This is a genomic window from Ruminiclostridium sufflavum DSM 19573 (genome assembly GCF_003208175.1).
Taxonomy (GTDB): domain Bacteria; phylum Bacillota; class Clostridia; order Acetivibrionales; family DSM-1351; genus Ruminiclostridium; species Ruminiclostridium sufflavum.
In genome coordinates this window covers 44,769-102,439 of sequence record NZ_QKMR01000009.1, presented here as the reverse complement: position 1 = coordinate 102,439, position 57,671 = coordinate 44,769, and the positions used below count along the sequence as shown (strand labels likewise).

43 protein-coding genes (1 of these 43 only partly in view) are annotated in these 57,671 nt (G+C 40.0%); 19 read left to right on the top strand and 24 right to left on the bottom strand.

Annotated features, from left to right (window positions below):
- A protein-coding gene (locus LY28_RS09125) for a bifunctional metallophosphatase/5'-nucleotidase (protein ID WP_110461873.1) crosses the window boundary here: on the bottom strand, nucleotides 1-1,140 show its 5' portion. 825 nt of this gene lie to the left of the window's left edge; only the first 1,140 of its 1,965 coding nucleotides appear in the window; it begins with the start codon at nucleotides 1,138-1,140; the stop codon falls past the left edge of the window.
- Between the two features lie 183 nt (nucleotides 1,141-1,323).
- On the opposite strand from LY28_RS09125, the gene LY28_RS09120 reads away from it, so the two are divergent.
- A complete protein-coding gene (locus LY28_RS09120; RefSeq protein ID WP_110461872.1) occupies nucleotides 1,324-1,773 on the top strand; it encodes a hypothetical protein in 450 nt (149 codons plus the stop codon).
- Nucleotides 1,774-1,858: 85 nt separating this feature from the next.
- Here LY28_RS09120 and LY28_RS09115 read toward each other — a convergent pair whose 3' ends face one another.
- Nucleotides 1,859-2,740 (bottom strand): helix-turn-helix transcriptional regulator, encoded by an 882-nt coding sequence (locus LY28_RS09115; protein ID WP_110461871.1) that lies wholly within the window; start codon nucleotides 2,738-2,740, stop codon nucleotides 1,859-1,861.
- A 183-nt stretch (nucleotides 2,741-2,923) separates the two neighbouring features.
- Between LY28_RS09115 and LY28_RS09110 the strand changes: the two genes are divergently transcribed.
- A complete protein-coding gene (locus LY28_RS09110; protein WP_110461870.1) occupies nucleotides 2,924-3,865 on the top strand; it encodes a DMT family transporter in 942 nt (313 codons plus the stop codon).
- Between the two features lie 84 nt (nucleotides 3,866-3,949).
- Here the strand turns inward: LY28_RS09110 and LY28_RS09105 are convergent, their stop codons facing one another.
- The 5 genes from LY28_RS09105 to LY28_RS09085 form a co-directional block, all read right to left on the bottom strand.
- Nucleotides 3,950-4,498: a DUF2680 domain-containing protein gene (locus LY28_RS09105; protein WP_110461869.1), complete on the bottom strand. Its 549-nt coding sequence runs from the start codon at nucleotides 4,496-4,498 to the stop codon at nucleotides 3,950-3,952.
- A gap of 204 nt (nucleotides 4,499-4,702) precedes the next feature.
- Nucleotides 4,703-6,184 carry a sensor histidine kinase gene (locus LY28_RS09100; protein WP_110461868.1) on the bottom strand — a complete coding sequence of 494 codons (1,482 nt, stop codon included), beginning with the start codon at nucleotides 6,182-6,184 and terminating at the stop codon, nucleotides 4,703-4,705.
- Nucleotides 6,181-6,861 (bottom strand): response regulator transcription factor, encoded by a 681-nt coding sequence (locus LY28_RS09095; protein ID WP_110461867.1) that lies wholly within the window; start codon nucleotides 6,859-6,861, stop codon nucleotides 6,181-6,183. The genes LY28_RS09100 and LY28_RS09095 overlap by 4 nt, the downstream gene beginning before the upstream one ends.
- A gap of 331 nt (nucleotides 6,862-7,192) precedes the next feature.
- Nucleotides 7,193-7,840 (bottom strand): DedA family protein, encoded by a 648-nt coding sequence (locus LY28_RS09090; RefSeq protein WP_110461922.1) that lies wholly within the window; start codon nucleotides 7,838-7,840, stop codon nucleotides 7,193-7,195.
- A gap of 347 nt (nucleotides 7,841-8,187) precedes the next feature.
- The gene (locus LY28_RS09085; protein ID WP_110461866.1) at nucleotides 8,188-13,038 is read right to left on the bottom strand and encodes an InlB B-repeat-containing protein; all 4,851 of its coding nucleotides are present in this window, start codon (nucleotides 13,036-13,038) and stop codon (nucleotides 8,188-8,190) included.
- A gap of 492 nt (nucleotides 13,039-13,530) precedes the next feature.
- Here LY28_RS09085 and LY28_RS09080 point away from each other — a divergent pair, with 492 nt between their 5' ends.
- A complete protein-coding gene (locus tag LY28_RS09080) occupies nucleotides 13,531-13,722 on the top strand; it encodes a CDIF630_02480 family spore surface protein (protein ID WP_110461865.1) in 192 nt (63 codons plus the stop codon).
- A 39-nt stretch (nucleotides 13,723-13,761) separates the two neighbouring features.
- Entirely contained in the window at nucleotides 13,762-17,292 is a 3,531-nt protein-coding gene (gene nifJ / locus LY28_RS09075) for a pyruvate:ferredoxin (flavodoxin) oxidoreductase (protein WP_110461864.1), read from the top strand.
- Nucleotides 17,293-17,467: 175 nt separating this feature from the next.
- Here nifJ (LY28_RS09075) and LY28_RS09070 read toward each other — a convergent pair whose 3' ends face one another.
- A complete protein-coding gene (locus LY28_RS09070; protein WP_207658075.1) occupies nucleotides 17,468-19,276 on the bottom strand; it encodes a cellulase family glycosylhydrolase in 1,809 nt (602 codons plus the stop codon).
- Between the two features lie 372 nt (nucleotides 19,277-19,648).
- Nucleotides 19,649-23,194, bottom strand: a complete 3,546-nt coding sequence (gene nifJ / locus LY28_RS09060) for a pyruvate:ferredoxin (flavodoxin) oxidoreductase (protein ID WP_110461862.1) — start codon at nucleotides 23,192-23,194, stop codon at nucleotides 19,649-19,651.
- Between the two features lie 346 nt (nucleotides 23,195-23,540).
- On the opposite strand from nifJ (LY28_RS09060), the gene LY28_RS09050 reads away from it, so the two are divergent.
- The 9 genes from LY28_RS09050 (at nucleotide 23,541) to LY28_RS09010 (ending at nucleotide 33,335) form a co-directional block, all read left to right on the top strand.
- Entirely contained in the window at nucleotides 23,541-24,704 is a 1,164-nt protein-coding gene (locus LY28_RS09050) for a polysaccharide pyruvyl transferase family protein (RefSeq protein WP_110461860.1), read from the top strand.
- Nucleotides 24,689-25,900 carry a Coenzyme F420 hydrogenase/dehydrogenase, beta subunit C-terminal domain gene (locus tag LY28_RS09045; RefSeq protein ID WP_110461859.1) on the top strand — a complete coding sequence of 404 codons (1,212 nt, stop codon included), beginning with the start codon at nucleotides 24,689-24,691 and terminating at the stop codon, nucleotides 25,898-25,900. Before LY28_RS09050 ends, LY28_RS09045 begins: the two co-directional genes overlap by 16 nt.
- A 106-nt stretch (nucleotides 25,901-26,006) precedes the next feature.
- Complete coding sequence (locus LY28_RS09040; RefSeq protein WP_110461858.1) at nucleotides 26,007-26,993, top strand: glycosyltransferase family 2 protein; 987 nt, start codon at nucleotides 26,007-26,009, stop codon at nucleotides 26,991-26,993.
- A 121-nt stretch (nucleotides 26,994-27,114) separates the two neighbouring features.
- Nucleotides 27,115-28,290 carry an O-antigen ligase family protein gene (locus LY28_RS09035; protein ID WP_165835539.1) on the top strand — a complete coding sequence of 392 codons (1,176 nt, stop codon included), beginning with the start codon at nucleotides 27,115-27,117 and terminating at the stop codon, nucleotides 28,288-28,290.
- A gap of 23 nt (nucleotides 28,291-28,313) precedes the next feature.
- Complete coding sequence (locus tag LY28_RS09030; RefSeq protein ID WP_110461856.1) at nucleotides 28,314-29,429, top strand: polysaccharide pyruvyl transferase family protein; 1,116 nt, start codon at nucleotides 28,314-28,316, stop codon at nucleotides 29,427-29,429.
- Complete coding sequence (locus tag LY28_RS09025) at nucleotides 29,422-30,963, top strand: oligosaccharide flippase family protein (RefSeq protein WP_165835538.1); 1,542 nt, start codon at nucleotides 29,422-29,424, stop codon at nucleotides 30,961-30,963. The genes LY28_RS09030 and LY28_RS09025 overlap by 8 nt, the downstream gene beginning before the upstream one ends.
- Nucleotides 30,956-32,182 (top strand): Coenzyme F420 hydrogenase/dehydrogenase, beta subunit C-terminal domain, encoded by a 1,227-nt coding sequence (locus tag LY28_RS09020; RefSeq protein ID WP_110461854.1) that lies wholly within the window; start codon nucleotides 30,956-30,958, stop codon nucleotides 32,180-32,182. The genes LY28_RS09025 and LY28_RS09020 overlap by 8 nt, the downstream gene beginning before the upstream one ends.
- Nucleotides 32,158-32,685 (top strand): VanZ family protein, encoded by a 528-nt coding sequence (locus LY28_RS09015; RefSeq protein WP_110461853.1) that lies wholly within the window; start codon nucleotides 32,158-32,160, stop codon nucleotides 32,683-32,685. Before LY28_RS09020 ends, LY28_RS09015 begins: the two co-directional genes overlap by 25 nt.
- 65 nt (nucleotides 32,686-32,750) lie before the next feature.
- Entirely contained in the window at nucleotides 32,751-33,335 is a 585-nt protein-coding gene (locus LY28_RS09010; protein WP_110461852.1) for a GNAT family N-acetyltransferase, read from the top strand.
- An 84-nt stretch (nucleotides 33,336-33,419) separates the two neighbouring features.
- Here the strand turns inward: LY28_RS09010 and rfbC are convergent, their stop codons facing one another.
- From rfbC to LY28_RS08965, 9 genes are all read right to left on the bottom strand, one after another.
- Nucleotides 33,420-33,995, bottom strand: coding sequence for a dTDP-4-dehydrorhamnose 3,5-epimerase (gene rfbC / locus LY28_RS09005; protein ID WP_110461851.1), 576 nt, complete (start codon nucleotides 33,993-33,995; stop codon nucleotides 33,420-33,422).
- Between the two features lie 148 nt (nucleotides 33,996-34,143).
- Nucleotides 34,144-35,076, bottom strand: a complete 933-nt coding sequence (locus LY28_RS09000) for an NAD-dependent epimerase/dehydratase family protein (protein ID WP_110461850.1) — start codon at nucleotides 35,074-35,076, stop codon at nucleotides 34,144-34,146.
- Nucleotides 35,077-35,233: 157 nt separating this feature from the next.
- A complete protein-coding gene (gene rfbG, locus LY28_RS08995) occupies nucleotides 35,234-36,298 on the bottom strand; it encodes a CDP-glucose 4,6-dehydratase (RefSeq protein ID WP_207658074.1) in 1,065 nt (354 codons plus the stop codon).
- Nucleotides 36,280-37,056, bottom strand: coding sequence for a glucose-1-phosphate cytidylyltransferase (gene rfbF / locus LY28_RS08990; protein ID WP_110461849.1), 777 nt, complete (start codon nucleotides 37,054-37,056; stop codon nucleotides 36,280-36,282). The genes rfbG and rfbF overlap by 19 nt, the downstream gene beginning before the upstream one ends.
- Before the next feature lie 89 nt (nucleotides 37,057-37,145).
- Nucleotides 37,146-38,465, bottom strand: a complete 1,320-nt coding sequence (locus tag LY28_RS08985) for a nucleotide sugar dehydrogenase (RefSeq protein WP_110461848.1) — start codon at nucleotides 38,463-38,465, stop codon at nucleotides 37,146-37,148.
- A gap of 57 nt (nucleotides 38,466-38,522) precedes the next feature.
- Nucleotides 38,523-39,557 (bottom strand): glycosyltransferase family 2 protein, encoded by a 1,035-nt coding sequence (locus LY28_RS08980; protein ID WP_110461847.1) that lies wholly within the window; start codon nucleotides 39,555-39,557, stop codon nucleotides 38,523-38,525.
- A 58-nt stretch (nucleotides 39,558-39,615) separates the two neighbouring features.
- Nucleotides 39,616-40,371 carry a sugar transferase gene (locus LY28_RS08975; protein ID WP_479692080.1) on the bottom strand — a complete coding sequence of 252 codons (756 nt, stop codon included), beginning with the start codon at nucleotides 40,369-40,371 and terminating at the stop codon, nucleotides 39,616-39,618.
- Nucleotides 40,364-41,665, bottom strand: coding sequence for a DegT/DnrJ/EryC1/StrS family aminotransferase (locus LY28_RS08970; protein ID WP_479692079.1), 1,302 nt, complete (start codon nucleotides 41,663-41,665; stop codon nucleotides 40,364-40,366). Before LY28_RS08970 ends, LY28_RS08975 begins: the two co-directional genes overlap by 8 nt.
- 132 nt (nucleotides 41,666-41,797) lie before the next feature.
- Entirely contained in the window at nucleotides 41,798-43,639 is a 1,842-nt protein-coding gene (locus LY28_RS08965) for a nucleoside-diphosphate sugar epimerase/dehydratase (RefSeq protein ID WP_242981196.1), read from the bottom strand.
- A gap of 205 nt (nucleotides 43,640-43,844) precedes the next feature.
- Between LY28_RS08965 and LY28_RS08960 the strand changes: the two genes are divergently transcribed.
- The 4 genes from LY28_RS08960 to LY28_RS08945 all read left to right on the top strand — a co-directional run bounded on the left by LY28_RS08960 (nucleotide 43,845) and on the right by LY28_RS08945 (nucleotide 46,534).
- Entirely contained in the window at nucleotides 43,845-44,177 is a 333-nt protein-coding gene (locus LY28_RS08960; RefSeq protein ID WP_110461846.1) for a hypothetical protein, read from the top strand.
- A gap of 251 nt (nucleotides 44,178-44,428) precedes the next feature.
- Nucleotides 44,429-45,094 (top strand): YveK family protein, encoded by a 666-nt coding sequence (locus LY28_RS08955; protein ID WP_110461845.1) that lies wholly within the window; start codon nucleotides 44,429-44,431, stop codon nucleotides 45,092-45,094.
- A gap of 14 nt (nucleotides 45,095-45,108) precedes the next feature.
- Nucleotides 45,109-45,843 carry a CpsD/CapB family tyrosine-protein kinase gene (locus LY28_RS08950; RefSeq protein ID WP_110461844.1) on the top strand — a complete coding sequence of 245 codons (735 nt, stop codon included), beginning with the start codon at nucleotides 45,109-45,111 and terminating at the stop codon, nucleotides 45,841-45,843.
- Nucleotides 45,836-46,534: a tyrosine-protein phosphatase gene (locus tag LY28_RS08945; RefSeq protein WP_110461843.1), complete on the top strand. Its 699-nt coding sequence runs from the start codon at nucleotides 45,836-45,838 to the stop codon at nucleotides 46,532-46,534. The genes LY28_RS08950 and LY28_RS08945 overlap by 8 nt, the downstream gene beginning before the upstream one ends.
- 125 nt (nucleotides 46,535-46,659) lie before the next feature.
- On the opposite strand, the gene LY28_RS08940 is transcribed toward LY28_RS08945, so the two are convergent.
- From LY28_RS08940 to LY28_RS08915, 6 genes are all read right to left on the bottom strand, one after another.
- Nucleotides 46,660-47,586, bottom strand: a complete 927-nt coding sequence (locus tag LY28_RS08940; protein ID WP_110461842.1) for a metal ABC transporter substrate-binding protein — start codon at nucleotides 47,584-47,586, stop codon at nucleotides 46,660-46,662.
- A gap of 407 nt (nucleotides 47,587-47,993) precedes the next feature.
- Complete coding sequence (locus tag LY28_RS08935; RefSeq protein WP_110461841.1) at nucleotides 47,994-48,896, bottom strand: carbohydrate kinase family protein; 903 nt, start codon at nucleotides 48,894-48,896, stop codon at nucleotides 47,994-47,996.
- Nucleotides 48,897-48,981: 85 nt separating this feature from the next.
- Nucleotides 48,982-50,253 carry a sensor histidine kinase gene (locus LY28_RS08930; protein ID WP_242981195.1) on the bottom strand — a complete coding sequence of 424 codons (1,272 nt, stop codon included), beginning with the start codon at nucleotides 50,251-50,253 and terminating at the stop codon, nucleotides 48,982-48,984.
- A complete protein-coding gene (locus LY28_RS08925; protein WP_110461839.1) occupies nucleotides 50,226-50,915 on the bottom strand; it encodes a response regulator transcription factor in 690 nt (229 codons plus the stop codon). Before LY28_RS08925 ends, LY28_RS08930 begins: the two co-directional genes overlap by 28 nt.
- 251 nt (nucleotides 50,916-51,166) lie before the next feature.
- Entirely contained in the window at nucleotides 51,167-53,683 is a 2,517-nt protein-coding gene (locus tag LY28_RS08920; protein ID WP_110461838.1) for an ABC transporter permease, read from the bottom strand.
- A complete protein-coding gene (locus LY28_RS08915) occupies nucleotides 53,683-54,363 on the bottom strand; it encodes an ABC transporter ATP-binding protein (RefSeq protein WP_110461837.1) in 681 nt (226 codons plus the stop codon). The genes LY28_RS08920 and LY28_RS08915 overlap by 1 nt, the downstream gene beginning before the upstream one ends.
- Before the next feature lie 517 nt (nucleotides 54,364-54,880).
- Here LY28_RS08915 and LY28_RS08910 point away from each other — a divergent pair.
- Together LY28_RS08910 and LY28_RS08905 are read left to right on the top strand one after the other, a co-directional pair.
- Nucleotides 54,881-56,419 carry a spore germination protein gene (locus tag LY28_RS08910; RefSeq protein WP_110461836.1) on the top strand — a complete coding sequence of 513 codons (1,539 nt, stop codon included), beginning with the start codon at nucleotides 54,881-54,883 and terminating at the stop codon, nucleotides 56,417-56,419.
- The gene (locus LY28_RS08905) at nucleotides 56,416-57,591 is read left to right on the top strand and encodes a Ger(x)C family spore germination protein (protein ID WP_110461835.1); all 1,176 of its coding nucleotides are present in this window, start codon (nucleotides 56,416-56,418) and stop codon (nucleotides 57,589-57,591) included. The genes LY28_RS08910 and LY28_RS08905 overlap by 4 nt, the downstream gene beginning before the upstream one ends.
- Nucleotides 57,592-57,671: the final 80 nt, after the last annotated feature.

Here is a 57,671-nt window from a genome sequence, read left to right as displayed (position 1 = left end):
GTCGGCAAGCAAATTCCCCAATGGCTCTTCCTTGTGCTCTCTTCCGATTTCACTTGCAGGAATAAAGCTAAAAGAAGCTTTTGCCAATACCTCATCAAATTTCATTCCGTACTTATTCAAATATTTTTGCTGGACTATACTTTTAAAAATCTCTGCCGTTTTGGCTATTTCACTGTTTTCTTCAATACTTCCGTCTATAGGCTTCAATTGATAAGCCTGCAATTTCCACCGTCCGTCCGGCTCCTGTATAATATCCATAATGCCCAAATAATTACCGTACTCACCGCATGAGCCAATAATAGTTCTCCCTGAAATTATCGGCTTATTGAGGGTGGTATGTGTATGTCCGCTGATAATCACATCAATTTCCGGGACCCTTCTGGCCAGCTGTTCATCCTCCGAATCGGAAAGCTCCTTTGAAGTCCCGGAATGGGACAGGCATACAATCAAATCCACCTTCTCTTTATTTTTCAGCTTCTCTGCGGTATCTTTAGCACTCTTGAAAATATCGTTGAAAACCACCTCGGTTACAGGTGCGCAATCGGCAGCATCCTTGCCTGTCAGTCCGAATACTCCTATCTTTATGCCTCCTCTTTCCAGAATAGCATATTCCTTAACACCGTAGTCTGACATAGCCTGCTTCAAGTCCTTGAGGGAATCTGTCATTTTATTGCTTTCAGGAAATCCAATGTTTGAGGTCACAATCCGAGGCAGTATATTACCGCTGTTTTTAGCGGCATTCAAATGCTTGGAAAGCCCGCTGTCCTTAAAATCAAATTCATGATTTCCAAATGTCGTTGCGTCATATCCCATTTGCCCCAAAACTCTCAGCTCAGGTGCATAATCGGTAAATATGGCTTGGAACAGGGTTCCCATGGAATAATCCCCTCCATCAACCAAAATACAATTTTCTTTTTCTTCTCTCTGCATGTCAATAACCGTTTTTATTCGTGCGTAACCGCCGGTTTGAGCCGTTTTTCCATTTATTTCCGTTTTGCCGGAAAGAAAGTGGTCATGCAAGTCATGAGTAAAAAGAATTGTCAGCTTCCTTTCTTCCGTACTTGCTGATGCCTGAAAAGCGTGTGCAATAAGAAAGCTGATTATTAATAAATAAACAGCTGTTTTTTTTAGCAGTTTCATAAAAAAACTCCTCGTCAAATCTAAAACAATTCTATGTTAAAATTATTCAATCAAAGCTTTTAATATTCACCTTTTAACCGGTATCAAGATCACCATAAACTTTTCCGTCATTTTTCTAATCAAAATTATGAATTAAGCCGATAAACAATTATATAAAATCAGAAAAAGAAAAGGGGCCCTGTCATGGAAGTATATGAATTAATGGATTATTTGCAGCAGACTCAAGATTATATTGAATTTTCCTTCTACAAGAATTCTTCAGAAATAATGGAAGCAATCATGAAAAACGGAATAGAAAAGGTGTTGAACATAGTTTCAATTGTCGAAAATCAAAAGGGCATTTTTGAATGCTCAAGCACTTGGGAGGTAGATGAAAGTACTTGTTTCAGCAAGGATATAACCATCAATATCTCCGGCGAAATGATTTTTATCACCGAAGTCTTGGGAACCGCAAATAATTCATCAAGCACTGCAAATACCAAAAGTCATATAGAAAATATTTTTAACTCCTCAAATACGGATGTTGATATACAAAAGGAGTACGGAGAAATATTAAGCCTGCTGAAAAGCAAGCCTTTGAACAGTATAGAAAAAGGCCTCCTTACAAAAGTTGTTGCGGCATTTTTCAGATAAGGATAAGCTTGGCAGCTCAAGCAAAAGCTGAGACTGCAGATCATAAAGGGTTCTGCACATAACTTCCTGCAGTCTCAGATAAGTATTAGCCTTCATCCCTATGTATATCCTTACCCTTTCGGGCAGCATTCTCCTTGCAGTACTTCCCCGGTGGAAATCCCAGCATTTTGGAAAAGGTTCTTGCAAAGTTTGAATAGTCATTGAAGCCGCATCGGCTTGCTGCTTCGGCAGGCGATAATCCCTCTTTTATATAAGCGGCACATTTCTGTATTCTCTTATTACTGATATAGCTGTGTAGGGAGCATCCTGTGCTGGCTTTGAATTTGTGCATCAGATAATATTTGTTTATGAAAAACCTTTTAGATAATGCATCAATGCTCAAATCACATCCCAAATTGGAATTTATATAGCTGATAACCCTTTGAATAAACTCATCAAACATCACCTCAATATTTTCAGCCTGCTCATCGGGCCTCGTATACAATCTGTTAACATATACTATAAATTCCACAAACAGTGCATTGCATAGAATACCTGCTCCAAACTGTATATTATCTGTTTCAAGCTCAACTTTTGCCAGTATTGTCCTGATGGCATTTATTGAGCTTTCTCCAAGCCTGAGCAGGTGCCTGTTTTCCCGGGCAAGCCTGAAGCAGGCTAAAAGGTCGTTATCTTCATTCCCGTGCCTTTTTAAAAAAGCATCATTAATCCAGATTACTATTCTTTCATACTCCTCCTCCGGCCCGATTACAGGCCTGTGCACCTGATCTCGCGGAACCAGCAGTATATCCCAGGGCATAAGCTTATATGACCTTCCTTCAATATTATAAATAACCTCTCCATAGATAAATACTATTATCTTGTTAAAATCATGATAATGATGCTCAAATTGTATATCATTTTTGTCTCTTAGGTGAAAAAGCTTAAAATCATTATTCAACAGGCCTCTCTTGACTCCTTGCTGCATATTTAGGCACCGCCTCCGGATAAGCTATAATTAATGTCCTTATACTCCTATTATATGTAACCCGGTAAAATATTGACTTAAAAACAGCTTTTGCATGCAATCAAGCATATTATGCGGAGAACTTGGCCAACCGGCATAATATACTGTATTGTAAGGCTAAATAATATACGGGCGGCGATGTCTATGAAAATAATCACCAAAGCAAATGCTCATTATTTCCTGTTGCTAAACGCCTTATTCTGGGGTTCCTCGTACATATGGTCAAAAATGCTTTTAAATCTGCTTCCACCGTTCTTCATAATGTTTATATGCTCAATTCTAGGATTAACGGCCACAGTCCTTATATTTAAAAAACAGCTTAAAGGCTTTACAGCGAAAGGCATTGTGTTATGTATACTTATAAGCCTTGTTTCCGTTGCCAGCAATACCTCCTGTATGCTCGCCCTTACAAGGACCTCAAGTGCAAATACTGCATTTATAGTGCAGCTTTCTATTGTTTTTACACCTGTAATAATGGCAATAATGGATAAAAAAGCACCCAAACCCAAGGCAATAATTTGCGCCTTATTGGCTATAGCCGGAGTTTATATGATTACGTTCTCAGGAAACGGCATCCGCATTAATACCGGAGATATCCTTGCCCTGTGCAATGCCGTGTGCTTTTCACTTTACATAGCCTTGCAGAACAAGTTTTCCCGGGAAGTAAATCCGGTACAGTTTACATTTTTTCAGCATGCTGTGAATCTTGCTGCCTTTTTGCTGCTGGCACTCATTTTTGAATCAGGTGCAATATCCGTCAGTAAGGCTTTAAAGCCCATATTTCCTGTACTTATTCTCCTTAATTCGTTTGTAATAGTATTTACGTCATTATCCCAGAGCTCAGCAATAAAATATGTACGTCCGGAGAGCGCAACAATTTTGTACTCTTTTGAGCCTGTGACAACGGCACTGCTTGGCACCCTCCTTTTAAAGGAGAGCCTTGCGGGCATCCCGGCAGCCGCCGGCTGTGTTATCATACTGTCGGCTGTTATCATCTCGGCATTGAAGGCACCCCGTAAATTTAAAAAAGGAATGCTCCGAAAATATATCTATGAACTGCTTTTACAAATTAACACAAAAATTTAGGCATCTTTAATTTAAAAACACGCATATTTTCAACATGCCGGTTTATATTGCACGTTGAAAAATGCGTGTCCCTGTTAATAAAGCTTACTTTTTGTTTCTTTCACATTTTCCTTTAAATTTAGGGAAATCACTTCCATCCCAGTTTTCCAACTGTTTATTGAACTCCTGGATTATTTTGTCTCCCTCTTCCTTTGTTATCTTGCCGTTTTGCACGTCATGTTCAACATGAGCCTTAATCTTTTCATTAAGACGGTCTTTTTTCTCCTGCAACGGAAGGCTGTTGAATTCTTTTATTTTCGCAATACGCTCATCAATTTTTTTAGTCAGTTCATCAGCCTTTTCCTTTGTTATCTTTCCTTCCTCGCACTCCTTCTTTATACTCTCTTTTCTTTCCTCAAGTCTCTTTATCGGATCCTTCTCATGCTTGTCAGCATCCTTAAATAATCCTGCAACATGACTCTTGTTGCCTTTTAATTGTCCGTCAGCCTGCTTCGGGCGGTTCATTGACACCCTTGCGCCTTGTTCGGTTGTACCTGCCTGCCCGCTATCAGCATTGGACTGTGCTGCAAATGTACCTGAAGACAGCATTGAGGTTATAAAAACTATAGCAAGAAGAATTTGAAGCTTTTTCATGATTTTCACCTCCTGACGTGAGCCTGAAATATATAAAATTATATTCCCAAGACCGCATAAGCAGGCTATTTCAAATACCCCGTTTTTGACTGCCCTAGCCAATATAACTTGTAACTCACGCTAGCTATAGCTTGCTCATCTATTGTGTAAATATTGTGTTCAAATTGTGAATTCTTTTGACAATTTCTTCCTTTGCCCGCATTTTTAAGATAAATCTGTATCAAACCAGAAGCACACACCATCGGGCATATTGGCAGTACCATATTTGTTGTTGTGGGCTTTTTGAATTGCCTTGACAATAGACAGCCCCAATCCTGTTCCTCCGTATGCTCTGGTTCTGGCTTTATCCACCTTGTAAAAGCTCATCCATATTTTCTCCAATGCATCCTCAGGTATATTTTCTCCCGAGTTATAAACCTCAACCCTTGCCTTATTATCAATAATTTTTACTTCTATACTGAGCTTTTTGTTATCATCCAAATGATTTACCGCATTGCTCAGGTAATTCATAAGTACCTGCTCTGTTAAATAATAATCTGCATTTATCTGTATGTTTTCATTTCCGTTAGAATTAAATATGACCTCCGTCCCCTTTTCAGCAGCCATAATAGAGCTCTTTTTCAGAACATTGCCCACCAATTCGCATATGCAGAATTTTTCCCTGTCCAAGGATATGCTGTTAAATTCCAGCTCAGACAGCTCCAGAAGCTTCCTTACCATACTGTTCATCTTATTAGCTTCATCAATTATAACCTCGCAGTAATAGTTTTTATTTTCTTCATCATCATTGACATTAAGCTTTAAGCCCTCTGCATAACCTTGAACCAAGGCTATCGGAGTTTTTAATTCATGAGAGACATTGCTTATAAATTCCTTTCTCATCTCATCTATCTGTCTTTCCTTTTCTATGTCCTCTATAAGCTTGTTATTTGCCTCTCTAAGCTCTCCTATGGATTGCTCCAGCTGTTTTGTAAGAGAATTTATACTTTCCCCCAGATCGCCTATCTCATCATTGCTTCCCCCGTCATATTTTTCGCTGAAATCTAAAACAGCCATCTTTTTTGCGATACCATTAAGCTTTATAATAGGTTTAGTTACCCTTGATGTCACAAGCAAGATAATTATTCCGCCTAATACAATTGTCAGCACACCCGTTATCGCCGAAAATTTTGTGGCAATTTCAGCACTTTCCCGTATAGCTTCGACAGGCGTCCCCATATACAGATACAGGTCCTCTCCGACAATCCCGTAAAGGGATATAAAATTTGAGTCCATCCTCTTACTGTATCTCATCTCAATAACCGGCTTGTCCGGATGAATTTCGTTGCGCTTTTCGTATAGCACTCTGCTTTCAAAGATTTGCTCCCTTGGAATAGGCAGAGGCTTTTTTAATTTGATATCTACGCTTTTCTGCATGGATTGGTAAACAATATTAAAATTCTTATCAAGAATAAGAATAATAATTCCTCTAAGGCTTTCTATTTTTTCGATATCAAGCATAATGTTGTCTGCATCGTTTTCATATGCCTCTTGTATTGTTTCGTAGCTCTTGAGCAGGGTATCCTTTTTTTCATTATAATAATACTTTTCAAGTATAGTACTGTTCAGCACTAAGGTTAAAATCACAGAGAAAATTATCAAGGCAAAAAATGTGCTGAACAGTTTCGTTTTCAGTGATATTTTCATTTAGGCACCTCAAATTTATATCCCAAGCCCCTGACTGTCTGTATATAATCTCCCTTTTCACCTAACTTTAGCCTTAGCTTTTTTATGTGGGTATCAACTGTCCTTGCATCTCCAAAGTATTCATAGTCCCAAACGGAATTTAATATTTTATCTCTTGAAAGCGCTATTCCCACATTGCTGCAAAGGTACACGAGCAGTTCAAATTCCTTTGGGGTAAGCTCAATTTCTGTGCCGTCAGAACAGACGGTGTGTGCCGTTTCGTCAATCTCAAGTCCTGCCAGCTCCTTTTTTTCGTTTAATGCTACATTGTATCTTTTAAGTACAGCCTGTACTCTTGCAATTAATATCATCGGACTAAAGGGCTTTGTAATATATTCATCTGCTCCAAGTCCAAATCCTAGCAGCTCATCTGACTCCGTACTCTTTGCGGTAAGCATTATCACAGGAACCTTGGAGTATTTTCTGATTGCCCGCAATACCTCCAGCCCATCCATTACAGGCATCATAACATCTAAAATCATCAAGGATACCGATTGCTCCATAGCTGAAAAATAATCAAGTGCCTGTCTCCCATCCTCAGCCTCAACAACCGCATATCCCTGTCTCTTTAAAAAATCACACACAAGTCTTCTCATTCTTTCTTCATCATCTGCAACTAATACCTTAATTACATTCATAAAGTCAATCCCATCCTTTTTCTGACTTTTAACAAAACACACCCAAGAAAATTTGCATTTCTGAGCACCCCTTCTGAACCGGAAAGAAAAATCTCCTTTTTAATCCCCGAGTACGGGAATTTATTTATATGGAATTTTTATTATTCTGATATATATAATTAGGACTTGCTTAACTGCTTAATTATTAATTATAGCCTGATTTTGTGTACATTCAGTGAACTTTTGAAAATTAATTATAAAAAAGCTGTCTTTCGGCAGGAATATATCCTCTGAATAAGACAGCTTTCACGTTGCAAAAATCAATTACTATCGGTTATGACAGCAATTGACCTCAGGCTTTTACCTTTGTTCTTCTGCTCTTAATTACAGTTACAACTGCCGGCATAAGAGAAATTATTATTATAGCTATAGCCACAATAAAGAAATTTTGCTGAACCCACGGAATAGCACCAAAGAAAAAACCGCCGAAAGAAAAGAGGGCAACCCAGCCAATTCCGCCGAAAATATTATAGCTGATAAATTTTGAATAGCTCATGGAGCCCATTCCTGCTACAAATGGAGCAAAGGTTCTGACTATAGGAACAAATCTGGCAATTATTATAGTTTTACCGCCGTACTTCTCATAAAACTCATGGGTTCTGTCAAGATATTGCTTTTTAAATATTTTTGAATTCTCATTTTTAAACAGCTTGGCTCCAAAAAACCTTCCTATTTCATAATTGCAGGTGTCGCCAAGTATTGCGGCAAGCATCAGCACTGCAATTATCACCGGAAAATTTATGTCTCCTGTTTTTGCCAGCGCTCCCAGCAAAAATATCAATGAATCACCCGGTAAAAATGGAGTCACAACCAATCCTGTCTCACAAAATATAACTAAAAATAGAATAAGGTATGTCCAAATCCCAAAATCATTAATGATCTGAGGCAAATGCTCATCCATGTGTAATACCAGATCAATAAAATTCATTGCAAATTGCATTATCGCATCCATTCTCATACTCCTTTGTTATTATAAGCTGCCAAGACAATAACCATCACCTGAAAGGCTAAAGCTTGATGAATAATTGATTTTGGTCATAAATTATAAGCCTTATTTAAATAATATAATTATCCACTATTACAATTTAACCTAAAACAGCCGATATGTACACCCTTAATAAATAAATTAATGATTTATTTACAAACACTTTACATCAATAATTAATATATGCGTTAACACGGAAATTCTGTATTTATACCATATAAAAATTCCCCGGGCTTGATAATACACGCTTTGCGCCGGGGAAAATCCTATAAAAATTTTGAATTTATTATTACCGGGAAATATTAAATCAAATCCGATTTTTTAAGCAGATTTCTCACAATTACTGCTGTTTCTGCTCTCGTAATATATCCCTCGGGAACAATAGTGTGCCCGTTTCTTCCTGATACTATACCTGCCTTCACACATGCAGCCATACATTCCTTTGCCCAGTGGGAAGCTTGCTTGGCATCTCCGAATGCCATTAAAATATTTTCAACCTCACCAATTTTAAATTCAACCTTCAAACCTGTTATTTTCATTGCTTTTGCAATTACGGTCATAGCTTGCTCACGGGTTATTTTATCATTCGGACCGAATTTTCCATTGCCGTAGCCCGAGATAAGTCCATATTCACTGGCTATGGCCACAGAATCATAATACCATGCAGCCTTATCCACATCACCGAAGGATGATTTGAAGGTTCCTATTCTCATTAATCCCAGACCCTTTACCACTATCTCTGCAAATTCCGCCCTGGTAATATCTCTGTTTGGTTCAAATATCTCATTGCCAACTCCGTTTATCACAAGTCTTGAGCCCATGTCATTAACAGCGGCTTTGGACCAATGGCTTTCTACGTCAGCAAAGGTTCTTGGACTCCATATAACAGAGTAAATACTGTTTGTCAGGCTGTTTATTTCTGCGTAGCATTTTCCGTCTATTTCTTCTATTATGGTGGGTACATGTGAAAAAGTCCCATCGCCGTTTAAAACAACACCTGTTGTTATTTTATTCAAATCATCGATATCCGGTATTGCAATTGTTCTTTTTACATAGCTGTTAAATCTGGATACATCCACCTTAGTCTCCCCATACTCACATATGATATCAAATTCAACAGGATTTGTTACCACCCTGTAATTTGCCATGCTGACAGATTTCTGTAATAAATTCTGTATATCTGCCGGCGAATCACTGATTTTGATATTTACCATAATATCCTTTAATTCGATATGGCTTCCTATTTTTTCGCAGACCTTGTCAATATTGATTTGTTTAGCCGGCAGGGTATAGGTAATCTGTCCTGTGCTTATTTCAATAATTGCTCCTTTTGCTTCCATACCCTTAACAGCTTGTCCGTTCAATTCCGCTATTTTTATTTCGGAGGTATTTTTGATAGGAATAACAATTGACGGATTCAAGCCGCTTTTTTCAATTTTTTGGGATATCTTATTATTATCTATTATTATTCTTGTCACAAGCTTGCCGTCTATTTCTCCAGTCTCATCTGTCGCAAAAAATTCAGTTTCTCCGTTTATGATTACCGGAGCATTATCCTTGCCCGCAACAGTTCCGATAATTGCCGGGCTGCCGCCGTTATCGTTATACTGCCATTTTGCATATAAAATCATGTCCTCGGCAACTGTATCCGTATTAAAATCCCACAGTCTTTTAAGTGCAGAATCAATATACCAGCCTGCAAAAGAATACCCTGCCTTGGTGGGTTTTTCCGGCGCCGTAACAGCACTTCCCTTTAAGACTTCTTTTTTAGCTGCCACCTTGCTTCCTCCATTTGAGTCAAACAGCACTACACAAAATAACTCCGGTAAAGCTTTTTCAGTCCACTTTGCATGCAGAACTATGTCCGATGAGACAAAATCCGCAGCGAAATCCCATATATCCTTAAATGCAGCATCCTTATACCAGCCCGCAAAATCAGAACCTGCTTTTGACGGTTCTTGAGGTGCCGTAACCGCACTGCCGGAGGTAACTGTAATATCGGAGACATAGCTTCCTCCGTTAACATTGAAGGTTACCGTATACTTATTTGACGGCGGTGTATTCTTTTCTTCCCATTTTGCATACAGCAAGGTATTTTCTGTAACGGTATCAGAAGCAAAATTCCATATGCTCTTATATTCGGAATCCTTATACCAGCCTTTAAAATTATAAGCTGCTTTTACAGGCTCCGCCGGCGCCGCTATAGTACTGCCATAAGAGATATTGGTAATAACTTTGACCTCACTGCCTCCGTTAACATTGAATGTGACTGTATAAAATAACGGCGGTGTGCTGTTAATTGCCCACTTGGCATATAATATCGTATCTTCCGTAACCGTATCAGAAGCAAAATCCCATATACTGCTATATCCGGAATCCTTGTACCAGCCTTTAAATTCATATCCCGGCTTTACAGTCCCTTGTGCCGGCGCCGAAATAAGGCTTCCCGGAATAATACTATTTATTTTTGGAACCTTGCTTCCGCCGTTCGCATCAAACATTACTACGTACGTCTGTTCCGGCATAACAGCCTCCCATTTTGCATAAAGGGTAATGTTTTCCGTAACCACATCCGTGTCAAAGTCCCAGACAGCTTTAAAGTCCATGTCCTTATACCAGCCTTTAAATTTACACCCGGGTTTTTCCGGCTCTATTAACGTTGTAATTGCACTGCCTGACGTAATATCTGTTATTCTAGCCAGAATGCTTCCGCCGCCCACATCAAATTCAACCGTATAGGTGGAGTTTACTTGCCATCCGGCATATAAAGTGATATTTTCTGTAACAATATCAGCAGAAAAATTCCAGGTATTTAAAAGCTCCGGCTCCTTATACCAGCCCTTAAAGCTAAATAATTCCTTTGACGGAGATACCGGCTTCGAAATTGTACTGCCATAAGCGGCATCCGTAATATCAGGAACACTGCTGCCCCCGTCAGCGTCAAAGCTTACAATGTAAGTCTTTGCCGTCCACCCTGCATAAAGTACGGTATATCCCGTAACTCTGCCTGAAGAAAAGTCCCAGGCATTTATACACTCAGGCTCCTTATACCAGCCTGCAAAATTGAACCCTGTTTTTTGAGGATTGCCTGCAGGTGCTGTTATTATACCGTTGTAATCTACTGTCTGCTCTTCAACAGCACTGCCTCCCACCGAATCAAATACGACTCTCTGAGAAAAGTTTGCCTTTAAATCATAAGGAGCTCCCACATTCAGGTTATATGACAACTCCTCCGATACCTTGCTCCCGGCTTGCATCCAGCCGGCAAAGGAGCTTCCTGTATGAGGCTTCGCTGTTGCACAAAACTGGAAGGTTGAATTTCTCAGCAGCTCCACATATCCTTTACCATTAGAGCGTATATCAATACTTTTACCGGACACATTCACGGAAATCTGACTCAGATAGTTGTCGGCACAGTTCAGATAAGTCAAATCGGGACTCTTGCTTAAATCCACGGAAACCAATTGGTTTGAATAGCACCAGACATTTTTCAGCTTTGTATTTAAAGAGGTATTCATCGAAGTAAGCCTGTTTGAATAGCAGTATAGGTCCGTCAGCAAATCATTGCTGCTCAAATCCAGACCGGTTAGTTCATTAAACTGACAGTAAAGAGTTGTTAATACCTTGTTGTTGCTTACATCCAGCTCACTTAGCTGATTTGTATTGCAGGTCAAATTAGTCAGCAATTCGTTATTGCTCACATCAAGCTCTGTAAGCTTATTTGATTGACAGGCAAGCTGTGACAAAGCGGTGTTATGGTCAAGCTTCAGTTCTCTAAGCAGGTTTGAATAGCATCTCAAATATGTCAGGCTTTTGTTTGCACTAACGTCCAATTCCGTTAATTGATTCGAGTTGCAGTATAGTTCTAGCAATCCGGTATTATTATGTACGTCCAGACTTTTCAGCTGATTTTCCTGACAGTACAAATAGGCCAGCTCAGTATTTGTTCTTAAATCAAGTGAACTTAATTGATTTGAATAGCAAGCCAGATAATTAAGTAAAGTATTGTTGCTTACATTCAGCTCCTTAAGCTTATTTGTGTCACACATCAGCTTTGTCAGCTTAGAATTGCTTTCAATATTTATATCAGTGAGCAGATTCGAATAACATTTTAAGGTTGCCAGCTCAGGATTATTGCTTAAATCCAATGTCGTCAGTTTGTTAGTATCGCACTGCAGGGAGGTCAAGGCTGTATTCTTGCTTACATCAAGCTCTGTAAGCCTGTCCAAATCGCACCTTAGTGAGGTTAAGGCCGTATTCTTGCTTACATCAAGCTTTCCCAGCGGATTATTATTGCAGAACAGTGTCGTGAGCTTTAAATTCTTGCTTACATCCAAAGCTTCTATTTCATTTGAATAGCAATGCAAGGCAAGCAGATTGACAAGCTTATCTACCTTCAGCTCAGTCAGCTTATTTGAATAGCAGGCCAGATATGTCAGTGCCGTATTCTTGCTTACATCAAGTGCGATAATCTTATTGGACTCACATGCCAGCTTGCTCAGCGCAGTGTTTGCTGTTACGTCAAGTCCGGCCAGCTGATTGGAATAGCAGTACAGCTCAGACAATAACGTACATGCACTGACATTCAGACTTGTCAGTTTATTTGTATAGCAGTACAGATAAAGCAATTTCGAATTGGTGCCTACATTCAGTGTCTCCAAGTTATTCGTATGACAGTATAAGGTGTCCAGATTGGTATTTGTGCTTACATCCAAGCACGTCAGCTTATTGGTATTACAGCGTATATTGGTAAGCTTTGAGGCACCGCTTACGTTTATGGCTGTCAATGCATTTGAATCGCATACTAAAGATGTCAATGAAACGGCTCCGCTGACATCCAGCTCTCCCGCCAAAGATTTTTTACTCCATGCTATTGATTTAACCCGTTTTACCGCATCCTCGCTCCAGACAATCCCCGACCACGTAGCAGGATTGTTTTCATCATATGCCGAATTTACCATCTTTCCATTAGTCTTTCCTGCTACGGAAGAACTAAGGTTCAAGAAGGTTTTCAGCTTAGCATAATCATTTTCATTGTATGTAATTCCGTTAAGTGTGACATCTTCTGCAAATACGGTATATATATTTACGCTGAAAAAAGATATAATTATGAACGCAAAAAATAAAATACCGGTTGAAATTCTGCTGTGCATTTGAATCCCCCATGTTTTACATAATTATGTCCCTACCCCTTTATCCGGATACAAAACTTCAGAAAATCAGCCGGAATAGACACATTTCACTGTTAATTTTAGCTCTTTGAACATCAGAATATTAAATATTTTCTATATTATAGTATTTATAGTTATACAATTATATATTACTTCTTTTTTCTTCAAAATACAACTTTTTATAATATATACAATTTTACATAAATGCACAATCAATTAGTATTTTTAGAAAACAAATAACAGCTAAAATGGCTAAAAAACTGACATTGCCGTTCATATACAACCTTAATAATTGTAAAAACACTACAAAAAAATATTTTTCACAGTAATAAATTCCCATAAAAATTTATTTTAAACATTTATTTTAAAATTTTTACATAATTTAATTACATAATTCTGAGAATAAATTATTCTAATAAAACAAATATTATTGTTATGTGTTGTTTACAAAATAAAATCTCCGGAGGTAATGAAATGACAAAAAATAAAGTACACTTGAATTCAAGCAAAAACGACCGGCTTACTTCCCATAAACCCACAAACAACGAGGGTACTGCCGCATGGGCAGACGAAAAGCATAAGCAAAAAAATTCCGACGTATCAATTCCGTCCCTGGACAATGTTATAAATGCCAAGGAATGGGTAGATAATGGTAGTAAGCTATAAAAAAATAATTATATAAATTATTGAAAAGGTGGGTTTTTTATGTCAAAAATCAAAATGACGGTGGATGGTAACAATGCTGCTGCTTATGTCTCTTATGCCTTTACGGATGTAGCTGCGATTTATCCTATCACACCTTCCTCAACAATGGCTGAATATGTAGACGAATGGGCAGCAAAAGGCCTGAAAAACATATTCGGTCAAAAAGTCAGTGTTGTTGAAATGCAGTCGGAGGCAGGAGCAGCCGGAGCTGTACACGGTTCTCTTCAGGCCGGGGCATTGACTACAACCTTTACCGCTTCACAGGGCCTTCTCCTAATGATACCGAATATGTACAAAATAGCCGGTGAATTGCTGCCGGGAGTATTTCACGTAAGTGCAAGAGCTCTCGCCGCTTCATCGCTAAGCATATTCGGTGACCATCAGGATGTTATGGCCGCAAGGCAGACCGGTTTTGCCATGCTTGCAACCGGCTCTGTTCAGGAAATAATGGATCTGGCACCGGTAGCACATTTGGCTGCAATCAAAGGCAGATTACCGTTTCTGCATTTCTTTGACGGCTTCAGAACATCACACGAGGTACAAAAGGTAGAGGCACTTGAATACTCAGACCTTGCAAGCCTGCTTGATAATGAAGCCCTGCAGAGCTTCAGAGACAGAGCTCTTTCTCCAAATCATCCTGTTACCAGAGGAACCGCTCAAAATCCCGATATCTATTTTCAAACCCGTGAAGCCTCAAACAGGTTTTATGTCGACATCGTGGATACTGTTCAGGATTACATGGCCCAATTAGGCAAGCTAACCGGAAGGCAGTACGGCCTTTTTGATTACTACGGAGCTCCCGATGCGGACAGCATTATAATAGCAATGGGCTCCATTACTCCGGTTATAGAGGAAACAATAGATTACCTGAATGCCTCGGGAGAAAAATACGGTCTTGTCAAAGTTCATCTTTACAGGCCTTTCTCGGTTAAGCATTTACTTAGCACTATTCCTTCAACCGTAAAAAAGATAGCTGTGCTGGACAGAACAAAGGAGCCCGGCTCTTTGGGCGAGCCCTTGTATCTTGATGTAAAGGCCGCTTTATACGAAACCGGAAATGCTCCCTTAGTAGTAGGCGGGCGTTATGGTCTCGGCTCAAAGGACACTACTCCCTCAGACATAAAGGCTGTATTTGATAATCTGAAGCTTCAGAATCCTAAAAACGGATTTACGGTTGGTATTGTTGATGATGTAACTCACACCTCACTTCCTGTTGCAGAAAAAATCACCGCAGGCTCCAAGTCCACTATCAGGTGCAAATTCTGGGGTCTCGGTTCGGACGGTACCGTGGGTGCTAATAAGCAGGCTATTAAAATTATAGGCGACCATACAAATAAATATGCTCAGGGCTATTTCTCCTATGATTCAAAGAAATCCGGAGGAGTTACCGTTTCTCATCTGAGATTCGGGGACGAACCCATTAAATCCGCATATCTGATTGACGAGGCTGACTATATTGCGTGCCACAATCAATCATATGTTTATCAATATGACCTGCTCAAGGGCTTAAAGCCCGGAGGAATCTTTGTTCTGAACTGTCTGTGGAGTGAAGCAGAACTGAATCAGCACCTGCCTTCAAAGCTAAAGAGGGAAATTGCCTTAAACAATATAAATTTCTATACGGTTAATGCAACAAAAATTGCGGAAGCCATCGGTTTAGGAAACAGAATCAACATGATAATGCAGGCTGCCTTCTTCAAGCTTGCCAATATAATTCCAATCGACGAAGCAACCAAATATCTCAAGGAGGCTGTCGTCAAAGCATATGGCAAGAAGGGCGAAAGCGTTGTTAATACAAACTATCAGGCCATTGACAAGGGCTTTGAAGCGGTTGTAAAAATTAATGTTCCAGAGAGCTGGAAAACAGCAGTGGATGAGCCTATACCCGATATAGACGAACCTGCTTTTATCAAAAATATCTTAAGACCAATGAATGCTCTCAACGGAGATGCTTTACCGGTAAGCACCTTCACAGGCTACGAGGACGGTACCTTCCTCAATGGAACCACTGCCTTTGAAAAACGAGGCATTGCTGTTAATGTTCCTGAATGGATTGCCGGAAACTGTATTCAATGCAACATTTGTTCCCTGGTATGTCCTCATGCAGTTATAAGGCCGTTCCTTGCCACAAAGGAAGAGCTTCAAAACGCGCCCTCCGGCTTTGTCACCAAGCAGGCTGCGGGAAAAGGACTTGAAGATCTGCAATTCAGAATACAGGTAAGCACCATGGATTGCACCGGCTGCGGAAACTGTGCGGATGTCTGTCCTGCGAAGGAAAAGGCTCTGGTTATGAAGAAGCTTGATACTCAGACAGAAACGCAAATCCCCAACTGGAAGTTTGCAACTTCCGGTATTTCATATAAGGGTGACAGATTCGGAACTAAAACCATTAAAGATACTCAGTTTAAAGAACCGTTAATAGAATTTTCCGGAGCATGTGCAGGCTGCGGCGAGACTGCATATATCAAGCTGGCAACTCAGCTGGTGGGAGATAGAATGATGATTGCAAACGCAACAGGCTGTTCTTCAATCTGGGCTGCTTCCGCGCCATCTACCGCATACACCTGCAACCACGAAGGCAAAGGCCCTTCATGGGCCAATTCCCTGTTCGAGGATACCGCCGAATACGGCTTCGGTATGTATCTGGGAGTTAAGCAGCTGCGTGACAGGCTTGAAGATTTGGCTAAAGAACTTATATCCCTGAATATTGACGAAAAGGTTAAGACTGCATTAACACAGTGGCTTGACAGCAAGGAGGACGGCGAAGGCTCCAAAGCTGCCGGTGCAAGCCTGATAAATGCCTTAACGGGATATGCAGCTTCTGATGCTCTTCAAAAGAAGCTCATAGCAGAGCTTCTGGAAAAGCAGGATTATCTGGTTAAGCGTTCACAGTGGATTCTTGGCGGCGACGGATGGGCATATGATATAGGCTACGGCGGACTTGACCACGTGCTTGCATTAGGCGAGGATGTAAATGTACTGGTATTTGATACTGAAATTTATTCGAATACAGGGGGACAGTCCTCAAAGGCAACTCCCACCTCGGCAATAGCAAAATTTGCCGCTTCGGGTAAAAAAGCCGGAAAGAAGGATCTTGCCGCACAGATGATGACCTACGGCAATGTATATGTCGCTCAGGTAAGTCTGGGAGCGGACAGAAACCAGACTCTCAAGGCAATATCTGAAGCTGAGGCTTACCGCGGTCCTTCAATTATAATTGCTTATGCTCCCTGTATCAATCACGGCATAAGGGAAGGCATGGGAAGAAGCGTCGCTAATGAGCAGCAGGCAGTGGAATCCGGCTACTGGCATTTATTCAGATTCAATCCAGATTTGAAGGAGCAGGGCAAAAATCCGTTTATTCTGGATTCAAAGCCGCCCAAGTCAAGCTTCAGAGATTTCATTATGGGGCAGGTAAGATTCTCTTCTCTTGCAAAGCAATTCCCTGCCGAAGCGGAAGAGCTCTTCAACCTTTGTGAAAAGCAGGCGACTGAGAAATATGAACATTTAAAGAAGCTGGCATCGGAATAAGCTTTTTATAAAACTCGGAATATAATATTAAAGGCTGGAGTCAATTATGGCTCCAGCCTTTGCAACAAGTAATTTTCTTTATGCTTGCTTGAGCTTCGCCTATATTTCAGCATTTTTTATCTCAAGCTTTGCCGTTAATATAACTGTAACATAATTTTACAGCCTATCATTTCTGCTATTTCCCCACAGCAGGAAAATCCTCATATGCCGACATACCCAGCAGAAGCTTTTTGATATAGCCTAAATCCAAGGCTGTGATGCTCTTGTCGCCGTCTACATCAGCTGCGGTAAATTTATCTCCCGTGAGTATTTCTATACCCAGCAGGTGTTTCTTTACAGCGGCAAAATCCAATGAACTTATGCTTCCGTCCTGATCCACATCACCGTATTTTATTTCAGGCCCGGCAGCACTTCCTGCCGCTAAGGAGCCATTAACCTTGAAGGCTGTGGGCTTTTCACCGCTTCCAGAAGCATTAAATCCCAATGATATACTTCCTCCGTTTGCAGCTATTCTGCCGTTATAATCAGCATTCGTTATAACCACGGATGAGCCGTTCTGGGTGTACTTTCCGCCCCAAATACTTGTTATCTTCTGATCTCCCGAAAACTTGAACTCAAGTGTCCACGAGTCGATATTCAGCTTGAGCCTGCTTTCAATTGTCATATTCACTGTACCGCTGTCACTGCCGTCATATGTAACAACAAAGCTTCCGTCGGGTACCGGAGTCGGTTTTACCACAACAGGCTCAACACCGGGATCATAATCGGGAGTCTCCTCTTTTGCAGCCATTATTGCATCAATAATTCCCTGCTGGGTAGCTAAGCCTGTATTCCTGTCAAATAAGCCAAAGCCGGAGCTTCCGTTATATCCGTTATCCCAGTATACAGGAACACCTCCGTACTTTTTGGTCTTTGAGCATAATTCCTCTGCAAAGATCCGGCGATAGGTATTGTTTTCCGGGTCGGCCTTTGTCTTGTCTATAGAGCCGTATTCCCCTATTATAAAAGGATAGCCCTGCTTTACAAATTTATTGTACATCGCATTAAGCTGGGACTCCATATAGTCCTCCTGACACCATGAAACAGTCCTGTCAGCATCCACAGCACCGGCTCCCCACTGGGTTATCTGCGATTCGGCACCGCAGAAATCCCAAGGCGAATAATAATGGACAGATATTGCTATTCTCTTTTCAGAAGCAGGTATTTCCGCAGACCTGTAAGTATCGTCGGGAATCCTGAAGCCATAATCACCGGCTGTATAATCTATATTAGTATTCCAGCCGGGAATAAGCAGCCATCTTGCACTGTTGTTGCCTCCTGTCTTTCTTACTGTATCAACAAATATCTGATTGTAGTCATTTAAATTCGCATAGTCGGCAGGCTTGGGATCGTCCCAGTCACCGTCGAATTCCTCATTCATTGATTCAAAAATCAGGTGCTCATCGTAATTTCTGAATTTATCCGCAATCTGCTGCCATACCTTTTTGTATTTGTCTTTGATTGTGTCCTGATCAGCCGCATCAACGATAAGCCATGAGCCTTCGACTGTCTTGTAGCCGTCGCCGTGCATATTGATTATTACATACATATCCTGACTTATTGCATAATCAGCGACCTCCCGTACTCTGTCCAGCCATTCGGCTTCAACAATATATTCCGGCTCACTTCCTATTCTGTTGAGATAGGAAACAGGAATACGGATTGTTTTAAAGCCTGCATTCTTTACCTTTGCTATAAATTCCTTTGTTACAACAGGGTTTCCCCAGCCTGTCTCATAAGGCTTCCCGTCAATTGCAGCTTCAAGGGTATTGCCCAGATTCCAGCCTGTCCCCATATCAGACAGGAGCTGAGCGTGGTTTAACTGCCTGAAGCCAGATGACAGCTCTGCTGCAGCCGAAGCCTCCGCGCCTGAAATGGCAGAAAGCCCAAACAACAAGGCAATGGCTGCTGACAAAATCATTTTTAACCTCTTACTTTTGAACATTGCATACACCTCCGCATTTAGATTATTATAGGGTACCTTTTATAAACCATATAAATTGCCGCGGGAACAGCTAAATTCCATGTATTTCTTCATATTTTCGTATTATTTTCAGCAAATCCGGCATAAAGCGACTTTATGGTTAAGTAAATTATATAACATCTGCTGCCTTTTTTACAATATGTTACACCTATTAAATATCCTTGCCGTTCTTGTAAATTGCAGGCATGATATTTTGAAGTTATTTTCAAGCCCAGACTATCGAAGGTAATACGCAAAAAAACAGAGTCACTGCACAGCCATCTCCCTCGGACAGCTTGCACAGCAGCTCTGTTTTTATAAGCCTGTATTAATTGGCTTTATTATTTAAATATCTTACTTGTAAAGCTCCACTAACCTCAGCAAGTGCTCATAGCGTTCCATGGCAGCCTTTTCAGATGCACCGAAGAGCTCTTTTGCACGCTCAGGGAACTGACGGGTCAAGCTTGTATAACGTGTTTCGTTATTCAGGAATGCCTGATACGTTCCATCCCCCGGTTTTGAAGTCAATGTGAACGGATTCTTTCCTTCTGCCTTAAGTGAAGGATTGAAGGAGAACAGATTCCAGTATCCTGACTTAACGGCAGCTTTCATTTCATCCTGACAATGATTCATGCCGCCTTTAACTCCGTGAAGCTCACAAGGAGCATATCCGATGATAAGTGAAGGTCCCGGATAAGCCTCTGCTTCTGCAATAACCTTGACAGCCTGAGCAGGGTTGGCACCAAGAGCAATCTGTGCCACATATACATATCCATAGCTCATAGCTATTTCAGCAAGACTCTTCTTGCCTATTTCCTTGCCTGCAGCAGCAAACTGGCAAACCTCACCGATGTTGGAAGCCTTTGAAGCCTGACCGCCTGTATTTGAATACATTTCTGTATCGAATACAAAGACATTAACGTTATCACCTGAAGCAAGCACATGGTCAAGTCCGCCGAAGCCGATATCGTATGCCCATCCGTCACCGCCGAGTATCCATACTGACTTCTTGGAGAGGTACTGTTTATTGTCAAGAACTTCCTTAGAAAGCTCACATCCGGCAGCAGCAGCTTTTTCCAGCTCAACAATTAATGCATCTGCAGCAGCGCCGTTTTCCCTTGTCTTTTCCTTTGTTTCCATAAACTTATCAAAAGCAGCCTTAAACTCAGCTGATGTCTTGTCAGAAGCAGCAATCTTCTCAAGAGTTTCAACAGCCTGATCACGAAGTACCTTCTGTCCGAGGTACATACCGTATCCATGCTCAGCATTATCTTCAAATAAGGAGTTAGCCCAAGCCGGTCCCTTATTTGTATCCTTGTTTACTGTATATGGACAAGTTGCGGCAGGACCACCCCAAATAGAAGAACATCCTGTAGCATTTGAAATATACATGTGTTCACCGAATAGCTGAGTGATTAAACGGGCATAAGATGTTTCGGCACAGCCTGCGCAGCTTCCTGAGAATTCAAGCAGCGGCTGATTGAACTGTGAGCCCTTAACTGTTGTAGCCTCCGGTACTCCCGGTTTCTTGCCTACGTTGGCAACTAAGTAATCAAATACCGGCTGCTCGTGTGCTTGTGATTCCTGAGGTACCATTCTGATAGCATCCTTAGGGCAAACTGTAATACATTCTCCGCATCCCATACAATCAAGAGGAGTTACGCTCATTGTAAACTTATACTCGCCAGCCTTCGGCTTAGTATCTGCAAGCTTGATATTTGAAGGAGCTGCCTTTATTTCATCCTCACTGAGCATGAACGGACGAATAGTAGCATGTGAACATACAAAGGAACAGCTGTTGCACTGAATACATTTTTCAGGATCCCATTCCGGAACATTTACAGCTGTACCACGTTTTTCATAAGCTGCAGCGCCTAATTCAAACTGTCCGTCTGCAATATCCTTGAATGCTGATACAGGAAGGCTGTCACCATCCATTAAGGCCATAGGAATCATAAGCTCCTTGACCATCCTGACTACTTCAGGAAGACCATTAATCTCTGCCGCCGGAGCATCTGCTTCCGGATTTGACCATGAAGCCGGAACTTCAACCTTGTGGAGAGCATCTACACCAGCATCAATTGCTTTGTAGTTCATTTCTACAATTGCATCGCCTTTTTTGCCGTAGGACTTCTTTGCAGCAGATTTCATGAAGTCAATAGCTTCTTCGATAGGCATAACCTTTGCTAATTTGAAGAAGGCAGATTGAAGAATTGTATTAGTACGTTTACCCATACCAATTTCAGCTGCTTTGTCAATAGCATTGATTGTATATAATTGAATATTGTTATCTGCAATATATTTCTTTGCGGCAGCATTCAAATTAGCTTCCAATTCCTTATCAGACCACTGGCAGTTAATCATGAAGATTCCGCCCGGCTTAACATCCTGAACCATCTTATATCCTTTAACAACATAGGACGGGTTATGACATGCGACAAAGTCAGCCTGATTTATGTAATATGGACTCTTGATTGGCTTATCGCCAAAACGAAGATGTGATATTGTAATACCGCCGGTCTTCTTAGAGTCATACTGGAAGTACGCTTGTATATATTTGTCAGTGTGGTCGCCGATAATTTTAGTTGAGTTCTTGTTTGCACCAACTGTACCGTCTCCGCCAAGACCCCAGAATTTGCATTCTACAGTACCTGCGGCAGATGTAATCGGAGCCGGCTTGACTTCCGGCAAGCTCAAGTTTGTAACATCATCCACAATGCCAAGAGTGAAACGGGATTTAGGCTCATCCTTCTTAAGCTCTGTATATACCGCAAATACAGATGAAGGCGGGGTATCCTTTGAACCAAGTCCGTAACGTCCGTTTGTAAGAACTACATCATGCATTCCTGCCTCACGAAGTGTTGTTGCAATATCAAGATAAAGAGGCTCAGCCAATGCACCCGGCTCTTTTGTACGATCAAGAACAGCGATTTTCTTTGCTGTCTCAGGAAGAACCTTGAGAAGGCTTTTTGAAGACCATGGACGATATAAGCGAACTTTTATAAGTCCAACCTTTTCACCTGCGGCTGTTAAATAGTCAACAACCTCTTCGGCTACGTCACAGAAGGAGCCCATACAGATAATAACACGGTCTGCATCAGGAGCTCCGTAGTAATTGAACAAATCATAATTTGTACCTAATTTTTCATTAACCTTAGCCATGTATTTTTCAACAACAGCAGGCAGTTCATCATAAACTGCATTACAGGCCTCGCGGTGCTGGAAGAAAACATCTCCGTTTTCATGTGAGCCACGCATAGCAGGTTTTTCCGGGTTTAGGGAATGATTACGGAAGGCCTTGACAGCATCCATGTTGCACATTTCCTTCAAATCTGAATAATCCCAGGTATCAATTTTTTGAATTTCATGTGAAGTACGGAATCCGTCAAAGAAATTCAAGAATGGAACTTTACCCTCCAGTGAAGCAAGATGTGCTACAGGGCTCAAGTCCATAACCTCTTGTGGATTTGATTCGGCTAACATAGCAAAACCTGTCTGACGGCAGGCATATACGTCACTGTGGTCACCGAATATATTCAATGACTGTGCAGCCACAGTACGTGCAGATACATCAAATACGCACGGCAGCTGTTCACCGGCGATTTTATACATATTAGGAATCATCAAAAGAAGACCCTGTGAAGCTGTAAATGTTGTTGTCAAAGCACCTGCAGCAAGAGAACCATGTACAGTTCCCGCAGCACCTGCTTCGGATTGCATTTCAACTACCTTAACCCGATTGCCGAAAATGTTTTCTCTGCCGGCAGCAGACCACATATCACAACAGTCAGCCATCGGACTGGAAGGTGTAATTGGATATATGCCGGCAACCTCAGTATATGCATACGCTACGTGTGCGGCAGCTGTATTGCCGTCCATTGATTGTTTACGTCTTGACATTATACTTCCTCCTTTATAACTAAATAAACTATTCAAGTACTAATATTAGCATTATTATGTCATTTTGTAAAGAATGTTGTTTGTATATTGTATACAAAATTAAATATACTGTAATATTTGAAAGTATTTCAAACACTGTATTTTCTACGACAGTCAGCCTTGATACATACAAATAAAAATTTAGCTTAATAAATTTTTCAATAGAAAGGCCTATATTAAAATATCCCGGAATTGAGACTGACCTCCGCATCAGCTTTAGCATAGACTTTTTTAGGCTGAAGCCTCATGAAATATAAAAAATCAGTAACATTATAACTGTTTGCTTCTATAATAGTAAGAGGTAAAAATGTATAAGAAAGAGGACGTATCCTTGAAAATTGAACTGGTAACAATGCACAGAGTATGCAACTACGGTTCAGCACTGCAGGCATATGCCACCCAGTCCGTTATGGAGAGGCTAGGCCACAGTGTAGAAATACTGGACTATTATCCTGAGAGAATGCATTTTTCCGGGATGCTTAAAAGACTGAAAAATAAAAAGGAAATTTTCGAGAATAACCCTGTTTTATGCTTTATTGCACAATGTATTATTTTCCCTTCATATATAAAAAGATTCTATATATTCAGAACCTTCATGAAAAAGCATTTCAAAATCTCGTCAGTCAGGTACAATGACCTCGGAAGCATACAAAGCTCTCCTCCTGCGGCAGATGTTTATTGCACCGGCAGTGATCAGGTGTGGAACTCCGAATGGAGCGAGCAGGTTGACCGCGCCTTTTATCTGGATTTCGGAAGCCCGATTACCCCTCGTATCTCCTATGCGGCAAGCTTTGGCAAAGCACAGCTGGATGACAATGAGTTCAATGAGATAAAATTGCTTTTAAGCAAATATAAATACATATCCGTAAGAGAAGCCTCGGGTATCGATATATTAAATAAAATGGAGCTGCCCGGGGAGCTTGTTTTAGACCCCACCCTTCTTCCTGATAAAAGCCAATGGAGTAAGCTTGCCTCTGACAGGTACAGGGACAAGAAATACATACTTTTATATAATCTAGGCAGAGAACCGGAGTTATATGATATAGCCTATGCCTATGCAAAAAAGCTGAGGCTGCCGCTTTATTCCGTCTCATACAATCTGCATGAATTCGTGAAGCCGGGCAGGCTTTTGTTCTGCCCTAAGGTCTGCGACTGGCTGTCTCTGATTAAAAATGCTCAATGCGTGTTTTCCGACTCACTTCACGCAACAGCCTTTTCAATTAATTTTAATACGGATTTTTATGTGTATTACCCCGGCAGATTCAGTACGAGACTTGCAAGCCTCGTAGAGCTGACAGGCCTCAAAAACCGGGTACTTCAAAAAGGGAAGGTACCGGAAAATGAAAATATTGATTTCAGTGAAGCAAATGCTGCTGTTCAAAGAGAGCGGAAATTGTCCTTTGAGTTCCTGACTAAAGCCTTGGAAGCTCAGCAGGACGGAAAGGATTATATAACATGCCCGACTTCATAAAAACAGATAAAAAGAAAAGCTGCTTCGGCTGCAGAGCCTGTGAGCAAATCTGTCCAAACCGCTCTGTTTCAATGCTCGAAGATGAGGAAGGCTTTATATATCCCCATGTAAACGAAAGCCTTTGTACAGGATGCGGGCTATGCGTCAGACATTGCCCTCAGCTGAAGGATGTCGTATTTTCCGGGCATTCAGATACTCCAAAGGTATTTGCAGCTAAATTAAAAAATAGTGAAATTCTGCTGAGAAGCTCCTCCGGCGGAATGTTTTCAGCAATTGCAGAAACTGTTATTGAAAACGGGGGGGTTGTTTTTGGCTGCGCTTTTGACAATAATTTAACCGCAAGGCATATTTGTGCTGACAAAAAGGAAGCCCTGGCATCCTTACGAGGCTCAAAATATGTTGCCAGTGATCTGAATAATACATATATACAAGCCCTCAATTATTTAAAGCAGGGACAAAGGGTTTTCTATACCGGCACTCCATGTCAGATTGCAGGGCTGAAGGCTTTTTTAGGCAGGGATTATGAAAATTTGCTTACCGCCGACCTGATATGTCACGGAGTACCCAGTCAAAAGCTGTTTTCAAAGTACCTGGACTGGCTGAAGGTAAAGCTGGGAGGCCAGATAATAGCCTTTGATTTCAGAAATAAAGAAAAGCGTGGATGGGGGTTTTGCTGCAAGGTGGAGACAGCCGCAAAGGCAAGGCATCTGAATGCGGAATTTGATCCATATTACAGTGCTTTCTTAGAAGCAAAGACCTACAGGTATTCCTGCTATTCCTGCAAATATGCCAAAACCGCCCGGGAGGGAGATCTTACAATTGCCGATTACTGGGGAATTGAATTTTTTCATCCCGGATTTTATTCAAAAAAAGGGGTATCCTTGCTGCTGGTCAACTCCTTGAAGGGGCAGAAAATGTTTGAAGCCCTCAAGGATAAGGCTGACTGTATTCCCTCAAAGCTTGAGTATGCGGTATACAATAATGTAAATCTTACAGGGCCTTCCAAAATGCCTTCATCAAGGACTGCAATTTATAAGGAAATTGATGCCCTAGATTTCGGCCTGTATGCGAGAAAATATCTCAAGCCCTCCAATAAGCTTAAAGCAGTAATAAAAACAATCATTCCTCAGCCCTTTAGATTGATGCTAAAAAAGCTGCTATTCAAAATAAGTTTTTCGAGAGGAAAAATAAATTAATTTACTTTAATAATATTTTTTGTTCACATTTTTTCGATACCCTTCATATAATGGCAGGTAATTTATTTTATATATGCAATATTGTCCATTCACAGGAGGCTTGTAAATGAGAAAAAACAAAGTCAGCATTATTATTCCCTGCTATAATGCTGAGAATACAATAATATCAGCTCTTTCCTCTCTCAAGGCCCAATTATGCAAGGACTTTGAGGTTATTATTGTAAATGACGGCTCAACAGACAATACTTTACTTGTGACAGAGGAGTATATGAAAGACAGCGGCTTGAATTATACCCTTATAAGCCATGAGGATAAAGGCGTGAGTGTTGCCCGCAACAACGGAATAGCCGCTTCAGGCGGAGAATACCTGATGTTTCTGGATGCCGACGACATATACCATCCTGCCATGGTCAAATATTTTTTGGAATTAATTGAAAGCACAGAAGCCGATACGGTTTTTTGCAGCTTTACCAGAGATGTGGGCCGCCTGCCTGACAAAAAATCCGATACCATCGGAAAAGCTATACCTTTAGACAGCTACAAGCTGCAGGAATATCTTCTTTTTCAATATATTCCAAACGGAATGTGGTCATATATTTATAAAAAGGATATTCTGGATAAGTTTAATATACGGTTTACTCCCGGAAGAATCGGGGAAGACAGGGAATTCACATGGAAATATCTCTGCCATTGCAGCTCCGGCATAGCTCTCGACATGCAGCTGTACGGCTATTGTGACAACCCCTGCTCCGTGGGAAATAATATATCAATTAATAAAATTGAATTTCTGAGCACTATGGATTCAATTGACAATTATTTGAAAGAAAATAACAGCAGCTTCCATCCCGTTTTTCAAAAATTCGGCCGCAGCAGAATACTATGGTCGATACTGAAAATCTTTTCAAAGGCTGACAGAAAAGACTTGTTTGAAGCCTGCATGCCGAAAAAGGAAGCTCGAAAGCATATGGCGAGACTATTACTGTATCCTGACTTCAAAATTAAAATAACTTCCCTTTTATATATTATAAGTCCGGCTCTTTTCTTTGAGTGTATAAAAATTTTTATGAAATGGGTGAATAAAACAAATGTATAAATTCGAAAAAACCTCAAAAAATGTATCCGGAATTTTGTTATATACCACCATATTTTTATTAATCACCTGTAAATCCGCAACCAATACCTATACACTGTTTTTCAGCTGGAGCGCAGGTCTGATGAGCATTATATATAATATTACAACCTTGGGATTAGCTTTTACCCTGCCTATATGGTTTTATAAAACAAGCTGTGCCAAAAAAGCAAGAGTATTGCTTATTCCATTATATTTACTGCTGCTTGTCATCATTCTCAAGCATGTCCTGCTGGCAGCCGAATATGGAGGGCCGGGCTTTTTAAGCCCTTCCTTCTTTCTCCCCTATCCCGGCTTCCCCGAAGGCTTTTATTTTATAAATCTTTCTCGATGGCTTAGCATAGGCTCCCTTATGATGTGGATTGTATACGAGGTTGACAGCAAAAATAAATTGAATCAATGCTTAAAGGTATCCTCAATTGCAATATTGCTTCCAATTATTCTCATGATTGTACGCCGTCCTGACCTGATTGGCTTCAGACAGGTTTCCATTGATGATGTAAATTTCGGAGGCGGCTTCTGGAATCTAGGAGTCAGAGCATTTTTAGCCTTCGGATGGCTTTGGCTTCTAATGTATTTCGATAAAAGCCAGCCAAACAGAATATTGTTTTTAGCAAGTGCCGTTACAGTTATATTATCGGGATTATTCGGAATATCAAGATCCGCTTTAATAGCCATTTCCATTGGGCTTCTGTTTTACGTGCTGTTCAATACCAAATCTGCCCGGCCATTGAAAATCATTGCCGCAGTAGTTATATGCCTGTCACTTATGTACCTGCTGTCAGGCGCCTCGATTATTGATAACTTTATAGCAAGATTCGGCAGCCTTAACGATATTATGACCATTGAAGAAGAGCCCAGATATGTAATCTGGAAAAATTACCTCTATAATATAAATGAGTATGCCCTTATCGGCGCTCCCATCGGCTCCTATCTCAAATATGCAATTCCTCCGAAATACTGCTCTCCCCACAGTTCGCCATTGTTTTGGTTCGTTCAATACGGAATGTTCGGACTGATTTCATATTTATCACTGTTCTGGAATACAGTATCAAAAGCATTATCAATCAAGGAAAAGGATACCTCCCGCAATATAATTATATGGCTAGTAACCTATATGTGCCTGACCTTCATTAATGAAGTCGGATACTACACCATAGAATCATATATAGGTCTTGCTTTAATTCTGGCATTGGTTAAAATTTGCCTCACCGTTCAGGATAATGTTTCCGAAGGTTCAAAGCATACAGTTTGCGAATAAAAATATTAAGAGAGGTAATTTATATGAAAGCACTGATATTGACATATCACTATTTAGACAATTATGGTGCTGTCTTGCAGGCATTTGCACTTCAAAGATATTTAAGCCAATCAGGCATTGATGCAAAAATTTTGGATTATCGGCCCGGACTATACGGCTTCGGGGATTATACCTTTCTGCTGAAAGATGCAAGGCTTCCGGCTAAATTCAAAAAATTTATATACGGAAATATAAAAGCACTTCTGTCCATAAAAAGGAAGAAGAATTTCAGATTATTTTCAGAGAAATATTTAAACCGTACAGAAAAAAAATACCGGGATGTCAATTCTCTTGAGAAATCCGCCCCATATGCGGATATCTATATCACCGGAAGTGATCAGGTATGGAATGATGATATTCTAGGGCTATGCGAAGGTTATTTTCTGACCTTTGTAAAAAATGAATCCTTGAAGGCATCATATGCCGCAAGTATAGGAAAAGATACCATATCACCGGCATATGCAGAAAGGCTGAAAAAATATCTTGACAGCTTTGATTTTATTTCTGTAAGAGAGGAAGCCGCAAAAGCCGCACTTGAAAATGCAGGCTTAAAGGCTGTGCTCACCGTCCTTGACCCCGTATTCCTGCTTGGTCCGGAAGCCTACGAGGACTTGATGACAAAGCCTGCAATTGATGATTATGTTTTTATATATTGCTTTGATAGTAACGAACAATGTTACAGCCTTGCAAAAATATTAGCGGAAAGAAACCATTTAAAAACAATTTCCTTCAGCGGCTGGTTCAATAAATTTCATACCGACTATTTTGTGAACACTGCCTCTCCCGCTGAATTTCTCAGCTATTTGAGAAATGCAGAATATGTGGTAACAAATTCATTTCATGGCACAGCCTTTTCCATATTATTTGAAAAGGAGTTTTATTCTGTCCCGCCTGTATCTCGGGTTTCAAGAATAGAATCACTGCTTTATGCGGTAAATTTACAGGACAGAATGCTGCATAATAATGAAAAGCTTGAAGCTATAGAGGCCATAGACTATCAAGCAGTAAAAGGGTATCTGTCCCAAGGCATAGAAAAATCCAAGGCCTATTTGAAAAGTGTTATTGATGCGGCAGGCAGAAGGAAAAGGAAAAATGAGTAAAAAGCTAATATCAGACGAAACATATATAGGAGTAATATTATCGTTAATTGCAACAGCTATTAACCTGCTTGCAGGCTTAGTCTTGGTTCCTGCTTTGTTAAAGCATTTCGGGCAAAGCGAATACGGATTATATCAATTAATAGGATCTCTGGTCAGTAATCTGTGTATATTGGACTTAGGCTTCAGTGTGACTACAACGCGCTATATTTCCCGCTATAATTATGAAAAAAACCAGCTGGAAATTAACAGATTCCTGTCCACTGTCTTTGTTATATACATAGCCTTGGCAATGGCTACAATGATAATCGGGATTATTATTTATAATAATGTTGATGCAATATTCTCGGATTCTCTTTCTGCCGAAGAGCTTATAAAGGCCAAAGAAATGATTTTCGTGCTTATATTCAGCATAGTATTATCGATATTCGGGCAAATGTTTATAGGAATTCTGACCGGCTTCCAGAAGTATATTTTTCAGAAATCTGCCTTGATTGTAAAAGGGCTGTCAACATTATTTCTCAGCTTGCTGCTTATAGCAAGAGGTGCTGACAGCGTAAGCCTTACAAAGCTTAACGCGGTAATTAATATTTTTTATTATATTTTTACCGCGCTCTATGTTTTTAAAAAGTGCAGCTTCCGTTTACAGCTTACATTGTTTGAAAAGAAAATAATGCTTCAGGCCAGCGCTTTTGCATTCTTTGTATTTTGTCAGATGGCTATGGCAGAGCTATATTTCAAATCCGGTCAATTGCTTCTGGGAATAATGACTGACACCTCAACAACTGCAATTTACTCTATTGCCATAACAATTTACAATGTTTTCTACAGCTTTACCGCGGCAATCTCAACGGTGGTGCTTCCTAAAGCCTCACAATTTGCTGCCGGCACCTCCGACGGACATAAGGTTACCTGTTTCATCATCAGGCCCTCACGAATTATCACGGCATTTTACCTTCTAATGGTTGTAGGCTTTATATGCTGCGGAAAGCAATTTGTCTTCATGTGGTCGGGACATAATTTTGAAGCTGCATATTATATAGTTGTGATATTATCAATAGCCTCTATAGTACCAAGAGCCCTGTCTCCTGCAATTGACATCGCCCGTGCATATAATGAGCATAGGATACTTACAAGTATTCTTGCCGGTACAGGGGTAATTATTGTTTTTCTGAGTATTATATTTATAAAGCTGTTTGGAGTACTGGGAACCGCAGCCGCAACAGGTATAGCTCTGATTTTATGCAATTCTGCCGGTGTAAGCTTTTATATAAAAAGGAAATTCAATATAGATTTGATACAATTATATAAAGGTGTTTTCAGCGGTATATGGATAGCTGCCTCCGTTTCCCTGCTCTTTGGAGTACTGCTGAATATTGCTTTAGACAGATATAGCCTGTCGGTACTTGTTTTAAAAGGTTTTCTGATTATTTGCGTATTTTTAATTACTATTTACTTTTTCGGTCTGAATAAAGAAGAAAAGTATCTTTTAAGCTGCTTGAAGCATAAATATTTCGGAGGGAAAATAAATGTATAAAAGCTATTTGGAGACTTACAGCAAAAGTGATTGCTGCGGCTGCTCAGCCTGCTCGCTGGCTTGTCCCGTCTCAGCCATAACAATGGCCGAGGATTCTGAAGGATTTTTATATCCAAGGGTTAATAATGATAAATGCATAAATTGCAGCATATGTATAAAGAAGTGCTGTCTCAGTTCCTCAGGACTTCGATTTCGTGAGGCCGGAGCTTCTGAGACTCAAAATAATAACAGCAACTGCTACGCAGTAAAAAATAATGATGAAAAGCTTCGGCGGCTCAGCTCCTCCGGAGGCTTTTTCCCGGCTCTTGCCAAATATATTATCCTTGAAAACGGCTTTGTTGCCGGTGCCGCATATGATGACAAAAGCATGGTGCATCACATTATTATAAGTTCAATTGAAGAAATTCCTCTGCTTCAGGGTTCAAAATATGTGGCAAGCAGACTTGATAATATTTATGAAAGGATAAAATCTCTTCTTGAAGAAAAAAGGCTTGTTCTTTTTACGGGTACTCCTTGCCAAATTGCAGGATTATTAAACTATTTGGGCAAAAAGTACGAAAGCCTGATTACCGCAGACCTGATATGTCATGGAACACCCAGTCCGGTTATATACCATGATTATCTGAGGTTTATTGAAAACAAATATCATGATAAAATAAAGAGTGTTACCTTCAGAGATAAGGTAAATGGATGGCATACTGAAAATATAACTATAAGCATGAATTCAAATAAATATACCTATACATGGGAAAGAGATCCTTTTTACACCTTATTTTTTAAAAATTATATTCTCAGGCCCTCTTGCTATCAATGCAGATTTGCAAGGCATGAACGTATTTCCGACATAACAATGGCTGATTTTTGGGGAATTGAAAAATCCAAGCCCCATTTTGACGATAACAAGGGAACCTCCCTTGTTATAACAAATACACAAAAGGGGCAAGAGCTGTTTGACAAAATAAAGGCTGCCTTTGTATTTGATAATGCGGCTATAAATGATTCAAAACAGCCAATGCTGAAGCATCCTGCTGTCATGCCGAAAAACCGGCCTGATTTTTTTAAAAGCTATGTAAATAAAGGTCTGGTTTTCTGCCTGAAAAAGTACGCAGATTACAATTTGAGGGCTGAAATAAAGTACCGTATAAAAAAAGGAATAAAAAAGATATTAAATTTATTAAGGAATATTAAAACAATATGCAGAGGAATAAAAAAAATATAACGGTTTTAAAAGCAAACAAATATATTATACTGCCGTTCACAGCAACAATACTGTGCATGCTTGCGATTTTCATGCTTTCGGCGCAGCCTGCAACGGAGTCAAACAACAACAGCAAGCTTATAGTATCCAAAATCGTAGATTCAACTTCCAGGCTGGGCGCGGATGAAATGACTGAAAGCCAGAAAACCGCAATAGTAGAAAAAATAAACTCTGTCGCCCGTGAGTTTATGCATTCGGCAGTTTACTTCATAATGGCAATATTTGCTCAGATAACAATGCTGGGTATCTTCAAGGAGTATTTGCTATCTGGTGTTATAACCTTTACCTTCTGTGAGGTATATGCCTTTACCGACGAGCTTCACCAGCTGCTGGTCCCGGGAAGAACCTTCCAGCTGCTGGACTTGGGTATGGATGCTGCCGGTATCTTGTCCGCCATTTTACTGGTTCTGCTGATACATGCCTTCAAAAAAAGAAGAAAAGCTCCTATAACAGTCAAAAACTAGCTTTTACACTTTTATATGCTTGCTGTTTTCTTCGTTCATATAAAATAGAAACAGAGGTGTTCATCATGAGTATCAGAAAAGCTCTCACTTCCGATTTAGTCAGAATAGCAAGACTTCACAAGGAACAATTCAAGGACCACTTTCTGGGACGGTATTCAGAAAAGGTAATTCAGAAATTTTACGAGCCCTTCTTGGATTCATGTATATTTCTTGTCAATGAATCTGACGGAATGATAAACGGTTTTATTCTCGGAGGCATTCGCTCGGATTTGATTAATGCCAGACATACCTTTCTTTCCTGCAACAAGGCAAGATATATTGCCGAAACCCTTCTGACTCCGTCAGTTTATATCATGGCCCTCAAACGTCTAAAAATGCTTCGTGAATTAAAGCCCCAGACACCGGCAGATGATACGGCGCTTGCACAGAACTACTTGTTGTCAATCGCAGTTTCCGAGGATGCAAAAGGCTCAGGTCTGGCCTCAGAGCTGCTGTCCGGATTTGAAGGGCATATTTGCAGGACGGAATACGGATTAAGTGTATACTCTAAAAACACCCGGGCTATAAACTTTTACACAAAAAACGGCTTCAAAAAAACTCATGACGACAGCGGGACAACATATTTCTCCAAAATAGCCGGAACAAATTGATTTTTTTCATTCTGCCGCACAAAATAAGCTTCCGGCAAGGCATAAGCCTTTGTCAGAAGCTTTGCAATTCATGGCATATATTGCTTACAAGCAGCCCTGCTCCCGCAAATACTCCTTAAAGCTCTGCAGTCTCATATCCTTATCCGATATAATCAGGCTTCCTATACCTCCCACCGAGCTCAGGGGCCATTCAATGCCTATGTCGGAATCATTCCACATAATGCCTGTATCGTATTCCCCGCAAAATACCTCTCCGCATTTGTAGCTGACAACAGAATCCTCCAATACCAGATAGCCATGCCCGAAATACTCCGGTATAAACAAGGACTCTCTGTTTTCGCCCGTCAAATGAAAGCCCTGCCACTGTCCTAATGTTGCAGAGCCTTTTCTCAAGTCCACAATCACATCGTATATATGTCCGCTGATACAGCGAACCAGCTTTGCCTGCTGCTTGATTTTTTGGAAATGAATCGCCCTGATAACACCCTTTTTTGAAACTGTATAAAATACCTCCCTCAATTCATGCTCAATGCCGTTGTCCTTGAATACATCACAATTGTAATCCTTTATAAGTGCCCCTCTTTCATCCTCCGCAAAAAAGGGCTTAATATTATATGCGCCTTTTAATTTTGTCTGCCTGAATTCAAATTTTTGAAGCATATTAACCTCCACGCCGAGTTTTCGGCACAAAATTTATATGTAAAAAGCCATTTTCGGCTTTTTACAGTCCAAATCCATAAAAAGCTGCCCGCAGCTTTTTGAAATGCAAAGAGGACGATGAATATATAAAACGTAAACTTCGCATTTTTCAAGCTTGGTCAGAAAGCTCCTGCTTCAGCCATTCAACCGTCATGCAGATACCGTCTTCAAAAGACACCTGCGGTTTGTATCCTGTATCCTCAACCAGCTTGCCGCAATCGAAATCCTCTTCCTTGAGGGATATACCGTTAAACGGTAATTCTCCAAAGTACAGCTTGATATCCGGGTCTACGGTATCCCTTATTATTTTTACAAACTCCTTAAGCCTTTCCGGCTTTGTGCTGCCCAGATAATAGGCCGTATTTTTTTTGCCTCTGCTTGCAGCGCAATATATAGCACGTACAGTGTCAGTGATATAAACAAGATCGTACATCTGCTCACAGGATGTGAAGGCGGCTCTTTTGCCCGTAAGCATAAGCCTGCTTGCAAAATTCACAAAATTTTCCGTTCTGTTTCCGATACCGTATGTATTGGAGAGATAGCACCAGATATGTTCTACCCCCAGTCTTGTACACTCTGCCTTTGTCATGAAATGCATAGTCATTTTGGCTATACCGTATATGCTCACAGCATTCGGAACCGCCCCGGCTGTGGGATGATAATTTAAAACATCCTTTTCAGCCAGTGTCCCGGCTCCTGTAAATCTTTTAACCTTCATTCCGGCAATTGCATTTATCAAGTCCAAGGAATACCTTACATTCCTCAGCTGAACCTTATAGTCTGCCCGTACATCACCTGAGGAGCCTTCCCATGCAAGATGTATGCAGGCTTCTATATCCCGGTCCTCCACAATTTGAGGAAGCCTTGTTATTTCACTCAGCTCACAATATACAAGCCTTACGCCGGGCAGGTTTTCAATCTGTGCAACGTTTTCCTCCCCGTTACGTATTACTGCGATTACCTCCACGCCTTCTTTTGTAATTTCATTTAAAAGAGCAGTACCCACAAATCCGTTAGCACCGGTAACTATAACCTTTTTCATCAAATCACCCTTTATAATTGATTACTAAACTTTACAAAATTGAAGTCAATTACTATCGGCTGAAGTCCCCTGAAATCAAAGCGAAGTCAGCTTAAAAGCCTAATTCGCCTGAAAATATATCGTCGCAAAGGCTTGAACCGTAATTGACTTTAGCCGGCTATCTAAAAAACTCCTTTATCTGCTCATCCATAACTAGTGCCGTATCGCTGCCTCCCAAATAAGCCTTCGTCCACTCAACCGTTTTTTCAACAGCCTTTTCTATATTCCATACAGGCTTCCAGCCCAGTGCTTTTTTTATTTTCGAGCAATCCAGCTTTAGGAAGCTCGCCTCATGCGGCCCCCCATCATGCTGATTTGTCCACGTTAAATTCTCTCCCCACTTTTCACAGAAAAGCTTGACTAATTGCTCTGTTGTGACACAATCGCATTCATCCGGTCCAACATTATAGCAGCCGGCATATTTTTTATTCAGGTATTGCTTTTGGACAATCAGCAGGTATGCATTAAGAGGCTCTAAAACATGCTGATAGGGCCTTACTGAGCTATAATTTCTGACTATGATATTTGTTTTTTCAATTGCCGCCCTTACACAGTCAGGAATAATTCTGTCATTTGAAAAATCACCGCCTCCTATAACATTCCCTGCTCTTGCAGTTGACAGCCTTACTCTGTCCTCCTGAAAAAATGCATTCTTATAGCTTTGTGTTACCAGCTCCGAGCAGGACTTGCTGTTGGAATAGGGGTCATAGCCGTTCAGGCGTTCGTTTTCCCTGTATCCCCATTCCCATTCCTTATTTTGATAGACCTTATCTGTAGTCACATTTAAAACAGATTTCACACTTTGGCTTTCACGTATGCATTCAAGAAAATTTACTGTTCCCATTACATTAGTTTCATAGGTTAGCTGAGGATTTTCATAAGAGGCTCTCACTATAGGCTGAGCAGCCAGATGAATTGCAATCTCGGGCTCCGCTTCATTAAATATTTTTTTAATCATTGCAGAATTTCTTACATCGCCTATTACCGAGTTCATATGATTTTGTTTTCTCAACATTGAAAAAAAACTTGGATTTTCAGGCGGCTCCAGAGAATATCCCGTAATTTGCGCACCGGCATTAATAAGCAGCTTGCACAGCCAGGTTCCTTTAAAGCCGGTATGGCCTGTAATAAATACTTTTTTATTCTTGAAAAAGCTTAAATTTGTTATTCCCACACTTTCCATAAGGCATCACCACCAGCCCAGATTTTTTCCAGCAGCTCCCTGTCTCTTACGGTATCCATACACTGCCAGAAGCCGTAATGCCGAAAGGCTTTCAGCTGTCCCTCGGCTGCAATCCTTTCCAGCGGTTCCTTTTCCAATACTGTTTTATCTCCGTCTATATAATCAAATACTTTGGGTTCCAGTACCATAAACCCGCCGTTAATCCATCCTGCCTCCTCCTTGGTTTTTTCCTTGAAGCTTATAATTTCATCCTTGTCGTCAATATCCAGCATTCCAAAACGGCCATCCGGCTTTACAGCAGTTATGGTAGCTATTTTCCCGTGTGACTTGTGAAACCCTGACAGCTGTGTAATATTCACGTCGGAAATACCATCACCGTATGTAAGCATGAAGGTTTCATCACCGATATAATCCTTAACCCTCTTTATACGGCCTCCTGTCATTGTTTCCAAGCCGGTATCAACCAGCGTCACCCTCCAGGGCTCCGTATAATTGTTGTGAACTGTCATTTTATTTTTTGCGGTGAGATCAAAGGTAATATCAGACATATTTCTGTAATAATCAGCGAAAAAATCTTTTATAATATGCTGTTTATAGCCGCAGCATATTATAAAATCATTTAATCCGAAGAAGGAATAATATTTTAAGATATGCCAGAGAATAGGCTTTCCTCCTATTTCTATCATCGGTTTGGGTTTCAGCTTGCTTTCCTCACTGATTCTTGTTCCATAGCCGCCGGCTAATATAACTGCTTTCATCAACAATCCTTTCCAAGCAGCCTTCCATTTTGAGCACTGCTTTATGTGAAATAATTAAATATCCATATCTGATTTTTTAACCTTTCAGACTATAGCCGCCAGTATGTGTAGCCCAGCTGCTCATATTCAGTTCTATTGAGGATACCCTTTATATCGATAAGTACTTTATTATTATTCGGCACCTTTTTAAACAATTTGTCTAAATCATCTTTTCCAAGCTTTAGATATTCATCGTGATTGACGGCAATTATAACTGCATCCACATCCATGATTTCTTCCGGCTTTTTCAGCTCAATTCCATATTCCCGCCTGGCTTCCGCATTATTTGCCAGAGGATCTGCGATTGCCGGTATAAGCTCGTATTCCCTAAGAGCATTAATTATATCAATAACCCTTGTATTTCGTGTATCAGGGCAATTTTCCTTGAAGGTAAAGCCTAATATGGCTATTCTGGCATTTTTCACCGGAACGTCCGCTTTAATAAGCCTTTTAATTAAATTTTCAACCACATATTCTCCCATATCATCATTAATTCTTCTCCCCGACAAAATAATTTGAGAGTGATATCCCAATTGTTCTGCCCTATAGGTCAGATAATAGGGATCTACCCCTATACAATGTCCTCCCACGAGGCCGGGAGTAAACTTGAGAAAGTTCCACTTTGTCCCCGCCGCTTTCAGAACCGCACTGGTATCTATATTCATCCTGTTGAAAATAATCGAAAGCTCATTCATAAATGCAATATTTATATCCCTCTGTGAGTTTTCAATAACCTTGGCTGCTTCGGCAATCTTTATAGATTCAGCCTTGTGTACTCCGGCAGATACAATTAACGAGTATACCCTTGCTATAATGTCAAGAGACTCTTCATCCATTCCAGATACAATCTTTATAATATTTTCGAGTCTGTGCACCTTATCTCCGGGATTTATTCTTTCAGGCGAGTATCCCACCTTGAAATCCCTTCCGCACTTCATTCCCGATTCCTTTTCAAGTATAGGTATGCATATTTCTTCTGTAACCCCCGGATATACTGTTGATTCGTATACTACAACCGAACCCTCCGCAAGATTTCTCCCCAAAATCTGGCTTGCCGAATCAACCGGTCTGAGATCCGGTGTGTGATCAGCGTTCACAGGTGTCGGTACCGCAACAATATGAAAGCTGGCTTCTCTAAGCTTTTTCTGGTCTGAAGTAAATTCTGCGGTTGTCTTTTTAATCACTTCATTGCCAACCTCATTGGTCGGGTCTATACCTTTTTTATATAGCTCCACCTTATCTTCATTTATATCGAAGCCAATAACATCAGCTTTACTTGCAAAGGCTACCGATATCGGCATTCCGACATATCCAAGACCAATTACCGCAATCTTCGCTTTACGGCTTAATATTTTTTCATATAAATCCATTTTAAGCCTCCTTTACCACAAACAGCTTACAGCTTTTGGAAAGCTCATAAATTCTTATCAGCATAAAAGGCTTTTGAACTTAATTTTAAGCATGCTTGCAAACGACCCGGTCCCGTATGCCAGATGAAGCAGCAGGAATAAAACCCACATACGCAGCATATTACGTATTTTATCTGTTTTCTTCCTTGCAAAAGCAATTCCTAAAATCATATGAAGCATTATGACCGATAGAAGAATAAACCAAAAGACAGGATTCAATAACCCCAGAACCGCACACCCCAGTATGCCCATAACAAAAAGCAAAGGAATCAGATGTCTGGCAGAAAGTGACCCGGGCTCTTTCTGAAATGTGATTATATTCCACTCTCCATTGCCGTACCCCTGCTTCATCATGCTTTTTATGGTTTCTCTGGGATGATAGGTTGATTTTATCTCGGGATTCAGATAAAATTTGCCTCCCGTTTTTTTTATTCTGCCGTGCATATCATTATCCTCTCCCCTGTCCATTGTTTCATCAAAATAGCCGGCTTCTGCAAACACTTCCTTTTTATACAGTCCAAAAGCCACCGTATCAACATACTGAGGCTCTTGAGAATATCTGAATTTGGAATTCCCGACTCCAAAGGGTGAAGATAAAACATTTGCAATCAATTTGCCCTTATTTGTCAGGCCTTTCGTTTTCATTGAACCTCCCACACAAACGGCATCTCCTATATCAAGCATGGTTTCAGCACTTTTTAAAATCAAATCCCTATCCGCAAAGGCATGTGCATCAATTCTTATGACGTAATCCCCCATAGCCTCTTTTATTCCGATATTCCACCCTGAAGCCAATATTTTTTTTGGATTATCAAAGTATCTGACCTGAACCTTGGCTTCTGCTTCTCCCGGATTATTTTTTCTGCCGGAATACTTTTCCTCTGCTTCTCTTGCAGCTTTCAAGGTATTATCCGTTGACAGCCCGTCAATAATCAGAACCTCATACCTGTCTTCAGGATAGCTTTGCTCCAGAAGAGAGCGGAAGCAAGCTTCAATATATTTTTCTTCATTTCTCACCACTATCATGGCAGTAATAAACGGTAATTCACTCATAGCCAGACTCCTGAATAATTATAATTTAAAAGTCAATTATTATCGGCTGAAAAAACGGTTACATCGTCCCGATATTTTTTCTCGAACAGCACTTTACTTTATTTTTATTCCTACCCATGACAGCAAATACTGTTCTGAACATTATTTTTATATCGTTGAAAAAGCTGAACTCAGCCAATCCTTTCAAGTTGTACCTCATTTTTTCCTTGAGCACCACATCTGTATAGGTTCTGTCAGCATCCTGAGCATCCGAAATAAGCACTTCTTCATCTTTATATTCGATACTGGCCTCCGACGTAACTCCGGCGGGCATTAATAATGTTGCCAGCATTTCATCCGAATACTTCTCAACATATCCGGGCACCTCAGGCCTTGTTCCCACGAAGGTCATATCTCCGGCAATAATATTCAGAAGCTGCGGAATTTCATCAAGTCTCAGCCTTCTTAAAATTCTGCCGGTTTTAGTGACTCTTGAGTCCTTATTAACTGTAACCTGAGTACCGGCCTTATCGGCATTTATCACCATTGTTCTGAATTTCAGTATTTTAAATTGCCTTCCATATTGTGTAATCCTCTTCTGCCTGAATATTGCAGGGCCTTTTGAATCCATTTTTACTGCTATGCTTATTAGTAATAATAAAGGGAATAAAATAATCAGAGTAAAAATAGCGGCTGATATGTCAAACAGCCTTTTCAAAAACAGACTTCCCCGCCTTTTATCAAGCAGTCGGTAATACTCCAAAACCCTTTCATTCTTCATTTCCTGCGGGAGGTTCTCCCATGAAATAAGTCTCATATCTCTGTCCTCAGCCAATTATTTCTCTGAATGTATCAATGACGTATTTTACCTGAGTGTCGGTAAGCAGTGTATGTAGCGGCAAAGTAATCTCATTTTTGTACATATCAAAGGAATTCGGATAATCCTGTATGTCAAAGCCAAGATTTTTGTATGCGGTATGCATTGGCAGCGGCTTATAATGAACATTAACAGAGATACCTCTCTGTGCCATTTTGTCTATGGCACTGTTTCTGAAATCTTCATCCCTGCCAATAAGTCTTACAAGGTACAAATGTCCGCTTGAGGAAAAATCCTCTCCATAATGCCTCAGGCTTTCAGCAATACTGTTTTTCAAGCCGTTGTCATACATATTGATTATTTCTTTTCTTCTTTCCAGAATGCCGGGATATCTTTTTAATTGTGCAAGCCCTATGGCTGCTGATATATCTGTCATATTTGCCTTGTATGCAGGATAAATTATGTCATATTCCCATGAGCCCGGTTTCGTTTTGGCAAGGGCATCCTTTGATTGTCCATGGAGAGAGAGAAGCATAAATTCCTTGTAAAGCTCCTCATTATCAAGCGCCTCATTATCCTTCCATGTTACTGCTCCGCCTTCCGCAGTTGTCAGATTTTTTACCGCATGAAAGGAGAAGCATGTAAAATCCGCGGCCTCTCCGCTGTTTTTTCCCTTGTACCGGGCACCGAAGGAATGAGCCGCATCAGCTAAAACAATAATTCTTCCGAATGCCTTCTGAATTTCATTGGATGGGCAGAACAAGCTCCTTTTTCTGTTAACTATGTCAAATATCCTGTCATAATCACACATCACACCTGCTATATCCACAGGTATAATCACCTTTGTTTTTTCCGTGATAGCTTTTTCCAATTTATCATAATCCATTTGAAAAGAAGCCCTTGCGGTGTCTACAAGTGCAATATCAGCTCCCACGTGGTCAATTACACTCGCAGAAGCAGAAAATGTATACGCCGAGGTGATTACTTCGCTCCCCTCCCCTACTCCAAGCAGCCTGAGAGTCATCTCCATAGCTGCTGTGGCTGAATTCAGGCAAACAGCCTTTGAAGTACCTGCGTATCCGGCAATTCCGCTTTCAAACAGCTTTGTTTTAGGTCCGGTTGTAATCCAGCCTGAATTTAATGTGTCAACTACCTCGTTGATTTCAGCCTCTGAAATGTCGGGCGGAGAAAACCTTACTGCCATATTCTCTGCACCGTTTTTTCGGCATAAGGGCTCCTTAATCGGCTCATTTAGAGCCTCCTCCTTTAGGAGGCTCTCTTCCTGTTTATGATTGCATATTGATTCTTTCAAGCTTACAATCCTTCCTTTCACCGTCTCATTTTATTAATTCCGTGTAAATAATCATTAAGCATAAAATTATCATATGAAACCCGCATACAATTTGTTACCAATTGCCTGAATTCAATTACTGCTCCCTACAAGCTAAGCTTGCAGGGACTTTGTTACCTGAAAAGAAGGCATAAGCCTTTTAATAAATTCAATTACCTCGTTATAATCCTCAAGACCGTTAAACCTGTATGCTTTTATTACTTTTATATAGCTTTCCAGATCAGTTTCTCTTGCCTTTTCAATAAATATCTTATTATTTTTTGTTATATCAACCCCGTCCTTTGATATCAGCAGCTCCTCATAGAGCTTTTCACCCGGCCTCAAGCCTGTATATTCTATTTCTATATCAATATCCGGCTTAAGTCCCGATAAAGTAATCAATGTCTTTGCAAGATCTATTATTTTGACCTGTTCCCCCATATCGAGGACAAAGATTTCTCCGCCCTCCTTCATCATGGCACCGGATTGAATTACAAGACTGGCAGCCTCGGGTATAGTCATAAAATATCTGGTAACATCAGGATGAGTTATTGATACAGGGCCTCCATACTCGATTTGCTTCTTGAAAAGCGGAATTACACTGCCATTGCTGCCAAGGACATTTCCAAACCTTACGGCGCAGTACTGAGTTTTGCTTACACTGTTCATATACTGGATTATCAATTCAGCCGCCCTTTTTGTGGCTCCCATAACGCTTGTAGGGTTTACTGCCTTGTCAGTGGATATCTGCACAAATTTCAGCACCCCATACAGGTTGGCACATTCAGCTAAATTGAGTGTCCCGAATATATTGTTTTTTACAGCCTCCTGAGGACTTTCCTCCATAAGCGGCACATGCTTGTGCGCAGCTGCATGAAAAACAATCTGAGGCTTGTATTCTGAAAAAATATAAGACAGCCGGCCCCTGTCCCTTATCGAACCAATGACAACCTTAATATCAAGGCTGTCTTTATATCTTTGCAGCAGTTCATTCTGGAGATCATATGCATTATTTTCATATATATCAAATATCAGAAGTCTTCCTGGTTTATATTCCGCTATCTGCCTGCACAGCTCCGAGCCTATGGAGCCTCCTCCTCCCGTAACAAGTATGGTCTTGTCCTTAAGGTAATCTGCAATTTCATCTATAGATAAATCTATTTCATCTCTCGGAAGCAAATCCTCAAAGGTGACATCCCTTATTTTCTTTATACTTACCTCCCCGTTTACCAGACCGTATACACTTGGCAATACCTTCAGCTTACATCCCGTCTTTTTGCAGATATTTATAAAATCCGCAGATTTCTTTTTACCGATGGAGGGCATGGCTATTATGATTTCATCAACAGCCATTTCAGCCGCTGCCCTTACTATTCTTTCTTTCCCGCCTGCTATAGGAACTCCGTTTATATGTGATTTATGCTTTGACGGATCGTCATCAATGGCAATCACAGGCTCGTAAATACTTCGTTTATTATTTTTTATTTCTTTTATGATAATAGAAGCAGCTTCTCCTGCACCCACGATCATTACCCGTTTTTTTGACGGATACTTACTGTTTGATACGGAAATCCTTTTAATAACGCGGCTGCTCACTCTTATTCCTCCAACCAGAATCAGCGTAAGCATCCAGCTGACGGCATATACTGAAATAGGCATGGCCATACTGAAATAAGCGGCAATTATTATTTGCATAAGGATACCCGCCGCAGTCGCAAGAGTTATCTTGATAAGCTCTTCTATACTTGCATACACCCACAGCATGGAATACAGCCCGAATGCAAAATATATGCCTATGCTGACTGCTGTCGTTAAAATAATAGTAAACGGCAGCTTTTCCAGATAAGCAAAAGGTATAGCCGCATCAAATTTTACAATCATGCTTATGCCTAATGCCAGATTGACAATTAGTGCATCCAGCAATAAATACACAATGTTTTTGTTAGTAGTTTTCACCCTAATTACCCCCAACTCTTCATGTTTATCGTTCAATTGCCTTCATTTTACAAAAAGCACAAATCATATTATGAAATAAGAGGGGAAAATGTTAAAACTAATTTTCATCTCTTTGCCGGAGCTTATTGTAACAAAATTTATATTTAGGAATATAATACTAACGGAAAACCATTCTATAAAACTAAAAGTGTAAGGGAGAATAAAAATGTTTGTAGCTATTTTTCTTTTAATAGTATTAGGCTCTGGCTTCATAGCCGAACGGGTATTCAGCCTTATATCCCGCCGCAAGCAAGGAAATGCAATAAGCATAGGTATGGCCTTCTCTTTGCTTGTTTTTATTGCCGACACAATCGGGATGTACTTACTAAAAAATGTAACCAGTCTTGCCAAGCTTGCAGCCAACTTTAATCTTGCAGTTTTTACATCAAAATACGCTTTTCTTAGCATACTGGCCGGCATTATCCTTGCCTCAGTTTTCGGTATCGCAGCCAGAGTATTATCAAGAAGCAAATCCCGCCGTTCTGAAACCTGCGAATAAAATTTCTAAGCAATACAGCGAATCAATTTTTGCCGGCTAAAAAGCCGTAATTGACTAAAGTCAATTACGGTTTGAGCCTTGCTAGGATATTTATATCAGGAACATAGTAGTTGACTTTAGTCAGAGCCATAATCCCCGACTGCTTCTATTGCGGCTCTGACTACTTTTTTATTTATTAAAAAAATGTAACCTTTTTAACAATATATGAATACAATGATGAATGAATATCGCTAAGAGGAAGGTGTTAAGCTTTGGAACTGAATCAATTTTTCTATATAATCCGCAAAAGACTCGTATTTATTGTTGTTATACCGGTATTGGCAGCATTTGCAGCCGCTGTTGCAAGTCTATATTATTTAACTCCTTTATATCAATCCTCTTCCACTCTTTATATAGTCAGCCAGAAATCCTCCGCCTCTGTTTTATCCTATGAGGAAATATTGGCAAATGAACACTTGGTCAAGGACTACAGGGAGCTTATAAAAAGCAGGCTTATAACAAAAGCAGCTATTGAAGAGCTGCATATAACAGATATTACTCCTGCTGAATTATCAGATAATATTACTGTGACCTCAAAAAATGATACAAAGGTTTTATTGGTAACCGTAAAGGATAAAGACCCTGAAAGAGCCAAAAATCTTACTGATAAAATATGTGAAGTGTTCATAAATAAATCTCTGGAGCTTATTAACGTAAATAACATAAGTGTCGTGGATACAGCCGAAAGAAATGACAGTCCCGTATATCCGAAGCCATTGCTGTATATCACAATAGCTTTTATATTAAGCCTTTCTGCGACCATATGTATCATATATTTCTTAGAAATAACAAACGAGACTATTCAGACATCCGAAGATATAGAAACATATCTTGGACTTAATGTCCTTGGGACTATACCTTCATTTAAGATTAAGTAGGAGGTGCTTTCCAGTTGACCGAAATATCTAAAGTCATTAACGTAAAATATGAGCTGAATGAAATAGTTGAAGAAGCATATAAGGCCTTAAGAGCAAATATTCAATTCTGCGAGCTTAATAAAAAAATTAAAACACTCGCAGTAACAAGCTGCATACCAAATGAAGGCAAATCAACAGTAGCAATAAATCTCAGCATTTGTATGGCCAAAGCTGGTATCAGGGTCTTATACGTTGATGCCGACCTGCGGAAGCCCGCATCGTTCAAATATCTGGTCAGCAATTTAAAGGGCCTTGCAAATTATCTTGTCGGTCATGTATCTCTTGAAGAAATAATCAATGCCACAGACATTGAAGGCTTCAATTTCATTACCTGCGGTATGAAGCCTAATAATCCCGGAGATTTAATAGCTTCAGATAAATTCGGAGACTTTCTTTTTGAGATTGAAAAGTTATATGACATTGTGATAATAGATACTCCTCCGATGAGTAACTTTATTGATGGTGCGATTATCGCAACTCAAACCGGCGGAACAATAATTGTAGCCGAGGCAAAGGCTGTCAAGTGGAAAACCGCTGTAATGATGAAAAACCAGCTCCAAAAGGCAAATGCAAATATACTTGGCGTAGTTCTGAACAAAATCAGTGCCGCCGATTATAAAAACTATAATGGCAATTATTATTATCAAAGTCCTAAGAACAGTTCAAATAAGTGGCTTATATGGAAGGGAAAAAGACATAAACATGATTGATATTCACTGTCACCTCATTCCCAATGTGGATGATGGCCCCTCAACAATTGAAAATTCAATGGAAATGATATCGGAAGCTATTAAACTCGGTATAACATCAATTATTACAACTCCTCATTACAATAAAAGCATCTACCGCTCCGATAGCGTGCCGGACAATTTTTATAAGCTGAAGCAAAGCTCCAGAAGCCTTGGAGTAGATCTTCTCTTAGGCTATGAGGTATTTTTGTGCACTTCATTTTATGATATTATTTCACAAAAAAGAAAGTATACCCTTAACAAATCAAAATATTTACTTTTCGAGCTTCCCTTTGATATAATGCCTGTTGACATTAACAACACAATGCAAAAATTGCATTCAGAGGGCTTAGTCCCTATTATCGCACATCCGGAAAGAAACAAATACTTTTCAAAAGATATGGACAAATTTATAAATCTGATCGTCCCCCACTGTCTTGTACAGCTGGATGCCGCCAGTATTGCCGGAGTCTATGGCTTGAATGTAAAAAGGTTCACAAAGAGACTCATATCTCAAAACCTTGTTGACTTTATCGCTTCGGATGCTCATAGACCTGAGGATTATAAAAACTGGTATCCCAAGGCCTTAGAAAATGTTAAGAGCTGGGCGGGAGAAGAATATTGCAATAAGGTATTCAATTCTAATCAGAATATAATTTTAAACTCTTATTAGATGAAAAGAATTTTATCAGGCAAGTATAGTGAAAAAAGCAGGGTACCTCTGTCAGGCAGAGGTTCTCCACTGATAATTTCACTATTTTTTACCGGAAACCCTGCAGAAAAGCCGTCGCTTTTCCCCTACTGATTCTGCCGGAAAGCCTCTGTCAGAACCTTGAGATTTTCATCCATAGCTTTTATGTAGCTATCCTCAGGAGCATCCTTCTCACCTGTTACCACAGGGTCCAGCAGGTAAACCTTCGCACCGGTCTGCTTTGCAATCGATTCCGCTGCTTTTTGTGAATACTGGGGTTCTGCAAAAAGCACCTTGCAATCAGTTTTCTTTATTGTTTCTATCAAATCAGCGATTTCACCTGCACTTGGATCAGTACCCGGCTCGCGCTCAATAACTGAAACAATGTTCAAGCCGAATTCCTCGGCAAAATACGGAAATGCCTCGTGGAAAGTAACAATATCCTTCTTTTTGAAGGTGTCTAATTCCTTATGCATTTTTTCACGTTGAGCCTCAAGCAGCTTAACATATGCCTCGGCGTTTTCCTTGTATGCTCCGGCATTTTTTGTATCTGCTTGCGCCAGACCCTCGGCTATATTTTTAACCTCCTGTATTGCTCCCGAAATGCTTACCCACACATGTGCATTTTCTTCTCCGTTCTCATCCTTGAGAAGCTTTATTCCCTTGGAGGCTTCAATCACCTTCAAGTCCTCCTGCTGCTCCAGTACCTTGTCCATAAATGCTTCCATGCCGGCACCGTTTATAACAAAAGCATCAGCTCCCTCCAAGGTCTTCATATCTGCCGGAATAAGCTGATAATCATGCAGGCAGCCGGTTTGCGGCTCTGTCATATTTACAACCTTAACATCCTGAATACCTTTAGCCACATTCTTCGTAAAAATGTACAAGGGATAAAAGGAAGTAACAATAGTAGTGCTGCTTTTTTCCCCTGTGCCCGCCGAGGAATTATCAGCAGGAGTATTGCTCGTACAGCCGCTTAGTACAAATACGCATAAAATAAAAATTGATATTATTCTTAAAGTCTTAACTTTCATAACACATCCATGCCCCATATTATTAACATAATTCAGTTAAACTACAGGCATGAACTCCATCCCCCCTTTGATTTGATATGGCAAGCTCGCTTGCAGGCATTGCTTGATAATTTTTATTAAATCAAACGCAAATGCAAATGCAAACTATTCTTATTTACATTATACATTAATTCTCCCCGTTTGAAAAGTATCAATATTATAAAAAATAAAAAACGGCCTGTTCAAGCAAAAAGCCTTAAACCCGAGCTGTGCCGGAAATCAGCTTAAAAGCAGCTTCGCCCAAGGAAATCCGCCTTTCCCAGCTCTCCAGCTGCAAACCGAATTTTCTTGGGCGTAAGGGTTGAAGCCTCCCTCTCTGACAAAACATAACCTGTTTAAGCATTTATTACTTTTAGTTTGTTCACAAATCAAGAATTTATTAATTTTTCTATCATTTCCAGATCGGGAGGATTCAAGGCCAAGGGAAATCTGCTGCATACAGCTCCTGCGGTTGCCGCGGCAAACTTGACAATATCCTCATCCGGCATTTCCTTAAGCACTCCGTAGACAGCTCCGGCTTTAAAGGTATCTCCTGCACCCAATGTGCTCTGAACCTTGACCTTATACGGCTTAAATCTATGTATATCTTGATTTTTTCTTCCGAACATTATCTCCCTTGCACCGAATGTAAAAATTATGAGACCTTCCGTATTATCGGTGTATATCTTGAAAAGCTCTTCCACATTCATATCCGGATAATTATTTCTAATAAATTCATTTGATATTACATTAACCTCACAATACTTATTTATCAACGATTCCGGCTTGCAATCAATTGTCACGTACTTCTTGCCTAATTCATGACAATATTGTGCCACCAGATCCGTCTGCTCCATAAAAAACGGATCAAGCCCGACAACCTTTGCATCTGCAATATCCTCCTTCTCAGGAGCCTTCCACCTTTTGACCGCGTCATCATAAAAGGCTACAAATCTTCCGAAGCAGGTTCTCGTATTTGTTCCTATCAGAATCATATCCTGAACCCCGTCAAAGGTGGGGTCAATATATACGCTGGACATATCAATGCCGTACTTGTCGACTAAATACTTTGAGAGCACCTCCATTGTCTTTGCACCTTGAAAGTTTCCATCTATTTTTACCGTACATCCCAGTGCTGACAATACCTCGGCACAGCTGCCCGTTTCTCCCCCGGGAAGCAGATAGCTTTCTTTGATTTCGCCGTAGGTGTCAGCCTCCGGATACTCCTCTGCCAATAAGTTCATCGTTGACACAAGGGTCATTCCATACAAATAAACATCATACTTTGACATTATAATTCCTCCCCAAAATAATTTTTCCATAACATGATTATCCGTTAGCAGTTAAATATATAATTAACCGGCACAACAGATCAGCTTATGAAATTAATACCTTCATAAGCCTTATAACAAATTTTGCACCCTGCCCTTCTTTACTGCAGGCGTAAATTGATCCCCCCTGTCCCTCAATTATAGTCTTTGTGATATATAGGCCTATACCGACATTTGTAGGACTGCTGCTGCCGGAGCCCTTGTAAAACCTGTCAAAAATCCTGGGCAGCTCTTCCCTGGAAATCCCGGTACCGTTGTCGCTAATCACTATTTGTACAAATACATTGTTTTCTTCCCACGATATATTTATCTCACTGCTGCTTTTACTATGCTCAATACTGTTTTTTATAATATTTGAAAAAGCTTCTGCCGTCCAGTTAATATCATGTATTGCCTTAACACCTTCATCGCCTGAGACACCTATTCTTATATTTCTTTCAGAAGCAATAACCTGCAGAGCAGCTATACCTCTTTGAACTGTTCCTGCAATTAAAGCCTCCTTTTTATCAAATTCAACCACCTTTGCTTCCAGCTTGGCCATTTTCATCATATTTTTAATAAGCCATTCCATTCTGTCCAATTGGTTTTTACTTTCTGAAAGGAATCTGATTCGCTCCTGTTCAGGCATGGTTTTATCATTTTCCAATATATCATTGAACATAATGAGGGATGCAAGAGGCGTTTTCAACTGATGTGAAATATCAGTCATAAGCTTTTTTAGAAACAGCTTGTCATTTTTCAAGGCCTGTACATTCTCACCAAGCCTTTCAGCCATCGTATTAATCTGATAGGTTAAAAAGCCTATATCCCCTTCCTCCATCTCTCCTGCAGCAGGACTGTATTGGCCTTCTATAACTGCCTCCGCCTTAAAGCTGAGCTTTTGTATTTTACTGAACACCCTATTAAAGGCTGATATGAGTAATATAGCTATCAGCAATGCAAAAATTGCAATTGTCACACAAATTCTTATATATGACTTCATTGCATCCTTTTGCAAAGCAGTGTTTTTATCAATACTCAGGCTTTCATTATAAGAGTATTTTTCAAGAATGTCTCTGCCGTACTCGTAATTATTCTGAAACCCTTTAGTATAGTTATTTACAATATCCTCTTCCAACTGAGGATACTTCTTTGTTAGTGCGCCTATGACAGCCATATTCTGCTTAAGCTGAACTGTATTCGCTGTCCTGGCAAAGCTGCCGAATATGCAGACCAATATTGTTCCAAGTACTATCAGCAAAACCAGCAATATGCCTATCGTCAGCTGTACCTCTTTATTTTTAAACAGCCTCAAGGCTCGTCCACCTCGTTCTTCCACATATATCCCATACCTCTTACAGTTTCAATATGCTTATATTCCTCTGTCTCAATCTTTTCACGAAGCCTCTTCATATACACATTCAGAGTATTATAGTCCACAAAATTACCGTCTATATCCCATAGCTTTTCAACAATTACATTTCTGCTTAACACCTTTCCCTTATTTTCCAGTAAAACAAGCAGGAGCTTATATTCTGCCGCAGTCAGATATACCTCTTCCCCATTAACGCTTACCTTGCATTTCAGCGGCTCAACAACTATATTTCCGCTCGTAAGAAAGACTGTGCCGCATGTTCCGGAGTTGCTTCTGCTTCTCCTCATAAGGGCATTTATTCTCGAAACCAATTCACTTGTGCGAACAGGCTTTGCAATATAATCATCACCCCCGATATCCAGACCGAATACTACATTTGGCTCGTCATCAAGGGCAGTCATAAAGATGATGGGTACATCACTTGTCAAACGTATCTTTTTACAAAAATCATAACCATTTCCGTCCGGAAGAGTAACGTCCAAAAGAATTAAATCCGTTGCGACATTAAAAAGAGAATGGGCTTCCTTGATGCTCTTTGCAATAGAAATCAAAAAGCCCTGCTTTTTCAAAGCATACTCTATTCCCATTGCCAAGGGACCGTCATCCTCCACAAGCAAAATATTCATATAACCTCCCCGCTTAACAAAAGTCAATTACTATCGGCATGATATTGATTGACTTTAGAATAAGCCCGAACTTGCTATTATTATACATCATTTTATATTTTTACTCCATAGAAGTACAAATATAACTTTATGTGTAAAAAACCAATTATTATCGCATTAAGGTTTTAACAATTTTATGGCAAATAAAAAGACTGCTGCCCAGTGAATAAAATTTATTCCTTGACCAGCAGTCCCTTTGCCGGCAATCAGAATTATTCCTCCAGCCTGAGTGCCTCCACGATATTCATATCATTCAGCTTTCTGAGAGGGAAAAGTGCTGCCAGCAAGGTTATCATAATTATTCCCGCACCTCCCGTCATATAGGGCCAAACAGCTGCTTTATAGCCAATATCCCCCAAAGGGTTATTCGACACGATTCCGAAGTAGGTTAGCATAAAGGCTATCGGCAAGCCTATTGCACAGGCAATTATTCCGAATAATGCCCCCTCAAGCAGTACCAGCTTCTTAAACTGCCCCTTTGTCATGCCGATTGCTTTAAATGTCGCATATTCTCTTTTCTTGACCAGAAGATTTATTGTAACGGTATTTATTATATTTACAGTCGATATAAGTATTATCAACCCTATAAAGCCATAAATCAGAACCATCAGCTGCTGCTGCAGCTCGTCGCTTTGTTTTTTTAATGTATATACATCATAATAGACAGCTTTATTTTCATCAGCCAGAATGTTAAACTTCTCATAGTATTTTCCGCTGTAGTCAGAGGATGTAAAGTTAATTGCCACAGCACTGAGTCCGTCTGTCCCAGTTAGCTTTTTACAGTTTTCAGAGGACATTATGATTCCATAGCTGTCATATACTAATGAATTATTTATAATCTCATAATCTACAATTCCTGCCACCTTAAATTTAATGGTTTTTCCGCTTTCCATAAACTTCTCCATTTGCTCCGGTTCAGGGTTATTCATATACTTTTCGTCTACAACCGGAAGCTCTATTACATCTCCTGTCTTATACTTTGTAAACCCATCATAAAATCTGTTATTATTTTCATCAAGGCCGCCTGCCTTATGAAAGATTATAACCTCATTATTTTTGTTAAAGCTTTCATAATCTATTTTCAGCTTATTTTCATCAGCCAGCAATTTCAGGGTATTCTCGTCATACCCGACTATTTTAGTGCTGCCGATTATATACTTATCCTTGTACTCCTTTGTTGTTTTCAGCTTCTTAACAGACACGGCAAAGCTGTCATTCACCTTATTTTTTTCTATAGGATACGGAATTTCACTGATTTTTGCCTTAAATACCTCCTTTATCCCCTCATACCCCGTAACCTCCTTTGCCAGCTTTTCAGTCAAGTAAGGTCCGCCGGTATCCTTCTGTATAAAAGCACCTTCAATTTTTACACTCTGTGTTGATATTTTAGTGCTTTGTACAAGTACATCTATGAAATTTGAGAAAAATACAAACATAATAAGTGACAGCATAAGTGATAAGCAGGTCACATAAAATCTCTTTCTGCTTCTTTTAATGTTTTTATAAGCTACCTGTCCTTCAAACCTGAAAATCAGTTTTGCCCAGAGCCCGCTTCTTTTCTTTATTTTATCTCCCCTTATCACCATCGTACCTCTTATGGCATCTATGGGAGAAACCTTGGATGCGGTTCTTGCCGGAAAAAACGCTGATATAAATACCGTTGCAGTTCCCAGAAGGCCTGCAATAATTATAACCTGAGGATAAAATCCGATTTCAAATGCCCCCAGAAAATCCTCCATCAAAAAATTAAAGGTAAGCATTATACCGGCAAAGCCCGCTAAAATACCAATGGGTACAGCTATCAGGCTCATAATGGCAGCCTCTTTAAATACCAGCCTTCTTATCTGGGACTTGGTTGCACCGATACTCCTGAGGATTCCGAAATGCTTTATCCGTTCCATTACGGAAATATTGAAAGCATTATAAATAACAACAACCGTACAAAGAACTACAAAACCGGCAATCAAGCCGAATATCTTTTCCATACCAGCATTTTTTTCCTCATCGGGGCCTTCACCTATCAAATATAAGAGCTTTTGATTTCCATCCAGCTTAATATTATTTGCCTTGGCTATTTTCTGGGCCACAGCCATCTTGCCCTTTTCCTGCTTTAGATTTGCAAAATAATAATAGTCATTCGAATCCTTTGAAGTGTCCATATCCAGATAGCTTATTGCGAAATTAGTAATCTCATTGCTTTCGAAAGAACCTACAATAGTGTATTTGACCTGAGCCTCTTCACCCTCCATTGCTTTGAGCTTGCCAATAAGAATATTGTCCAGCTTTTTATCCTTTAAAATCGCATAAAACTTCTGGTCAACTATAATCTCAGAGCCGCTTTCAGGCAACCTGCCGTCAACAATTTTTATTCTGAATATATCCTTGAAGGCAGTATTGTCGTAAGCTTTTATTGTAACTTCCTTTAGAGACTCAGTGAGCATGCTGTTGTCAATCTGAAGGACTCCCTCGTTTTTAACGGCAGCACCCTTTTTTATTTCTGCATTTCCTGAGAGGATATTTATCTTTTCTTTATTTGTCTGGCAGAACACCACCTCATAATTTCCGGTCGTATCCTTAACTCTCTCTATTTCGCTGTTAATTCCGCTGTAATATATACTTCCTATACATGTGAACATAGCAATGGCAGTAATTACCCCCAACAGTGTCAAGGCCGTTCTTCCGCGATGCTTTTTAAGATATTTTGTAGTAAGAGCCGCATAATTTTTCATTATCTCACCGCCTCATCAGATGATATCCTGCCGTCAACTATACTGATAACTCTGTCTGCCATACCGGCAATATTCATATCATGGGAAATCAAAACCAAGGTTTGATTATATCTTTTTGCGGAATACTTTAAAAGCTCCAGAACCTCTCTGGAATTCTTTGTATCCAGATTTCCTGTAGGCTCATCTGCCAATATTATAGAGGGTTTATTTGCCAGCGCGCGCCCTATGGATACCCTTTGCTGCTGTCCTCCCGAAAGCTCTGACGGCAAATGCCCCTTTCTGTCCTTTAAATCAAGTATTGTAAGCAGCTCATTAATGTACTGCTTATCTTCCTTCCTGTTGTCCAAAAGAAGCGGCATCAATATATTTTCTTCTGCCGACAAGACAGGAATCAGGTTATATGCCTGAAATACAAAGCCTACCTTTCTTCTTCTGAGTATTGAAAGGTCCTTTTCCTTGAGTGCATAAATATCCATGCCGTCAATATATACTTTTCCTGCCGTAGGCTTGTCCACTCCTCCCATTAAATGCAGCAGTGTGCTTTTTCCTGAACCGCTGGGACCTACAATTGCAACAAATTCTCCTTTCTTTACTGAAAAGCTGATGTCATCAACGGCAGTGACTTCATTCTGGCCTTTTCCGTATTTTTTAGATAAGTTTTCTATTTTTAATACATCCATACTAACCTCCACGCCCAGTTTAGGCACTAAAATATTTGTAAAACACTCGTGGAGGTACGCAATTTGTTTCGCACCATCCACATCTTCTATCTTGCTAACCTCCACGCCCAATTCAGGGCACTAAAATATTTATAAGAAACTCGTGGAGGTACGCTAGTATTTTCGCAGCTGTATCTAAAATCCTTCAAGCTAACCTCCACGCCCATTCAAGGCACTAAAATAGTTATTAAACAACTCGCGGAAAGGCTGTCAACCGTAATTGACTTTTTAATTTTTGTACTTTCCACAATTTGATTTCTGCTGTTTTTCTTACATGTACAATTATACGTTCAGATTATTACATTTACCTGAATTTAAAACTTACAATTATGTAATTTAACCTTTTACGAATTTAAAACAATATACTTTTTCATATAACAGCAATTTCCGGTATTTAATTTTTATACTTGTAAATAATACTTTTAATGCCGAAAAAGTGTTTTTTTATTGCGAGTAGCTTTCCTTAAGGAGACATCAAATGTTTAAGAAAATCAAGAATAAAAATATAATAGCTGAGAAAGTAAAAGATACTAAAGCACCTGATAATTCCTGCCTGAGCAAAGCCTTGGAGGATAATATAGCCAAGTTTAAAGACCTGTTCAGGGATGATGATACCTTTATTATCAGGCAATTTGCAAATCGAGACACTGAAATTAAGTGCTGCATCGCTTATATAGCAGATATGATAGATAAAGCTCTTGTAAATGACAATATTATAAAGCCAATGATACTGTGTGCTTCTCTAGGCGACAAGGCTGATACAACAGACAAGATCATGAGCAATGTATTGATGTCTAATGAAGTTGAAAAATCCGACTCCGTGGAACAAATCACTCAGTCGATAATGAGAGGTGACACAGTCCTGTTTATTGACGGCTTCAAAGAAGCCGTAATTATAAGTACTGTAGGATGGCAAACAAGGCAACCCAGCGAGCCTGAGGCCGAAAGAGTACTGCGCGGGCCCAGGGAGGGCTTCACAGAGTCCTTGAATATGAATCTTACAATGATAAGAAGAAGATTGTCAACACATAATTTAAAATTTAAATACAGATATTTGGGGAAAGAATCTAATACCAAAATTTGCCTGTGCTATATTGAAGGCATAGTAAACAGGCAAATTCTAGACGAATTAAACAGGCGGCTGGACACCATAGATATTGACGGAATCACAGGCTCCGGAACTATCGTGGAGCTTATAAAGGACGCACCCTATTGCCCCTTTAAAACCATAGGAGGAACAGAGCGTCCTGATGTTGCGTCAGGGAAACTATTGGAAGGACATATTGCCATTGTAGTGGACGGAACTCCCTTTGTCCTTACTGTTCCCTTCATTTTTATAGAATATTTTCAGTCCAGTGAGGATTACTATATTGACTTTTATTATTCATCAATAAACAGACTTCTCAGAATATTCAGCTTTATCCTGACAATCAGCTCCCCTGCCATATATATTGCTATGACAACCTTCCATCAGGAGATGATACCTACGACCTTTATCAGGAGCATAACAGCCGCAAGACAAGGTGTCCCTTTCCCCACCTTTATAGAAATGCTGGTGCTGCTGCTGGCCTTTGAACTTCTCCGGGAAACAGGCATACGTATGCCGTCCTCCGTCGGTACGGCTATAAGCGTAGTCGGCGGTCTGGTATTGGGCTCGGCAGCCGTTGAAGCGAGAATCGTGAGTGCGCCGGTTGTAATAGTTGTTGCTCTGACTGCAATTACAGGACTTACAACACCTAAGCTGAAGGGGCCGGAAATTCTGATAAGGTTTTCTCTTCTGATGCTCTCGTCACTGCTTGGATTATATGGCTATATCTTCGGAATAATAGGGTTATTGATTCTTTTGTACCAATTGCGTTCCTTCGGCATTCCATATATGATGGCTCTGACCAAATTCAGCAAGGATAACTTAAAGGACACTGTGATAAGAGTATCCTGGAAGCAGATAAAATACCGTCCGAAATTTATGGCTCCATATAACCGTGTCAGAAATAACCCCGGAGGTAAAAGGCAATGAAAAAAAAATTATACTCAGCAAAGCTCATATTATTATCAGGGCTTATACTTCTTAATTCAATAGCCCTATGCGGCTGCTGGAACTATAGGGATATCGAAAAGAGCTCGCTTGTATCAGGCTTTGCTATTGATAAAAACAAGGCCGGTGATAAATATATGCTTACTGTAGAAATCATTGACTATGAGATGTCCGGCAAGGAAGCAAAACAAAGTGCAAAGTATATACAATCAGAAGGCAAAACAGTGTTTGATGCCATAAGAAATGTAATTGATATCTTAGGAAAAAGGCTGTACTGGGCTCATGCCAGCATAGTCATAATAAGCGAGGAAATCGCAAAGGAAGGAATTATTCCTGCAATTGATCTTATATTAAGGGATGCTGAAATAAGAAGTGAAATGTATATCCTTATTTCTACTGAAAAAACTGCCGGCGAGGTATTATTGCAGGATCCCCTTGTTTCACAGACCAGCTCGGATATCATTGAATATATGCTGGCAGAGCAGAAGGATGTATCCAAGGCACCTGCAGTGGAGGTCTACAAATTTCTTAATGATTATGAATCCGGCGGTTCTGCAATACCGGCTATAAAATTAACGGAGCACATGAGCAAAAAAACCGCAGAAATAGCAGGAACTGCTATTTTCAAAACTGACAAGCTTATCGGGTATCTGAATACGAATGAATCAAAATGCTTTCTCTTTGTCAGAAATGAAATTAAAAGGGGATTGATTACACTTAATGAGAACTCTATAAATGATACGGATAATATAACCTTGGAAATATTTAAATCCAAGACAAAATTGAAGCCAAGCTATGCTGATAACAAGCTGACTATGAATATTGACATTCTGACAGAAGTGTCAATAGCGGAAATGTCCACTTCCGTTGATTACTCCAGTGAAAAAAATATAGGAAAGCTGAAAAAAGACGCTGAGGAAAAAATCAAAGCTTCTATAGAAGCTGTAATAAAGAAGGTCCAGCTGGAGTACAATTCTGATATTTTTGACTTCGGAACCATAGTCAAGGCATATAAGCCTTCGGTATGGAGACAGATAGAACAGGACTGGGATGAATCTATATTCAAGGGGCTGGAGGTGGCTGTAAATGTCCGGATTAAAATAAGAAACTGCGGCTTCAGTTCTAAGCCCTTATATAAAAATTCGAGAAATTAGCCGCGTACATCCATGAAGTCTTTGTCAAAATTTTGTGTCCAGATAGGACGTGGAGGTTAGCTTGGGAAAATTAAAATATA

Bases quoted from the DNA above. Each gene is read 5' to 3' on its own strand.
- LY28_RS09025 (WP_165835538.1), top strand. From the start codon at position 29,422: ATGAGTAAAAAGCTAATATCAGACGAAACATATATAGGAGTAATATTA.
- LY28_RS09110 (WP_110461870.1), top strand. From the start codon at position 2,924: ATGAAAATAATCACCAAAGCAAATGCTCATTATTTCCTGTTGCTAAAC.
- LY28_RS09050 (WP_110461860.1), top strand. From the start codon at position 23,541: ATGTATAAGAAAGAGGACGTATCCTTGAAAATTGAACTGGTAACAATG.
- LY28_RS08985 (WP_110461848.1), bottom strand. From the start codon at position 38,465: ATGGATTTATATGAAAAAATATTAAGCCGTAAAGCGAAGATTGCGGTA.
- rfbF (WP_110461849.1), bottom strand. From the start codon at position 37,056: ATGAAAGCAGTTATATTAGCCGGCGGCTATGGAACAAGAATCAGTGAG.
- LY28_RS08915 (WP_110461837.1), bottom strand. From the start codon at position 54,363: ATGGATGTATTAAAAATAGAAAACTTATCTAAAAAATACGGAAAAGGC.
- LY28_RS09115 (WP_110461871.1), bottom strand. From the start codon at position 2,740: ATGCAGCAAGGAGTCAAGAGAGGCCTGTTGAATAATGATTTTAAGCTT.
- rfbC (WP_110461851.1), bottom strand. From the start codon at position 33,995: ATGCTTCAAAAATTTGAATTCAGGCAGACAAAATTAAAAGGCGCATAT.
- LY28_RS08945 (WP_110461843.1), top strand. From the start codon at position 45,836: ATGATTGATATTCACTGTCACCTCATTCCCAATGTGGATGATGGCCCC.
- LY28_RS09035 (WP_165835539.1), top strand. From the start codon at position 27,115: ATGAGCATTATATATAATATTACAACCTTGGGATTAGCTTTTACCCTG.
- LY28_RS09070 (WP_207658075.1), bottom strand. From the start codon at position 19,276: ATGTTCAAAAGTAAGAGGTTAAAAATGATTTTGTCAGCAGCCATTGCC.
- LY28_RS08960 (WP_110461846.1), top strand. From the start codon at position 43,845: ATGTTTGTAGCTATTTTTCTTTTAATAGTATTAGGCTCTGGCTTCATA.
- LY28_RS09045 (WP_110461859.1), top strand. From the start codon at position 24,689: ATGCCCGACTTCATAAAAACAGATAAAAAGAAAAGCTGCTTCGGCTGC.
- LY28_RS09100 (WP_110461868.1), bottom strand. From the start codon at position 6,184: ATGAAAATATCACTGAAAACGAAACTGTTCAGCACATTTTTTGCCTTG.
- LY28_RS08940 (WP_110461842.1), bottom strand. From the start codon at position 47,586: ATGAAAGTTAAGACTTTAAGAATAATATCAATTTTTATTTTATGCGTA.
- LY28_RS09000 (WP_110461850.1), bottom strand. From the start codon at position 35,076: ATGAAAAAGGTTATAGTTACCGGTGCTAACGGATTTGTGGGTACTGCT.
- LY28_RS09015 (WP_110461853.1), top strand. From the start codon at position 32,158: ATGCAGAGGAATAAAAAAAATATAACGGTTTTAAAAGCAAACAAATAT.
- LY28_RS09010 (WP_110461852.1), top strand. From the start codon at position 32,751: ATGAGTATCAGAAAAGCTCTCACTTCCGATTTAGTCAGAATAGCAAGA.
- nifJ (WP_110461862.1), bottom strand. From the start codon at position 23,194: ATGTCAAGACGTAAACAATCAATGGACGGCAATACAGCTGCCGCACAC.
- LY28_RS09085 (WP_110461866.1), bottom strand. From the start codon at position 13,038: ATGCACAGCAGAATTTCAACCGGTATTTTATTTTTTGCGTTCATAATT.
- LY28_RS08925 (WP_110461839.1), bottom strand. From the start codon at position 50,915: ATGAATATTTTGCTTGTGGAGGATGACGGTCCCTTGGCAATGGGAATA.
- LY28_RS09090 (WP_110461922.1), bottom strand. From the start codon at position 7,840: ATGCAATTTGCAATGAATTTTATTGATCTGGTATTACACATGGATGAG.
- LY28_RS09105 (WP_110461869.1), bottom strand. From the start codon at position 4,498: ATGAAAAAGCTTCAAATTCTTCTTGCTATAGTTTTTATAACCTCAATG.
- LY28_RS09120 (WP_110461872.1), top strand. From the start codon at position 1,324: ATGGAAGTATATGAATTAATGGATTATTTGCAGCAGACTCAAGATTAT.
- rfbG (WP_207658074.1), bottom strand. From the start codon at position 36,298: ATGGAAAGTGTGGGAATAACAAATTTAAGCTTTTTCAAGAATAAAAAA.
- LY28_RS09040 (WP_110461858.1), top strand. From the start codon at position 26,007: ATGAGAAAAAACAAAGTCAGCATTATTATTCCCTGCTATAATGCTGAG.
- LY28_RS09030 (WP_110461856.1), top strand. From the start codon at position 28,314: ATGAAAGCACTGATATTGACATATCACTATTTAGACAATTATGGTGCT.
- LY28_RS08910 (WP_110461836.1), top strand. From the start codon at position 54,881: ATGTTTAAGAAAATCAAGAATAAAAATATAATAGCTGAGAAAGTAAAA.
- nifJ (WP_110461864.1), top strand. From the start codon at position 13,762: ATGTCAAAAATCAAAATGACGGTGGATGGTAACAATGCTGCTGCTTAT.
- LY28_RS09095 (WP_110461867.1), bottom strand. From the start codon at position 6,861: ATGAATGTAATTAAGGTATTAGTTGCAGATGATGAAGAAAGAATGAGA.
- LY28_RS08935 (WP_110461841.1), bottom strand. From the start codon at position 48,896: ATGTCAAAGTATGATGTTTATTTGTATGGAATGACCCTTGTGTCAACG.
- LY28_RS08980 (WP_110461847.1), bottom strand. From the start codon at position 39,557: ATGAGTGAATTACCGTTTATTACTGCCATGATAGTGGTGAGAAATGAA.
- LY28_RS09080 (WP_110461865.1), top strand. From the start codon at position 13,531: ATGACAAAAAATAAAGTACACTTGAATTCAAGCAAAAACGACCGGCTT.
- LY28_RS08920 (WP_110461838.1), bottom strand. From the start codon at position 53,683: ATGAAAAATTATGCGGCTCTTACTACAAAATATCTTAAAAAGCATCGC.
- LY28_RS08905 (WP_110461835.1), top strand. From the start codon at position 56,416: ATGAAAAAAAAATTATACTCAGCAAAGCTCATATTATTATCAGGGCTT.
- LY28_RS09020 (WP_110461854.1), top strand. From the start codon at position 30,956: ATGTATAAAAGCTATTTGGAGACTTACAGCAAAAGTGATTGCTGCGGC.